We start from the raw sequence: 46,453 nt of genomic DNA, 5'->3' as shown, positions 1-46,453 counted from the left end.
AGCCAACTATTGGAAAGGAGGCCAATTGCATCAAGCTGGTCCTGCACCTTCTTCCGGTCATCCGAATCAGTGATTTTATCCAAGAAGTAGTACGTAACCGCTTTGGAGAGGATGCGCTGAGGGTCGTCGGCTACTGTCACGCGCTTACCACTGGAGCGATCAAGTAAGCTCTTGTTCTCGGCGTAATTGAGCATCTCTAGCAACCCGCGGCGAGTGAATACGTACTTTTCCTTGCGTGTGCGACCTATGGTTCCCACGCGTGCCATCTCCTCGATTGTTATCTGGAACTTGGCTAGTCGGGCTAGAAAAATAGGGAGATTCTCAATTTCCGACAACTGGGGATACTCTGGCTCTCGGTCATCTTCTTTGTAAGCAGTGCCGTCTATGGTGACCTGCGGCTGGATACCGTAGACAAGCAGCTTCATCATATCCAGGTAGTCACCCTCGCCAGGGGAAGGAACGTACATGTAGCTGGTCCAGCGGTCTTTATAGGCAGGAGACATGGCTGAACGCCCCGCATAGCTAGCAGGGTTCATGGTGCCAAAAATGCGGAAATTCTCGTGCGTTGGTAGATCTCCTTCTGGGCCGATAGTTGCGCCGCCATTTTCTGAAAGAAAAAGCGAAGGGTCTTTTTCAAGTACGGAGTTCAGGCGCTCTAGGATTTGAGGTTCCGCAAGGTTGATCTCATCTAAGATGAGCCAGGCGCCAGATCTCATAGCTTCCGGCACTACACCGTCTTTCCAGCGCCATTCTGGGATCTCAATCTGCTCGTTATGGGCGATTTTCTGACATTCCAAGAGCGTAAGTGCGCGACCATCTTCCTGGGCGGCAGTAATAATGGCACGTGATTCGTCACCAATGAGATGCTCACTCGCTAGTGCTTGGGAAAACTCTATCTCAAGCCTGCCGTCGTTCGGTACAAACTTACCAATAAGTTCGGAGGTGTCTGTCTGGCCATTAAGGTTGACGCGGATGACATTATGGTTTGACGCCATGGCCAGGTACTCGATGGAGCTGGTCTTAGACGCAGCAGTCTCACCTTCCAGGAGACATGGTTGCTGCAGTTCTACTGCGGTGGCGACCTTCTCGATTGTACGAAGTGTCCGCTCATCTAACATGAAGTGGGTGAAGCGCTCCCGAGACGGCACCCGGGTGCCGCCCTCTTGGTTGTACGGTATCTCGGTGGAGAGGACATAGAGCGTCTCACCGTCTGGGCTAACCTCTAGTGGGCGGGGCTTGCGGGGTTGCTGCTCAGTTTGGTTCTCAACTAAGGGTAAGGGGAGTTCTTGTCCGTCCAATTCTTCCCCACTGCCAAAGTACAGCCGTACCGTATATTTCCCTCCCATTGGGTTGTCCGGTGCACTGTCGTCTATGACCTCCACGTCATAAATCATGCCAGTAACGGGCGGGTCGCTGTCTAGGGAGAGGACAACCAGTTTCCTGTCTGGAGAACTGCTTCGGTACTCAAACTTGTTCGCTCCTTTGGGACGTACTTCAAACGTCACGTCTTGAAGTACGTGTGGCTTTTCAAACCGCTGGGTTGGCTCAATTTCTGCAGATGGCAGAGAAGGGCGTTCAAAGTTGCCTGTACTCATGCGAGGGAACAGACGGATGTAAGTTCTTCCTGCAGGGGAAGGTGGGCATACTGCTCATCCGAAAGGAGGAGAAGTACGGTACCGTTGAACTGGGCTGTGACAGTATCTAGGTTTGAGCGAAGAAATGACAGGAAGGAGGCTTGGGGCTCACTGGAGCAATTAAGGGCAATGGCTTCGCCTTGCCTAAGTGCCGACTCAACAACCGGCCTGGAGAAGGAATGGTCGAAATGGTTCAGTTCTTCTACAGGGATGCCTGCTTCACGAACGTTGCTGTTCACTTCTGGTCGGAAGTGGCCAGGGAAGACAACCGCTCCCAAGGCGACATGGTCGGCGAGGTGGATTGAGGAAAGCCCCTCTAGGTAATCCTGCAATTTTTCCTTCAATGTTTCATCCATATGTAGCTTTAGTGTAGCAGGCGCCGCCTCTGAGCGAAAAGTTTTTACCTCTCTACAGGTAGGGTTAATCCCTGAGGATAGCTAAAAACCCCATAACCCATTGACATTTTAGCGAAAACGTGTTACTATCCCATCATCAAAATGTGGTATGTAAGAGATGGCCCACATCTCGTCTCGTCATCGTAAGTGTTCCCGCGCCTAGCCATGGTGCACTCTGGTAGCCAATCCGGTGGAAGACTGAACATAAGTCCGAATTCACAGCCTCCTTAAATAAGGAGGCTTTTTTCTTTGGTACGCTTCTGGCCGGAGAATAGTACCCTCCATGGGTAACGTCAGCTTTCGAAAAAGCCACGCTCCATAGCTTCTTGACATTTTGGCGAAAAGATGTTAGTATCTCATCATCAAAATTTGATTTAATAATCAAGTTCTGTTGTGCGGGATGCGAATATCCCGCCCTTGTCACTCGTAGGGTTTTCCCCGCACCTAGCCATGGTGCACTCTGGTAGCCAATCCGGTGGAGAACCCAAACTCACAAACATTTCTAGCCCTCCCCGTGTGGGGGGCTTTTTTCGTTAGTATGCTTCTGGCCGGAGAATAATGTCTTCCAGGAGTGCGCCAAGCTGCTCCGCCAATACTTCTGCGCGGATATTGGGAAGGGCAGTAGGGTAGTAATTAGCGACGTGGTCAGTTCCTTCTCCTACGCCAATGCCAACCAAGTGGATATCTTCTTGGCTGCTGATGTGGGCCACAGCCTGCGTCAGTGCTTGGTATGGATCGAGGCGCTCCCCATTTATGGTCCCTCCACCGGTTGGCAACCCGTCTGAGAGGACAAGGAGGAACTTCTTTTTGTTTTGTTGGGCTGCCAGCGATGCGGCTGCCGTCATGAGACAGGGGCCATCGTTATTGCTGCCCGACCTGTTGTTGCCGCCTGGGTTCTCACTTTCGACCTCAAGCGGTATTGAGCCGAGGCTTGTCCTTGAGTTGTCATCTAACTCTGTTTCAAATGACTTAAGGGTGAAGGCTATGTTTTGGTAGCCCGTGACCTCAAACGGGACACCCAGGCGCTCAAGTACTTCAGAGAGTAGGGCTACCGCACGTAATGCCTCATCAACTTTCCTGAGGTGTTTCTTCTCTGGTGGCTTCTCATTGTCATATTCACCGTCATCGTAATAGTCATCATCGTCGTCGTAGCCTGATTGGCTCATGGAGCCTGAAAGGTCGACTAAGATTTCGAATGCATAGTCTTTTGCTTCAGGGGTAATGACTGACTCGAATATCTTGTCGTTTCCTGTGTTTCCTGCGGCTCGCTGGGCTTTCCACCTGAATACGGCGGGAAGGTTAAGTTTGCCGCCACTTGAACGGAGCTTAACGTCCTTTCTAATGTTCGGGTACAGAATCTCGCTCAACCGTGCGTACAGCTCCTCGTCTAGCTCGCGGACCGCCGAGTAGGCTTGTTCATACTCACCTAATGAACCCCCAATTTCTATCGCCTCGAGTGGTTGTGCGAGCCGCTCCCTTTCTTCTTCTGCTTTGCGAATGTCTTCTCTTCGTTTAGCTTCCGTGCGTTCTATTTCATCGACGCGTTTTACCTGTGAGTGGGTGAGGGGTGGGTTTTCGGTAAGGCGGGCATCAAAACCATTTACAATCTCGTCCTCAATCCGTTCCATTTCTTCCGTTGCCTGACGAAGGAGTTCTTCTTGCACCTCGCGTGGCAGCATAGCGAAAATTTCCTTGAGAATTTCAACCAATTCACGGGAAAGTTCCTGCATTTGTTCCCCATCGGCTGTAAGGGCTTCGTCTAGGATCCGCTCGATAGCCTCGGCTGCAGTTTGTGGGATATGGTCAGCATGCTCTTCTTCAAGCAAGTTGCGCTCGGCCTGCTCTTGCCGGTCCTGTTCCATCATTGGCTTAAGGATGGGCCAGAGTTCTCGATATACTATTTGGTACCGCTCAATGGCCTTATTGCGCACTTCCTTCTCACTCGAACCGGGGGCAGGTAGTGTTGATTCAATTTTTCGCACCACGGGATCAATTTTGGCGTAGGCAGCAAGGGCCTCTTCGCTGTAGTAAGCGGCTTTCGCTTCTTCCTCGTGATATCGGTCGAATACAATCAAATCACACAGCTGGGCAAAGCGTGGGGCTTGCGGGAACAGCTTCGAGGTAGGGTCCGGTACTCCCGCCTTGGCAATTAACTCCTTACGGGTAGTGTCCACCCAGGCTCCGGCTCCCTCGTAACGTTCCCGGACCACATGGTCAGTAGGCCGCTCCTCGGCTGCTGCCATTAACGAGTGAAAGCCAAGTTCCTGCATGACCGCCCTGGGTACAAATTCACCATATCGCGTAATAAGTACGTGTCCTGCTTCGTGGGCTGCAGCACCTCGCGCAAAGTCGGGTGAATCCACTATCTGCTCGGGGACACGCACGTGTTGGCGGATTGGCTTACGGCTTACTCGGTCGTATTCCGTATACAGGTACCAAGCATCGTTCGGATCTTTGCCCTCGGCTTGCATCTGGGCTTGTATGTCGGGGGACATCTTAGTGGTGACCACTAAGTCGGGGCGTTCCGAAATTGTTCGAATAATGGATTGGAGGCGTTCGAAAAAGGCACGCTCCTCTTCGGGGGTGCGTACGGCCGTCTCGGCTACCTTACTCTCCTCTGGTGAAGGGGGGATGCGGCTGAATGACTCGTGATCCATGGCATTATTGTATACCAATAGGAGAAATTCAGGCTGTCAGAAACCTGGTTTAAGCCTTGGCTATTTCCCAGAGATTCTCAAATAGCCTCCGCTGAGTGGCGGTGATGGCCTTACTATCTACAATCAGCCCGTGCACAGTCTCACCAAAAGAGATAAACGCTACAGAGTCGCCAAAGATAATGGTATCCGTTTCCAGGTTCATATCTTTTGGTAGGTAGCGAAGTTCCTGCTTTGGCGACCGGTACTGGGAAGAGAGTTCATCCAACTTGGTGCCAAAGGGTACGAGATCCCTGATCTTAATGCCACGGTTGATCTGCTGCTGCACGTACTTGGGAAAATCAGGGTAAAAGGAGTTGATACGGGTGAAATCGCCATATGCATCGATAGACGATGCTTTGAGTAATTCCTGGTAAATAAGGGCAATTTCCTCCTTGCCTTCAAAGAAGCGGGTGGCTGGTTTCTCTTTTGACGGCTTATAGAGTGCAAGGAGCTCGGGGAGGGACTGCTCAACCTCTTTCTGCTGCTGTTCCAAGATGTGCTTAAACCGGCGGGGGTCAGTAGCCTGGTAGTAGCGACGGCCCCGGATCTCCTTATAGATAACCAAGCCTCTGATCTGAAGGTCTTCAAGGATATCGTATGCAGTAGTCCGGTTAATCCCTGCCCGTTGGGCGAGGGGAAGCACGGTAGAAGAGCCGCGCTCCAGGACTGCCTGGTATACAGCGGCTTTCTTTTCACGGAGCCCAAAGCTGGAAAGGAGGCGTTCTATGCTCATATTATATCGTGGATAATTCTCGACAAACTATTAATATTTCTAATTTAGATCTGTTAAATTATACAATAATGTGGCGAGATAGTCAACAAAAACGCATTTATAGAGTTTAATAGCCGCATCACCAAAAAAGGTGAAGGAAAAACATGCTAGTAAACACAAAAACCAATAAGCCCTTAACAATCGTCGACGTCCTCTGGATCGTAACCCGCATCGGGATTTCGACCCTTGTCCTGAACCTCCTTGGTTTTAACCTGTCTTATCTCCAGGTTGTGATCATCACGGTCATAGGAACGGTAAGCCTGACCCACCCCCTGTTCAACGAAAAGGGTGAGTGGATGCCGAGATCCAAAAGAGACGCGTGGTCGGCCTGAGGGTGCAATGAACCCTAACCGAGAGATTGATGAACCCAAAAGGGAGCCAACTGGCTCCCTTTTTTCTTATGCACACTTTTCCCACAGCTCCTCAAACCAACTCTGCATACTGGTGGCGTAATCTGGGGAGGTGGTCACTACACCAAAACTCTCCTTTGCAGTAGTGACTACTACAACCGTATCGCCATAGATGAGGATATTAGCAGGGCTCTTAAACCCGGTAGGGGCGTAACGGACATCCCGCTGCCCCTCTTTACCGGCGGCATACACCGAGTCCTTAGGTTCCTCGCTCTTTACCCTAATGGCGCGGGTCCAGATACCGGCAGCCGCCCGGCGCTTTACCCAATCCTGGAGAAAGCGGGCACCCACCACCTCTTCAATCTGCTTGGTACTTCCTACGTAACAGATTTCTTTTGGCTTGGTGTTGAGCATTTCCTCATAGATGTCCCGCAGCTCTTCACCCTTAAAGATGCGCACCTTTGGCTGGTGGGGCGTGTTTTCGTATAACCGGTTCAGCTCTGGGACAAGTTGGGCAAACGAGGCGCTATGCTCCTTAGCCTGCTCTTCCTTCTCCTTAAACTTAGTAAGGATGTTCCGCGGGGGATACGGAATGTAGTGCTTGCGGCCCCGGCGCTCCAGAATCTCAATGAGGCCCTCTTCTTGGAGCTTCTCTAAGAGGTAGGCCACTGAGGTGCGGGGAAGCTTAACCTTCTCAGCAATAGGGACAATATTGGATTCCCCAAGCTCAAGACAGGCCAGGTACGTACGGGCTTCTTTGGCTCCAAGACCGAGTTTTTTGAGGTATTCAGGTAAATCCACAATGACGAAAGTATTAGTCGTTATTAGAGTACTCTACGCTTATTAACCTAATAAGTCAATAGATAAACGCCTAAACTTATTGACAAAGTAGGCTCTGTGAGCTATAATGCTGCTCGTTGAAGTGTGAGAAGCGAAAGCAGACCGCACTACAGCACATGAACTTTGAAGATTGGGTAGCGGCCGGCGCTAGGAGAATGAAAGATATGAGAATTTTGGTTATTGATGATAGATTCGCCGACGTCGCCGCTACCGCCCTGATCGGGCTTGGCCATCAGGTCGTAACTGCCACCTCTTATGAGGAAGGTAAGGCGCGACTGGAGGAGGGAGGGGTCGATCTCGCAATGATCGACATTCACCTTCCGAAGGGCCAGGCTAGCATTCTCGAAATGCGTCGCTTGTGGCTGGGAATCTTGAAGGCAGCAGAGAAGACGTCCTATAAGGACAACTTCTACAGCTCATTCGAGATTGCTAGGGCTCACTCAGAGGAGGAGCCCAGCGGTGTTCTTTTGGCTCAAAAAGCCAAAGAACAGGGAGTTCCCTACATCCACTGTACAAGTGAAGGCCACCATGCCGAGAGGCTGGAGTGCGTTTGTGTGTACTTGGGGTGGGAGACTCCACTCTATGAGGGGGCGGACGGGAAGCACATCTCCCATGGGTACGAGCATACTGAGGAGGTGCGGATGCAGCCGGACTACAGGAAGGAAAGAGTTGAGTACTGGCTTGCCGCCTTTCAACAGGCGTGTAAACAGGTGCTCAAGCTTCCCGCCTGAGGGATCCCTCATAGGGCTGCTAGCTAGCTCGCTGACCGAGAACGGTCACTTCTTATCTGGCTTTACTCCTTGTGGGGTAGAGCCTGAACTAGAGGGAAACCTCCGAAATTTTACAGGGTTGCGGCCGACGCTAGGAGATGGAAACTATTATGAAACGAACTCAAGAAGAAATTCTCGCTACCTTTCCTGTCTTAGCTGGCCTGCCTGAGAACACCCAGAAATGGGTAGAGTCTCTGGAGAAGCACAGTGCGTCTCACCCGCGGTCCCGTCACCTGACCTTCTATAAGGAGTCGGTCATCTCCATTCTCTTGCACCGCTCGGCGGTAACGGAGAAGGAGACGCTGATAGTCCTGACGGATGTCAGCGTGTACGGGGGATCCGGTGGAATAGAGGGCAGAAATGTCGTCTATGCCCTCGGGTCTCCGGGCGGCGAGCTTGCGGGCACCTGTAAGCACTCCCGAGAGTATCCATGGCTCACCCATGTGTACCGGAGTGCTCATGGGAGCGGAATGGGGGAGTTGCTCCTTGAGGTGGTGGATTTCTGTCCACTTACCAAAGAAGGGCGATCCTGTGTTCTTTTCCGGGCTTTGTCGGAGAAGAGGATGGTGCTGTACCCCCGGATAGGGCTGTATCTCTTCGGAGATCAGGCCTTTCCGGAGGAGGTTCCTTCATCCCCCCGCAAGGTTGAGCCTGAGTACGAGCTGGTGATGCTCTAGACTCGCTGACCGAGAACGGTTCGGTGGTTAATTCCCGCCGCGAAGTCGACAGCTAAGAAACGACAGAATTACTCGCAATCGGTGCGAGGGAGAAAGGGCTTTCTGTATGTATGTGCCTTTATCTAAACCGACCTTCTTATCCGGCTTCACTCAACGAGTGGAGCCTGAACTAGAGGGAAACTACCATTCCTTCAACAATCGCTGCGGACGCGTATGAGCGTGGGGTGCTACAAACCACCCAAGGGACAGCTGCGAGATCCTGTGGGAGCCGTGCACGGCCCCAGGAATCCCCCAGGTAGTCCTCCATGCGCGTAAAGCCATGTGGGAGATTACCAAGTTTGTTCACTTGCAACCGTGCATGTGGAGTGGCTCGCCCTCGTCCTGCGGGACGAGGGAGTCACGGCTGACAGCCACATCGTCTTAAAAGATTGCAGAATACCAAAGAGCCCCATACGGGGCCCTTTTTCGCTATGCCCCCAAACCTTTAAAACGTCTGGCCAACCTGTACAGCAAAACCTCCTTTTGATACTCTGCCGGTGGCAAAGGATGCCGGAGGTGGTAAAAGATGACAAAGGCTATAGGCGTAACCAGGTCGCGGGCCAAGAACAACGAGGGATCATGCCGGCAGGTGATGTCGGGAAGGCGCGCAGGCAAGTGGCGTGTGCAGTACATTGTGAAAGATGGGGAAAAATCCAAACGGATCTCCCGCCTCTTTGACAATGAATCCCAAGGCCTCAGGTTCTTGGCTGGTACGCGCGACGCCGCAAAAGTGGGCAAGGTTTCGCGCACTGCAGAGCTTCTCCATCAGTTAGGGGCAAAACGGGTAGAGGCACTGACAGGTGCTTTCAAGGAAAACCCGGACATCTCCAGGGAAGAGTTAGAGAATATCCTCTGGGACCTACTGGAGAGTAACTAGGTTGAATATCACATAGACCAGGCCTGTGGGCCTGGTCTTTTTCTTATCCCAACCTAGCTTAGGTAGCAGGATGGAGCTTCTTCATATCCTCAAAAGATGTGGCGATAAGCGTCTCCAAAACATCCATATCGATATCGGCAAGCTTGTTAATGTAGAGGCACCCGCCCTGGCTTGTCTTGTGCTTGCCCAACTTGCCCAGCAAGTCCGTATAGTTCTCAAACCCGGACATGATGTAGAGCGTAAGCTTGTCTTTCCTGGGGGAGAAACCGGTTAAAAACCAGTCGCCTTCCTGGCGGCTTTTCTCAGATTTGTAGTGGTACTGGCCGTAGCCAATAATGCTGGTGCCCCAAATCTTGGGGCTTTCGCCGGTTATGCGGGCAAACACTTCCAAGAGGGTAGTGCCGTCGGCCCGCTTCTTCTCGTCTTCCACTGTTTGGATAAAGCGTTCTACACTTGCATCGCTCACAACGGTTTTAATAGTGCCCATGGGAAGTATGCTGATATGACGTGTGCGCCTAATATACCAGCTTTATGGGAAGGGGGTAGGTACGGGCGACACTCAAAAAGAAAAAGCCTTGTCGTCTCGGACAAGGCTTAGGGGGAGCGTGCATGGTGGCAGTTCAACCTGCAGTGGGCATCATATTGGCCGCAATTTTTTGGTAGTCATCATCGCTGAGGGGGCTGCCTGATTCACTCTCGGCTTGGTCAGACAACCGCTGGAGAAAGCGGGGGTTATCGCTAACGCGTGGCCCCATCTCATCCCTGTCCCAGTCGGGGTCTCCACCTAGTGGTGAAGAAAAAGCTAGGTTAATCCGTTTCCGCCAATACTCATTCATGGCTTTATTAAGGCAGAACGCCTCCTCTGATGCTAGCTTTGTGCCACTTGGACAAGTAAGGCTTGTCCAGCTTCTGTTACCCTCACTATATGGAGCGTAGGTTGCATGGGTTCAGCCTAGCAAGATAGGGGGACAAAGAAAAACGAGCGCCATTGGGCGCCCGTTGTTTACCAGGAAGGTTCTGTTGTGAGGAGGAACTGCGGAGCTACGAACGGAATGTTGTGCTCGGTGCAGAACTGTTCCAGAGTGGTGGACCACTCAGGCTTGGCCTCCAGCTTTTGCCTAAGTTCCAGGGTGTCCCATGTCTCTATGGACTGCCAGGATTCCTCCACTACGAGGGCGTAGCATCGGCAATCTGACGTGCCATGGGACATGATCATTACAGGGCATTTGGCCGTATGGGGTATGTTCTGGACCATTTCGATCCAGGGGAACTTGGCGTACTCGTCTGTGGACTTGTTAGGGCCACGGAATTCATCGTCACCGTGTTCGTCTCGGATCCTGAACCCATATGCCAAATCTGCGCTGCAAGGGGGTGCTGCCACTAGGGCCGCTCCCGTGCGTTATCCATCACGCTAAACATGAGCAGGATAGTAGCATGTTCAAGCCTATTTGTCAATCTGATAAGAGTAGGAAAACTTGCTCTTGGAGCATCTTATCCCTATAAAACAGGTATGGCTCCGGCACGACGGAGAAGGAGAATTACGTGATTACTCTGCAGGAGCAGGAACAGTGTTTTGACATTATTAAGGGGATGTTTGCGGCGCACGGGGTGCCGCTTTGCCCTCAACTCTCACCCGCTACGCCAACAGAAAACGTTTCGCCTTCCGTACTGCTTTTCCGCGAGGTGCTGACGGAAGAGAGAGGGGAGCCAGACTTCCTTATGGCCCAACTGGAAGACCTGCCCACCTTAAATGTGACAGAGGCGCCAAAGCGCGAGCCAATCGTAATTCAACCTGAAAAGGCGATGGCGCTCTTCCTGGACTGTGAAGAAAAACTGGATGCCATTGGCGTCTATCCTCACGGTTTTGAGTTCCGAAACTCCCTATGGATGCACCTGGAGGACTTTGCCAAGTGGGGCGGGTACGGGTTTCCAGACAAGCCGTCTTGGAATGGCTGGAGGGATATTCCTCCCAAAGGCGTCCAGGGTGATCCGGATGGCGAATGGGTCACGCCCTGGGTAAACCGGGCGGCCTAGGTTCTGAGGTGTCACACACGTGTGGCACCTTTTTCTTTTGGCTCTAGGATTGACAAATCGCCTCTAAGGTGGTAGTATCCCTCGGACAAAGAAAAAGGATGCGGTAGAGCCTTCTGGATACGAGTAGACACCACTAATGTCTAACGTAATCCGAATTTTCTTGTCACATCGGGGTTTTGGGTCCTTGGGTAACTCAGTCGAGTTCTTGGTTGGAGAGGCTTCGTCTCTTTGGCTGGGTAACTGGATTGAGGTCTCGGAACGGGAGTCAGGCTACTTTGAGATTGTTGGTAACAACATGACAGAGAAGAATGGCGACTGGATCGTAGACAGCACTGCCCTCGGGTTCGGGGAATGGGATAGTGAAGTGGTTGATCTCGATGCTGGAAACAGCGACGAGTCTCAATGCTTCGGCATATCGAGCCACCTTTGGTGGAACGATGTGGATCTCACCCCTGAGTACATCAGGGCTCCCAATCTTCAGCGGTTAAGAGAAGCTCTTGAGCACGTAGCGTTTTGCGCATGGTGCCCTGGAGATATCTAGCTGTTGAGTTACGGCCACCGGGAATTCTCCCGGTGGTCTTTTGTATTGCTGGGTTGGGATGGCTACGGCATTAATCATTAGCACCCAGGTACGTTACCTGAGATTTTTTATATCCTAGAGCCTCTTTCTCATTGACAAAAGAGGCAAAATAGTGTATAACCACGGTGTGATTTTGAAAAGGATTATCCTCTTTGGGACGACCATCCAGTGTCGTCCAGATTCCACCATCAGCGTTTCCGTTGGTATGACCAAGTATGGTTACGGCATGGACGCGGCCGATGGCCGGCTCCAGAGCCAGCCTCACATGGCATTCAACGAGTACCGGCTTATCTGCACCACGCAGATCAATGACCAGAAACTTCGGCACGAGATGGTCCTGGCTCACTCTGGACGGCCACCCCTTGGGGGCGGCGAGAAGGAAGAAGTCCTCCGACCGGAATTGGCGGATTTGATTGCCGCCCGCCACGAGGAAGGAAAGCTTCCTGAAGAGCTGCAGTCGCTCATCGCCGACATTGTTCTTAACGGAATCAACGTTGGCGGACTGAACCAGGACACCTTTCTGGAGAGGGCGGCAACCTACATCACAAGGGAGTCCGCAGTCTATGCGCCCCAGTGATTGGTAAGAAGACTATGGAAGGGCCCAATGGGCCCTTCTTTTTATGTGCTAATCAGCCCATTACGCATTCCTCATTTTCCTGATATACACTTAACGTATGGATAAGCGCACTGAGCAGGGCTCAATGTAAGCTACCAAAAGGAGTAGGGGATGTTCAGGTGGATAACAAAAGGGTACGCAGCCTTTCTGCGTGTACGTGCCTCCTTTGGCATTGGCAGGCCTAAGGAGCGGATGGTAATGGCGGGTTCCGTTTACGACGGGCTTTCCAAATCTGATCTGCTGAAAATTCAGAACTCACCGCAGGCTAAGGCTTTCCGGCAGAGACTGAGAGAGCTGTAGGAAGATTACCTAACGGGTAAATCTATGAGGGGGCCACATGGCCCTCTCTTTTAGTTGCTGCTTTGTTACTATCCACCAAATAAATGGGATAATACCGGTATGAACTCTCCTTTTACCTACAGGCGCGTTGACACCCTCCCGGACCTTACCGGCCTCATTGAGCTCTACAAAGAGGTTTTTGAATTGTCTAATTTTATCCTGCCACCCTCGGCCCATATACAATCCCTTCTGGAAAACCCTGAGATTGTCTTCTTGGCTGCATACCACGAGGGTCGTATAGTAGGCGGACTGACTGCTTATGTGTTGCCGTCCGTATACGCGGAGAAGCATGAGATGTACCTGTACGATTTGGCTATCCTCACGAGTCATCAGCGGAAAGGAATTGGCCGGCAACTCCTGGAGGAGTTAAAAAACCACGCCCGCGGCCTCAATGTTTCAGAGATATACGTGCAAGCTGACATTGTGGACGATGGGGCACTGGCGTTTTACCGTGCCACAGGCGGGATAGAGGAAGATGTCCGGCACTTTGGTTACAAGGTGTAAGCATGCTAGGTCGTACCCACCAAATCGTTGGCCTCACTGCCGGGTTGGCGACCTATCTCTCCCTAGCGCCCCCGCATTACCAACCTGCCACGTTTGCGGCGGTCTTGGTGACCTCGCACCTCTTGGCCTTACTGCCAGATGTAGACCAGCCACTGACAGATTTTTGGCGGGTAATTCCCACGGGTAGGTACTTAGGGAAAGTTGCCGCACTCTTTTTGGATCATCGCAACCTTACCCACTCGCTTCTGGGTTGTGCCTTGGTATGGTATGGCCTGACATTCCTAGGGAATTCGGCACCAGTGGGGTGGGGGATAGACATGGGACTGGTCCGGGCAGCGGGAATGGCGGCATACGTAAGTCACCTTGTTGCCGACATGGTGACTGTCCAGGGTATTCCGCTCCTCTTTCCGGGTCAGCGGATGTTTGGCATCCCGCCCCGCCCTTTTGAGGGTGTGCGGATCATTACCGGGAAGTGGTTTGAGAACTTGGTGGTTTTTCCGCTTTCTAATCTCGCATTCCTAGTGCTTCTTGCCCTGAAGTGGGAGCAGGTGAAGCTACTCCTCTTCCCCTAAGGGATGGCTACCAGAGCCCGTACTCATTGACCCAGACCTAGCTTACTGGTATAAACCCTTTGACCCACAGGAGGTGTCCATTGAGTTCTGTTCCACTCACTTTCCCGGCCAATAGCATTGGCTTACAGCGAGGGACCGTGTTACGGGGTTCGCATCCTGCCGTTGGCCAGCTTGGCCTAGAAGTAGGCCAGGAGGTGCCGATTGGGTACGATGGCGAGTACGTCCGCTGCGGGCCGTTTACCTGGTCCATTGACCAGCTTGTCCAAGAGGTCGGGGGCGGCATCTGGGAGATAACCGGCGAGGTGGTAAACCTGGCCGACCCAAAGATACTCAACTGGTTCGAAATTATGGTTGAGGGCAAAAAGGTTGCGCCCCTGGCGGCGTCCACCTAGGGAATACCCAAACCTTAAGAGGGCTTACACGCCCTCTTTTTTATATGCCTATGAAAAAGGGAGCACAGAGTGCTCCCTTGGGGTTGATCATCTTTCGCTGCGGCTGGCCAAGTAGGCGGCCTCAGGGATTTCGCTCCCTTCCTTGATTCCTTCTGGGTCCCAGACAAAGGCATGGTTCCGCCAGAACTCTTCGCTTTCCGAAGTGCGTCTCTTTGACTCGGGTTCCGCTGGGGCGTGCGGCCCTAAGTAGCAGTCGAGCAGGTTTGCATGTTCAAGGTTGTTCGCCACCTTCAGGATGAGGGTAATTTGGCGCGTGGGTACTGCCTGCTTGTTCCGGACGAAACGGCTAGGCCATTCCCTTCCTACTCGCCAGGCGTAAAAGATTTCGTCACCCTCCTGCGTCTCAACGACACGGAGGCTCCCCAGTACCCGGGGAAGCTCTACGGTAAGGCGGTGAGTACCAGGGGTGTACACCTCAACGCGGTCAAAGGCCTCCTTAAGGTGTGGTTTGATTTGACGTGCAATGTGCTGGCCGTGTGCCCGGCCGTTAATCCTGAGACTAAGGTGAACTTTCTGACCTGATTTTGAAATGTATACGATGAGCCTGCCTCCTTAGAGCATGGTTTCAAATGCGGATGCAGAGTAGCAAAAAGGGCTAAAAAGCACAATGAGGCGGCACCCCATAAACGCTAGTGGATAGCTAAGGTGCTTAACCAGGTTTAGGTACTTTACAAAATCTGGGATATGTGCTAGTATTTGCGCTCGCGGAAAAAAACCGCGGAGGAGACTGATTGGAACCTTTACAGTTACCGTTTGCGCAAGTGGTGCAACATGTCGAGTACAACGTGGGTTGGCCCTGGTATGCCTTCCTGGCAGCCTGTCTGGCCGTCTACGCCTTCGTCGAGTGGAAGCACACAAAGTCTGATCACGAGATAGGCTTTGCTGAAGCGGTACGATGGTCGGTTATCTACTTGATCGCCGGGCTCGCCTTCAGCATTCCCATCTTCCTGCTTATCGGCAGCCAAGCCGGCGGCGAGTATCTGGCCGCCATGGCCATCGAGAAAGCGTTGAGCATGGACAACCTGTTCATCATTTCGCTCATCTTCGGAAGCTTCAAAGTAGCTCCGGAGCTGTATCGGCGGATGTTGAACTACGGTATTGCCGGCGCTATCATCTTCCGGTTGATCTTTATCCTCGTCGGTCTCGAGGCGCTCAAGCGCTACGAGTGGATCGGCGTCATCTTCGGCCTTATCCTCATTCGCGCCGCTTGGAAAGCATTCCAGGAAGCGAGAGGTGGAGACGAGCTGGAAGAAGAGATCGAGTTCACTGACAAGTGGCTTTGGAAGATGATCTCCAAGTGGCTGCCAGTTCACCACGAATTTGATGGCCACAAGTTGGTCACCAAGGTGAACGGCAAGAAGGTGCTGACGCTGATGGCAGCGATTATCATCCTCATCGAATGTACGGACCTAATCTTCGCGGTCGATTCGGTGCCTGCCGTGCTTGCGATTAGCCCTGACCGGTTCATCGCGTACAGCAGCAACGTCTTCGCCATCCTCGGTTTGCGCGCCCTCTTCTTTGTCTACCAATCGGTAGCAGCTAAGTTCTGGGCGTTGAGCTGGGGCCTGACCGGCGTTCTCGGATGGATCGGCTTCAAAATGGTCGCGTCGCCCTTCGGCTTTCACGTCGGAGCGGCAGTCAGCTTGGCCGTTCTGGCCGTCTTCCTGGGTGGTAGCATCATCGTTTCGGCGATGTTCCCGCGCCAGCCCGAAGAAGAAATGCCGGTGATCGAGATCGAGACGGCGGAAACGCTGGCCTTTGATCCCGCTCTCGACGAGCTGGAAGTCGCACCTACTGCGGTCGAACCTGAACCCGCTCCCGTCAAGGGAGCGTAAGTCCCGATGCCGCCACCCTCACAAGGGGTGGCGGTTTTTCTTTGCCCTGAAAATGAGGGGTCAGTATGCTATAGTCCAGCTATGAAAAAGGAGACTGAAAGCCCCGACGGTCTCAAGGATTTAGCTCTTGAGAGGCGGTAAGAATAAAAAATGACTAGCCTTACCCTGAAAGATAAGCAGGTACTTTCCGGCGATATTTGCCTCTTTACCTTTCATAAGCCCCATGGCTTTCAATGGATTGCGGGACAGCATGTAGTGGTATTTTTGGATCACCCAAACCCAGATGACAAGGGGATTACCCGCGCCCTAAGTATGGTGACGGCATCACAAGAAAAGGATATCCAGTTCATCACCCATGCGTCTGAGGTGGGGAGTACATTTAAGCGGGCGCTCCGTAGCCTCCCCGTTGGGGGAACGGTCCAAGTAACCCCTGCGCAGGGACACTTTACGTATCATGACAGCCCAAACCCCGCATTATTTGTAGCGGGAGGCGTGGGTATAGGCGCTATTAGGTCACTTTTGGCGGACCTTGATCTATCCGGAAAACCCATTAAGGGTAGGTTGCAGTACTACGTGACAGATGGCCCTATTCCCTTCAAAGAGTATTTAGAAGAACTAGGGCAAAGACACGCTGGCCTCTCGGTGCAGTATGTGGAAATGCAATCATTACATGAACAGGGTGGAATAAAAGAGGTTGAAAGCCAGCATGACGTAGAAATATACTTTTCTGCTGTCTACTCTCAAGAACTCATTTCTTCTGCGGGGATAAGCAGGGAGATAGAGCGTCTCCGCGACTTGGCGGGCCCGGTACGAAATGAAGCAGAACTACTGCTTCATGCATCTCAGTTGCTGAAGTAGCTCTACCTCTGGCTACCTAGAGGAGGTGACAACCTGCGGCCAAAAACTCCCTAGCTTCTGCCATTTCCTTTTCTCTGCCTGTCTTTTGCCAAAAGAAAAATTTCCAATGGGCACTGAGGACGATAGCCGCCTGCAAAACCTTTTCGTCCACCTCAGCTTTTTCAAAGTAACCCTCTTTTATGCGCATAGCCTGCTCCGCAAAGCCGCTGCAGTGCATGTTAAAGATGGTGCGGGCAATATCCATTACCCCATAGTTCAGGGTGGGGTCAGGGTCTATAACCGTGAGAGGGGTGGTTGCCAAAAGGTTGGGTGGGGTGAAATCGAAATGACAAAAAGTACTTTCTGGATGCTGTTCAGAGTAGGCCACCAGCATATTAATTACCTTGGCAATTGGCCCGTGCTCAGACCGTAAAAGACCCTGGTTTTGAATTGTGGTAACCCGCTTTTGGGTACTGTCACTGAAAAGCCAGCCTTCAAAGGTGTCGTACTGCGGCTTGCCATTGGCTATCCGGCCAAAACCCGACCCCTGGGTGGTGTGCATTTGCGCCAGGGTATGCCCCATGTCGCGCCACACAGTTTCAGGGGCGGTACCGCCAGCAATTGCATCTTCTAATACAGGTGCTTCCACAAATTCCATGAGAAGGTAGGGGTGATCTCCCAACCTGCCATCTCCGTACACGTGCGGCGTCTTTACGCCTGCGGCTTCCCATTTTTTCAGGAACAATGCCTCCGCCTCACCCATGGTGTGGGAGAGAGGTACTTTGAGCACGTATTTTTTTCCATCACACTCCACAAAGCACACTAACGATGACACTCCGGTCTGGGCAAACTCCACTGATAATTCTTTTCCTTCAAAAAGGCTTTCCTCTTCGAGGAAGCGCTCCACCTTCGGTACAAGGGCAAGCCTGCGGGCGTTAAACTCTTGATCGGCTTCATGCTCTAAGAGCCTCGGTGTGTTCTTGAAGTGTATCCGCTCAGAGGGAGGGGTAGTGCTGTTTTCCATTGCTCCAAGTATAGCAAAGGGGTGCTCTGATATACTTACTGCATGAACCAGCGCGAAGTCCCAAAACCCTCTATCCCAGCTCCCGAACAAATGGAAGTTGAGCGTTTTGGTGAGAATGATGACCAATATATTGTGGGGCAGCGCCTTCCATTGGTTGAGGAGTTTGTGGGCCTGTTCCAGGAGAAGGGCTTAGAGCGGGAGGCGGAAGCCTACAGGGTGGTGGCCGACTTTGCCGCTGAAGTGCAGGCACGGGGCGGAGCAGCCTTCTTGGTGGGTGGCTGTGTCCGCGACCACTTGGCGGGAAAGGTCCCGAAAGATTTTGACATCGAAGTGTTTGGCTTGGAGGCTGAAGAGGTTGGGGAAGTAGCGGCGCAATTTGGCGAGGTTAGCGAGGTGGGGAAGGCCTTTGGTATCCGCAAGCTGTTTACCGAGCAGGGCTTTGACCTGGACATCTCCCTTCCGCGCACAGATTCCAAGACAGGTGACGGACACACGGACGTGGAGGTTACCGTTGACCCCTTCATGAGCATCAAAGAGGCAGCACGCCGCAGGGATTTCACCATCAACACCCTTTGCGCCAACCCGCTGACCGGCGACATTTATGACCCGCATGGTGGGGTGAAGGATCTGGAAGAAAAAATACTGCGCGTTACCGATGCGGAACTTTTTGCCGATGACCCCCTTCGCGTTATGCGCGGCATTCAGTTTGTGGGGCGCTTTGACCTGGCCATAGACCCTGAGAGCTATGAAGTGATGCGTGACATGGTTCCTCACCTCAAGCACCTGTCCCGTGAACGGTTTGTGGCAGAGTGGCAAAAACTGCTCTTAAAGTCCGAAGTGCCCTCCAAGGGGTTAAAAATGGCCATGGAAATGGGTATTTTCCATGAAACATACCCAGATTTCCCACCGCTTGCGGAGACTGAGCAAGACCCAGAGTTTCACCCTGAAGGGGATGTGTGGACCCACACCCTGATGGTGGTCGACAAGGGCGCCGAAGGCATTAAGAAAAGGGGTACTGATCCGGAGAAGGCGTTTACCGTAATTTTGGCAGACCTTTGTCACGACCTTGGGAAACCCGCCACTACGGAGCATATAGATGGCCACATCAGGGCGTTGGGGCATGAGGCGGCGGGTGTGGAACCTACTGAGCGGTTCCTGGACTCCATTGGGATAGTTGGCAAAGGCAATATTCAGCGCCAAAAGGTGCTTAACTTGGTACGCGACCACATGATGCCTCACCAGCTCTATAAAACAGAGGTGGAGCACGGGAACGCGATAGGCAAAGGTGCTATCCGCCGGTTAGCGGCACGGATCTACCCAGCTACCATGGAAGAGTTGGTAATGGTGGCCGAAGCCGATTACTTGGGCAGGGGTCCATTCCCTGATGGGGAAGGGAACCTGAAGATGCCTGACGATTTCTCCGCCGGACCTTGGCTCATGGAGCGCGCCAGAGAAGTGGATGTGGAGCAGGGCAAGCCTGCCGACCTGCTTATGGGTAGGGAGTTGGTTGAGATAGGGTACCAACCAGGGAAGAGCTTTAAGGATATCCTAAGGCTGGCTAACGAACTGCGCGATACCTTGGATTACGACCACGATGACGTGATGGGCATCCTCCGGGAAAGCCCACAGAAAGATGCCATTGAGACACTGGAGCTAGCCCTGGAGCGGGGTTGGCGCCCTAAGCTGGCTGGAAATAAAGAGTAATTATGTGTTTTTCTCCTGAAGCCAGCTTTACCGCTGGTGTTGTACTAAGCGCTGCAGGTTTGTATGCCATGCGTCAGACCAAGCGCCGCTCGGCCCTGCTCTTTGCGGCAATCCCGCTGGTTTTTGGGCTGCAGCAGCTGGCAGAGGGCGTAGTCTGGATCACTTTTGGCCAGGGGCAGCTTCATGCCTGTGCCACCACTACCTACCTGGTCTTTGCTAAGGCAGCATGGCCTTTACTGGTGCCCCTTGCCGTGTACTTCTTGGAAACAAACTTCAAACGGAGAAAGCTTATCCTTCCGCTTGTCGTCCTTGGCGCCGCTACTTCGGCCTACCTTTTGTGGCATGTCCTGAGATATCCGTTTACTGCACATATCGTGGGGCCTGGGCTAGGGTACTATGCTTCGGAACCGTACCCCTTTACCCCCGCCCCCTTTTATTTCCTGGCCACCAGTTTTGCCCTGCTTCTCTCAAGTAGGAAGGTGGTGAACGCCTTGGGGATAGCCACCTTTGTGGCTGCAGCCATTGCCGCGTACCTCTATACACAAAGCTTCCTCTCTACCTGGTGCTTTTTTTCGGCGCTGCTCAGTATTTTTGTACTGGTCCAAGTGCGAAGGGAATCGGGTAAGGGCAAGTAGTTTCTTTTTGGAAGAACCCCTCTGGAAGCTTGATACCCTGACCCCTTTTTGATAGGGTGCGCTGAGTTATTGCAGTTTCACAACTTGAAACTGAAGGAGAAGGATTGTGTCGAATGTTCTTCAACAGGATGCGGAGGAAGAACTCCGTTCATTTTTAGGGGATTACCCCTTGCTCTCCGAGGATAAACCCAAAGAGAGCACTACCCGTGTAAAGCTGCCTCCGCTGATCATCCTGCCGTTTTACACGTTAGGGATCACGTTGGCCGCCATGATTGCGTTCGTTGTACTGCTTATTGCCGCCCTCCGCGACGGCATCATGTGGACAATCAAACAACGCGTGTACCGGAACCAACTTCAAATGTACTACTCGGTGGGCGATATCTGGCGACAGTATCTGCTCCACTTCAAGGTGTATTTCTTGAGTTGGAAGTTCTCGGCGGCGGCAAAAGCCAACCGGGGATATGTCGATGTCCCAACTGACTGGTTGTTTGTACCGCTCCAAAAGGCGGGACACTCGGCCGTCGAGGTCTATCGGCGAATTACCTGGGACCCAGGCGAGCTTCTTGCTGCGGCTTGGTTTGCCTTGGTGGTCACTCCGTATGCGCTTTTTACCTGGGCCCTCATCTCCATGTTGGTCATTGGGACCCCCGTGATTGTCACGCAGGTACATCCCAATGCTAAACCTGTCGTGACTGCGCCCGTTACCCCGCCGGCTTACCAGCCAACGGAAACACAGGTGCAAGAGAAGGACTTTGGCCCCTGGCTAACCTATGAACAGGGAATGGCTTTGAGCGGCAAGCCTCATGTGAACAACATGGCGCTTTTGACCGACACGGGAACCCCCCGTTATTCGGCCAAGTGGACGGTAAGCCCCGCGGATCCATCGTGGACCCAGTCGGCGAGCTTTTACGTTACCAGCCACCAGGCCAAGGGCAGCTCGGTGACGTTTGAGGATGATACGGCAAACCCGTCAACCTTCCACCTGAACGTTAACCAACCGTTCAGTTTTGAGAACAAGATCGCCCTCATCTTCCGGATCGATGAACACGGCCAGCTTTGGCAGGCCCTTAAGAGTGACGTCAAGCTTATCCCGTTGAAAGACGGGTGGCAGGGGGCTGCGCCTAACAGTCAGCTCAGTAGGTAGAACGATGAAAAAGAAATTGCTTTCCCAAATAGGAATACTAGGAGTCATCGCTTTGGCGATGGTTGGCTGCGCATGCGGCAAAGACAATAGGTTGGAAACGTCGTTTACCAAAGCAGAACGGGTGTATGCCAAGAGTCTGCTCAAAGTGACCGTCGAACCCGAGAACACCTTTCCCGACCTCACCTCCACCCAAATCACCCACGTCTCGCACGAGATGGCGGTTGCCAAGGGCTTGGAGGCAATGCAAACGGTGGACGTGGCTGATGCGAAAGCAATCGGCTACGATTTCCCAATTTCCAGCGTCTGGGAGCCGGAACAGTACACCGAACAGATGGTGGACGGCCACCAGTACTACATAGCGCTGCTTGGCTTTACCAATAAGGACCAGGCTGCCTACGACCAGCTCAAGGGCATTTGCCCCGGCATTGTGGTGGTGGACGCGCAGGACCCTAACAAGCCTGCCCAAGTCCGCCTGCGCAACGCCAAAGGCAGGCCGTACCAGATCAAACTGCACTACAGGGACTCGTATTTTGACCAACGGTACATCATGCGGTTCCTCTACAACAGTTGCAATATCGACGTATCGGGCCAGGACAAGCGTTCCCGGCTCTACATCGACGACATTCTGCCGGAGGTGGAAGACGGGACGTGGGACATTTACTACATTGGCACGTACAACGAGGCGCATATCAGCGCTGGCAGTACGAACAACTACTACTTCCCAACCGTCAAAAACGCGTTTGTCATAAATGCGGAGGACGACAAACCCGAAGACCTAGTGAAGTGTGACCCTAAGGATGTGCCAAAGTGGGCAGACCGGGTCTACTCAAAGGACCTGGTTACCCAGTACATCAACGCCTGGGGTTACAACCCGGAAAACTGGGGCCTGTGGTCTGAGAAAGGCCGCATGGTGCTAGACCCGCACGGCTTGGAAGTCCTGCCCAATGCGGCCGGCACCGAGCTGGAATATGTTGGCATTATGACCAGTGCCCAGCGCGACAACAGTGCTTACGGTGTCATTACCGTTTCCACCCGGACCCTCAAGGCTCACTACTACCCGCTATCGGGCAAGTACAGCTTTACTACGCCGTCGCAGGTGACCCAGGTCATCAACGATGCGCTTGAGTGGAAGGGTTACCATGTCGAGGATATGACGCTGCACCTGCTCTACGGGCACCTCACTTGGGTGGGAAGCCTGGTGATGCACGTTGAATTCCCTGCACGGGAAGAGAACGAGGAAACCATCACTGGCGCAACCTACGCTGGATGCGTGCTTATGCAGGCTCTACCTGATGCCAACATCGACGATGTGGTGTGGGACGAGCAGGTGGCTGGTGCGTACAACAAGTACGAACACCATGTTTTCCGTCACATCACCACCAACGTGGGTTCGACCGCCCTGGTTGAGACTCCTGCCGACGGAGTGATCTCGGAAATGCCCAAGTATCCCATTAGGGATGATGAAGGGACACACTTCTACTTCAAGCTTGCCGGGGAGAAGTATAAGCACATGACTTTTCATCTGGAGATGTTGAGCGCATACGACCCGGATGTGATGGACATCATCTTTACCCAGGTTGGCCACCGCGTCAGCTTCACGTATGGTGATACCCGCAACTCGCCGACGAACTTCGTCAAACACTTCAAAAATCTCACCAACCCGGTCAGGTGACCGGCTTCCGGTGACGGTGCATTTCTGCCGCGGCTTACGTACAAACGTAGGCTGCGGTTTTTTTAAAACAAAAAAGCCCTGCCAGAAGTTCTGGCAGGGCTGGTAGTTCGCACGTGGTCAGTCGCCGTTCAGTTCGGCGTTCTGCCGCTGTACGTTTGGCGTTACCATGCGATCCGCGGGCTGGATCTCTTCCTTAGGAGGCATGCATCCCAGGGGAGCGAGACAGGCAACGACGAGAAGGGCGAGCAGGAGGGTTTTCTTCATGTATTTCTCCAAGGCCAATGCCAGACTGTTATAGGGAAATATATGCTTTATGTCAAGGGCTGGCGCTTAAAAAACAGCCTCCAGGACTTGTTATTCTGGGAATTTTTACAAGAAACACACTTGCCCGCCTTTCTGTTTCACGAAACCCTGTGTTACCGTGGGGGTGAAAATGGAACACTTAACAAATAGGCCGGTCAGAGGAATCGGCATCGACATGGGACACGTCATCATGGATGGGGCTAATGACGGCTCCGATACGGACTTTCTGCGCGGTCCCAATTACCTGAACGCGCGGGAAACCCGCAATTGCTTTCCCGTACTACGGGAACTTGTAGCCAAGTATGGCGCACCACATGTGGCGATAGTCTCAAAGTGTGGCAGGGGGACGCAGCAACGTACTTTGGAGTGGTTGGATCACAATAAGGTCTACGCCCAGACTGGGATCCTGCCGGCTAACGTGTACTTTTGCCGCATGGTAGAAGAAAAGGGGCCCATTTGCTTGAAGCTTGGCCTGGATGTATTCATAGACGACCGCCTGAAGGTTCTTTACCACATCCACAAGGTGGACCCGGGGGTTTTACAGATCCTGTTTGGGAACCAAGAACGGGATCGCAGGGAATTTGCGCACCACCTAAGCCGGGTCAGACATGCCCTTGATTGGGATGAAGTAGGGGAAATTCTCCTCTAATACCTGGCCGCTTGCCATGCAGGCGGTTTTTTTATTTTCTCCATTTCCCTTACTATAACGGTATGCATACAGCAGAACGGGGAGTGATCGAGGCGCCAACGCCAAAAAAGGAAGCAGCCCCCGTTTTTGAGGTAATTACTGTCGCGCGGATTGAAGAGCTGAAGGAGGGTCTCACCGAGCGTACCGGCGTTGATTTCCGGGAACTGCCTGTAGACGTGGTACGGCAAGGCGATGCGATATTTGATTGCCTGGAGGCACAGATCAAGCTGCAGCAGAAGGTCCCATGGCCTACCTTGGAGCCGCTTCTTCTGGGGCGGGGATATGTTTTTCATGCCTACGACGAGGACTCCGCAGCAGTCATCAGGGCTATCGCGGAGGAGCAGGGGGTAGAAATGGATGGCAAGCTGCCCGGTTTTGCTTACAACCTGGGAGGCCAGCACATAGTCTACCTATGTCCACCAGAAGACCACGCGGCAACGTTGGCAGCCAGCTACGCTAAGAAGGAAGGCGTAGAAGAGGGGGTAGTACCGGAGAACGCGCAGCCTTTCCTTAAGGACTTGGCCGAGAAGTATTTCTTTCACGAAGTAGGCCACACAGTGCATCTCTCCCTTCTTAATGACAATGCACGGAAATGGTGGGATGACTTTGTCTTTTCCTTCCCCGACTTAGTGGAGCGGGTGAGGGAGGTGCAGAAGGACAAATTTCCAGATCCTAGCATGGTGAGGGTGTCGGATGAGGCGTTTGCCGACCTATTCGGTGCAGAGGTGGCATATGGGAAGGGGAAGAGCCGGCTAGGCTCCCACCCTGATGCGGAGGAAGGATTGCAGCTTCTCCTTAAGCACTACGGGTTCAGCTTGTAGCCTCTAACCTGATTGACAAAACCCCTGTAGTGTGGTACATTTCTGCACGTCTTTGCTACTCCTCTGCGGATCGTCCACAGAAAGAGGGCTTGAGAACCTGAACATGCTGCTTGGAGGTGGCGTTAATGAGTTCGTATTCGAGAAGAGGTGTTACGGTTACCATCAACCCTCCCGAGGAAAAGAAAAGAAGGAACTGGGTTGCAGAATCTATCGCCGCACTCTTGTCGGTTGCGCTAATCGAGCTCATCTGGCCCGACTTCATCCCCTTCTCGTACTTCGAGCTCTGGGGGATCAAGGAGGGGACGGTGTTGGACTGGTTGCAGGCCGGCGTGCCGGTCTTCATTTGGGGAGCAGCCCTTGCTGCCCTCTACTCGATCTTCACCCGCAATAACCCGAAGGTGAACGCCCGGGCGGAACAACACTTCGTGGCGGGCGCCTTTACTAGCCTGAGAGCCGGTATTTTTGAAGAGATAGGGTTCCGGTGGATCCTCTTCATGAACGGCATCGTGGTGGTCGAGATTACCAATTACTTCCTAGGTGGGTTCGCCGGCCTTACGGGCCTTACGAAGTGGCTTCATCTCCACTTCTTCGGACCAATCGCCAATGGGTTCACGCTTGGCTACCTGGAGGAATACCTGGTGAAGCCGGAGGTCTGGTACCTTGGTGCCGCTATCCTTGTTACCAACGCCTTCTTCCGGGACGGCCACAAGTACCAGGGATTCGTCGGATGGGTCAATAGCTGGTTCGGCGGTATGTACCTGTTCTGGATCATGTTCCAGTTCGGGCTGCCGGCGGCCATCCTGGTTCACTTCGTTTACAACTTCATCATCGACGTAGTCCGCTACGTCGACATGGTCGCGGAGCGGAAGTTCGACCTGGCACGCGCGTAGCATGATCGTTGTTACTGGGCACCCCTTAGGGGGTGCCCTTTTCTTTTGCTATTGTGAGGACACATTATTAAACATAATTTAAAACGAAATGGGAAAGATTACCCCGTTCCTCTGGTTCGATGACAACGCCGAAGAGGCAATGAACTTTTACCTTTCCGTCTTCAAGGATGGGGAAGTGGGCAGTATCATGCCTGGCCCCGGCGGAAAGGCCATGTCCGTCACCTTCACGCTGCGCGGGCAAGAATTTATGGCCCTCAATGCAGGCCCAATGTATACATTCAACGAAGCGGTATCGTTCTTTGTAAGCTGTGACACGCAGGAAGAGGTGGATGACCTTTGGTCCAAGCTTACTGCCGATGGCGGTGAGGAGTCCCGTTGCGGCTGGCTGAAGGATAAGTTCGGTTTGTCGTGGCAGATCATCCCCAAGGCTTTGGGTGAATACCTTGGCGCGGAAGACCGTGAGAAGGCCGGGCGTGCCATTCAGGCCATGATGGGCATGAAAAAAATTGAAGTGGCAGAGCTGAAACGCGCATTTGACGGGGAATAACCCTATGCGCACAAGCCCACTTATTTGGATCGGGCTTTTCCTAGGCTCGTCCCTTGGCGGCTACATCGCCAGCTTGCTGGGTGCCGGCGTCCTGTCTTTTTGGTCTGTCATAGCTACAGCACTCGGAGGCCTTGCCGGCATATATGTGGGCTACAAGGTTGATACTGAGTGGATTGGGTAATGCCCATAGAAAAAAGCTCCCCTGCGGGAGCTTTTTTTGTTTGCTATTTTTCAGCGGTCACAATGCCGTATTCCCACAAGCCTTTCTTCATGGCCCGGTACTGGTAGTGGGCAGCCACTACATTCCCTGTCTGAATGCCACTCCGTAGCCGGATAAGCTGTCCAATGCCAGTAACAAGAAAGGCGGGGAATGAGAAGCGGTACAAACGCACGGCGGATCGCCAAACTTGCGGCGTCACATTTTCGTACTGGATGTTCTTGAACCCAGCATCCTTAAGCGCCCTTTTGATGCCGGACGGCGTTTCAAGGTCCTTTACCTTCCAACCGTCTAGCCATTTCCGCATCATTTTAGTGCCTGCAGCGCCACGTGGTGTTTCTGTTTGATAGCCATCAGCAATGGTGACGCGTCCGCCCTTTTTAAGGACGCGGTACATTTCTTTGCAGAAAGCCGTTTTATCCTCGGCGTAGCAGACACTTTCCAAGCCAAAGGCAGCGGTGAACGATTCAGCGGGGAAAGGGGTGTTAAGGTAGTCTCCCTGGATAAAGGTGGTCTTCCCCGATAAGCCAGCCTTTTCCGCATTGGCCTTGGCATCGGCAACCTGTTGTTCAGAAATGCTAATGCCAGTGGCGGAGCATCCATACTCTTTGGCCATGAAAATAGAGCTTCCGCCCACGCCGCAGCCTGCGTCTAGGACGGAATCGGCGGCATCCAAACGAAGCTTCTGGGCCAGGATCTCGTTGAAGCGGATGAGGGAATCGGCGAAGTTGGTTACCTCTTCGTCCCAGTAGCCATAGTGAATGGCCAGAGTTTTGTCGAGCTCCCAAACAGCCCGGTAGTCAAACTGGGTCGCGTTATAGTAGGAAACAATTTCTTTTTGGTATGCCTGGTCCGTATTCATTGCGGCGTCTTTACATGTGTACGTCCACCTTACTATACCGAGAGGAATATCCCAAGGGGGTTAGATAGGAAAAACTCCCCGTCCATGTGGTTGGGGAGTGAGTTTAGCGGGCCAGGCTTGGCGAGCCCAACTGGGTATAGATGAACATCCCTGCAACTGAAAGGGCGGTCAGTGCCAGGTGTGCGGTATGGGGAAGGGTGCGTGCAGGCTGTGACCCAAGGGCGTTGAGGAACGAGACGGCAAGCATAATAGGGCTTAACCCTAGGACGAGGTGGTCTAGCGGGGTAAAGGTTTTCCTATGCACTGCCTGAATAGTAGCCAGGATGCTAGGGTTTTGTCCAGGTTAGGATTACGGAGTTGCCTTTGTAGGTTGTAAGAGTGATTCTGGGGAACAGCGCGCGGTACTCTTCGGGGGAGTAGTAGAAGAACGAATGCTCAATTGGCTCTCCCTTACTGGGGATGAGAACGTGCTCAATGGAAGATGTGCTCGGGTTGTAACGTGACCGCTCGATGCCCGTGTGCCCTAGGCTGTTTTGATATGGCCGCTCACCCCATTCTTCCGGGGGAGGATTGAGAAAGGTGTTGGCAATAAACGTTCCGCCCGGGTTGAGCATTTCCTGTGTACGCAGCAGCTCCTCCTTTGTCAGGTAGTTTATGCTTCCCCGTGCTACCACCGCGTCAAAAGTCAAAGTTGTATCCCAGGGGACTTTTTCCGTAATCCAATCTGGTTTCCCTTTCACAAAAGGGTCCAGTAGGTATGTTGGTACGCCAATCTCTTGCAGGGCAGCCGTTCCTTCTGTTCCACCCCCTATGTCCAGGATGGTTTTCGGATGCCTTTGCCGTAAACAATTTTCTAGATACTCATCAAAAAAGCCAGGCGTAATGTACCGCTTGGGAAAGGTGCTGCGATAGTTATCCCACATGCCCATGGCTCAAAATGAACTTCTTGCAGGAAGAAAAGTCGGAGAAACCGGCAATGTACCCATGATGGGGCAGTTGGATGAGGAAGTAGGGTTCTTTTGTAGAAAGGGCATTGAGCAGGTCGCCATCTGTCCCAGGAAACTGGTAATCCTGCTGTACCAAGTCCCCAATGAGCTCATGGCTATGAATAAGGAAGTGAATGTGAGGGTTCCTTTCCAGAAGGGCATGGAGAAGTGGGGCGTTCAAGGTGGCTTTCTTGTTCGCATGCACTACCCGCTCCGCATGGTCTACGTTGTAAACAAACGCAACTTCTTTCTCACCAGCTTTCTTGCCACGCGTAGTGGTGAAAAAGCCTTGTGCTGTGCGGATGGCGAAGGTGCCAAAGGTCATGCCTGCTTGTTTATGCTTGGGATAGTGCTCAATTATGAAAGCATCTTCTTCACCCAGGCGTGGTAGTGCGGCATTCCTTACCTCTGTTCGATAAAAGGCCGCCCGAATGAGGCGGTCCATTAAGTCCACGTGGTCGTCAAAAGAGATGCCAAATGCAGCACCATCTGCGGTAACTGCAATTTTCCGTTCCTTCGCCCACTGGGGGTGATTGGCAAAAACTAAGTTCGCCCTACTTTCAAAGAGGGTTTTTTGTGCCGCCGCTACCAGTTCTTCGTCTGAGCCATCAAATAGCTTGTAGGCAATGAGTGTGGCCGTTGGGTAAGCGTTTTTCAGCTCATCAACCACCCGGGGCATGATAGTGAAGTCTATGGGAAACACATCGCCCACCCTGTAGTTGTGTGAAGGGAACTTGCCGGGCAGGGGACTGAGTGGCCCCAGGTTTGCTACTGCCGCTGCTAGTACATACGCATCTGCTTGAGTCGCTAGCACGGTCTTATAGTAGTCATGGACATCCTCCACCCGAATAATGGGAAGGGTCGTCTTAAGGTCGGCATACTTCCAGGCAACGAGTGTAACCTGGTGGCCCATGCTTTGCAGTTTTTCTGCCGTTGCCACTGCCAATCCACCCCGGAACCTATTGGTTAGGTATTTGACCGAATCAAGGCGGGTAGGGATAGGACCGGCTGTAAAGAGGATTTTAGACATCACTATTGATATACACCCAGTTCACCCATTGTGCTATGATCGTGGCCTCTACAAGCTATCCCCATGAGCCATTCCCTCGACCGTTTTGAGGTTCCAACCTACAACTTTGCCAGCCGTCTCTATGATCCGGAGAAGGCGTCTCATTCGCGTCCATTCGGCAAGGGGCAAGACCCTGTTTTCTTTCTGGAAAAACCACTCCCTGGCTTTGCCCATGCCCTTTCTGAGGAGGATATTGTTACTGTTTTAAAACGAGTGCCAAAGGAAGATATCGCCGGTGTAAAGTGGGTCATGCAACTGCAGCCAACCAAGAAGCAAGAAAAGATTGAATCGGCTTGGGCTACTTACTATTGGGACCTGAATGTGGGTCGCGAAACGGGCGAGGCTATTGCCCTGTACGCCACTAACCCAGCATCAGTCTTTGAATGGTCTTCTTCGCTCACTCCAGACGACAGGCGTGAGCTTGAGCGGCTGGAGTCTGAAGGCCATACCATTGAGCATCATGCGCGTGGGTATCGTATCCACATTAAAAAAGAGGCGGTGCGGAACACGCAGCGCCGCTCGTTATTGCACGAAATTGGGCACCATGTAGATAGAAAGCGAGGCGTTGCCCGGTTTGAAGCTGGCTCCTCTATGGAGAAGGAGCTTTTTGCGGATAGGTATGCGGCGCGATACCTGGACTCTTTACGCTAAAGAACTCTACGGCCCGGGTTTCTGCCCAGTGCCGGTCGGGGTCCTTTCCAGATTCACGGGAAATAAATCCACCGTGTCCGCCATGCTTGGTAATGAGAAGCTGAATATGAGGGTTGTCTACCTGTCTGAAAGATTTCACGGGAATGACCGCATCGTCCTCAGAGGAGATGAGAAGGGTGGGGATGGTAATCTTTCCCAAATGGGGAAGGCAGCTGGCTTTAGCGTAGTAATCGGCAGCATCCTTGAAGCCGTTATACGGCGCGTACATATCATCAAAAGCACGCAAATGTTTGATGGATGCCAGCCCTGAGGTGTCGTATTGCCCAGGGAAGAGCTTGGCCCGCTCCCGCACCATGGATTTAAGCCCTTTCAGGAGCTGGTAACGGTAGATGGCCGGCGCCTTGTGGTCCAGGGCATCCGTAGTGGCATCCAGGTCGATAAGTGGGGAGACGCCAACTATGCCTACTACTTGGGGCGGGGCTTTGTCACCCCACTCAGCGGCTGCCTTGAGGGAAATATTGGCACCAAAGGAAAAGGCAATGATGCCAATGCGGGGGAGTTGGTCCAGGTGTATGAGTTCCCTCACGACGGTCGATATATCATCACTTTGCCCGGCGTGGCAGAGGGTCTTGCTCATTTCTTCCCGGTTTCCACCGTTGCGCAAATTAACCCGGACAACATTGAAGCCAGCCTCGTATGCCTTGCTGGCAGTGCCGCGGATGTACGAGCTTATGGTGGAGCCGTTGAGCCCATGCACAATAAGGAGCGTAGTGGCTTGCCGCCGGTTCTTCTGCCAGGTGCATTCTGTTACCAGCTTGCTGCCGTCTGCCAGGTCGAAATACCTGTCTTCCGAAGGGAACAGGGTGATGTGCCGGGGTATAAACACGCTTCCCATCACTTGGAGGTGGGAATTCCTAAGCCAGGCAGGTGGGGTGAAGGTGGGTTGCTTGGACATGTGTAAACGTATTGTAGCTTATTGCAGTAAAAATAGCTCTAGAAGCCAATAAAATAATAAAAAAGACCCCCAGGTGGGGGCCTATTTGCGACGGGTCTTCCGCTTCTTCAAGTCAGCCATGTCTTTCTTAGCCTCAAACTCCCGCAGCCTCCGCGCCTTGCCTTCTCCCATGCAGTAAAGGAGGAAGTACAGGGCGAGCATGGTGAGGACGACAAAGTTCAGGATTAGTTGCCCGAGGGACATTCCATCCCGGTTGGGGGTAACCCAAATGAGGACATAACAGGAGAGGCAGCCGATAACGAGATGGATAACGGCGCTGCAAATGGTGTAGAGCGGGCTCCTCTGTTCAACATCCACCGGCTTCACCAGATAGCCAAAGAAGTAGCCAACCACACCCACGAGGGCTAGGTAGCCACCCGTAATAGCCATGTGCCAAACGGACATACGTAACACCTCCAAAGTGCGTACTTACTTGTAGCAAACAAAATGGGTTTTGTCCATAACCTTATTGACTGACGGGGCTGAAAAAGCTATACTCCTGCCCAGCACTCTAAGGAGTGAGGAGATTTGGAATGAGGGTACTGGAACGCTTAACATCGAAACTCGGTGCCCGTAGGCACCGCGTCATTGACGCTGTTGCCCAGGGGGAGCACAGCACCGACCCGCCGCTTAAAGACTTGCAGGATGAGGTGGAAGGGTGGCTTAACCACCACCTTTCAGAAACCAAGGAAACATACCGTTTCATCCTGCAGGTAGAGCGCAGAAGGCAGGATATTGGAAGGGGAGCATTCTATGGGGTGAAAGCCCTGTACCAGCCCTCTTTCAACCCCTGCTCCGTAGAGCTGAGGGCCCGTCCTAAGAAGAACGACTACCAGTGGAACTGTCACCTCATTTGCGAGAGCGAAGAAGTGGCACACCTGCTGATCAGCGTGGTCCGGCCGGAGGCTTGTGCCTACATGGTCCGCCATGAGTACCAGGCTTCAAGCAAGGCATCTGCCGCCAAAAAGGGGTCTACCAACCTCCGGGAGCGACAGGGTCAAAAGCAGGATGCGGAGCAAAAGCTGCTCAAGCGGCTTTCCTCTATGCTCCGGCGGCGCAGTGCGCTGCGTGCGCTCTGCGCTACGCTGGAAGAGGTGGCCTCCACGGGCGTGCCGGTCTCTACGGTCTACCGCGAGATTGCCGCCGTCCTGAAACAAGAGGACGCTTCCTCTTTCATCCTCCAGGCGCTGACCTCCCAGCTCGTGGATGAAGGCATCCTGGATCCCATCGACATGGATGCTGAGGAATTCCTAGGGACCGTTCTCTTGGAAGAATACGCAGCCCAGCACCGGACCCTCCAACACCGAGAGGCAAAGGAGGAGCTGAAGCGGGAATGGGATTCCCTGCATGGCTTGCATAAAGCCGTGGAGCGGGAGAAAGAGCGCTTGCAAGCGCGGCTCAAAGGCTTGGAAGAGCAGGGCCTGAGCCTTGTTACCCGTCTCGAAGAGGTGAGAGCCGAATACGAGTCCTTCTGAACCAGTGCCCTCCTTCCCAGGAATCTAGCTGCCGCACCAATGTGCGGCAGTTTTTTAATAGAAAAAGCCCCCGAGAATTCTCGGGGGCCAGTGACCATGCTGGTGGTTACCGTGCCGTCTGGGCAAGGTTGTATTCGACAGCGCGCATGATAACGCTGAAGGCCATGTCTCCCATCCGGAAGAGGGTTCCAGGGATAACGATTGCGTTCGGGTTATACGGGGTCTCGAGCATGGGCCCAAGTCCGTAGTAGCCGCGCCGCATCCGCTTCTTTGGATCCTTTGCCGTTGGGTTGGCAGTGATCTCGCCGTCGTAGTCGAACAGCGCACACCGGTCTTCGCGGTCGTAAGCGCAGCCCATTTTGGTGAGGCTGGCTTCGTCGTGCTTGTAACCGGTAAGGCTGTAGATGCGATCGTAGGGGATCACGTCTACGAGGCGGTCGGCGTCGTTGTAGGCGCCTAGCTTGCCCGCCCCATCCACCGTCCAGCGTCGGACGCCAGAGATGATCTTCCCATCGCGCAGCGCCCTAAAGTAGTCGCTTCTTGATTGGGGGAGGTCACCCTGGTAGTCGACCAGGTTCGGCCGCGACACATCTCGGAAGATGCGGTACTCGCGCCCCTTGTGGAAGACCACGTTGTCCGGATTGGACACCGAGTCTTCGGGGTAGTGGGTGAGGATGCGGTAGTCCACCTGGATCCCATCGTCGATGAAATCGTGCACCTGGCGCAGCATCTCTGCAGTGGAGTTGCCAAGCCCGATGAAGATGAGCCGCTTTCCTTCCACCTGCTTCCGCTCCAGCGTCTGCTGCCAGCGTGAGCCAGCCTCAGAGGTGGATGCGTCGGTGACCATACGGTCGGGGTCAGAAAGGGGAACCGGCTTGCCGAGCCCCATCGCATTTATGACGATGGGGAAGCGTTGCGAGTCACCGTTGGTGAACTTGACTTGATGGTCCAGGTCTCCCGGGATCACCTCTGTCACTTCCACCTTTAGTCTCTTGTATCGCGAGTTCTCGGCGATGGCGGATAGGAAGCTTGATACCTCCGCTCCGTCTCCAGGCGCCGCGTCGACGTGTCTTGTGAAGAAGTCGATGTCCCGGGGGTTGTTGCGCGAGCGACCAGAAACGTTCGCTTGCGACCAAATTCCAAGGGCTTCGCGCTTCTCGTAGACTCGTACGTTGGTGAAGCCAAGTTGCCGGAGCGTTTCGGCTGCCAAGATACCGCTTGCCCCGTAGCCAATGATGGCGATGGGGATGGCGCGAACTTCGTCTGGAAGCCGTACATTGGTGATATCCGGACGGAGGATGGTTGAAGTACCCTGTCCGAAGAACCACTTTGGCCGCCGCAGTTCGGGGTTGCTGGTCAGTGCCCGGTCGATACGCGCATTTTGGATATGCGTACCACGGTAGCTGCCCAGGGGTGCCTGTTTTCTGAGGAGATGAAAGCGCTCGCCGTTGTAATTGGCCAGCACGCTCATCTGGTTGAATGCACCGCCAGCATTGCTGTCGAGCCGGGCAACTAGGCCGCTGAGAAGCAGGCCAAAGTTGCCAGACCGGGAAAGGGAGATGACCGCGCCGGGGTCAAAGCCCTTGTCCTCGATGTATTGAGAGAGGACAGAACCTATGTCCAAAAGACGCGGGTCACTGCCATTGGCTTTGAACGCCTCGACGGCGAGGACCTCGGGAAGAGGCCGTGCCGTTCGGGGTGCCCGCAAGCGCTTGATGGGTTTGGTTTGAGGGGCGGCGGCCGATGCCGGCTCCTTCTTGCCTCGCTTGGGAGTCTCGCTAGAGATCTCCTCAAACAGCTTGGCACCCAACAACTCGTTTTCACGAGGTCTGACAGAGAAGAAGTCGGTTGTTTCGTCGGCAAAAAGCACAACGACATTTCCGCCATCCTCTTCCTGGACCACGGTGCCGATCTCACCATAGAAACCTTCGGTGATATCTATCACCACCACTTCTTCGTCCAGGGAGAGACTAACTCTTCCTTCGACGAGGGGGTTGGCGGTAGGGACTACCGAGGCCTGGTCTGGGATGACCTTGAAGTCTTCGGCGTCGCCATCATCGAACAGGATGGTTGCGTAACCTTCAGGATCGATTGATCCGGCGAGCGTTCCCACCTGACCAATTCGATCATTTCCAGGTTCGGTAATGGTCATCCGCACCCCTTCCTTGAGAAGGTCCCGGTACACGACGACTGGTTGCCCCGTAGAGGGGGAAATACGATTTTTTTCAGCGACTGCTGTTGGCATTTTTTCTTTACACCTGACCTTTTGACCTGGGAGGTTTTGGTTCCGAGAGGCGGACATCTACCGCTCTAGGCTCCTTTTGACCTCGGGCGCCATCGACAGAGCCGATGGCAAAATGAACGTTTAGCCCTTTGGCTAAGGAGAGGCCGTTGTGCACGGATGCGACAACGAGCTTTTCTCCATCAAATGAACTTTGGGGGTCTTTGACGCGGACCTTCCAGACGGTGACATTGTCACCTTGTTGTGCCTGGTCTGATCCTATGACAAAGCCCGCATGTCTTTGCGGATCCATTGTAGAATTCATTCTCACCTTTTGACCTGAGCCAATGAAGCGGCCACCTAGCGGTGTGTCTGAAACACGGGTTTTCAAGTGCCGTCACATTAGGATGGGCGAATCTTAGCACAATATAGAAGAAAAATCAAGTACCAAAGCCTATATACCTTGACTAATCCCAGGTTTCTGGTATAAGGGAGGAGCTCATTTATAGGGAGCAATAGGAGAAACACGTTTGCCGCACATTACATTACCTCCAGATCTGCCCGGCATTATGGGCCCAATGGCGCAGTATCCCGAGACGGGAGCAGCCCTTTCCGGCCTTGCGCAGGTTCTCCTGCGCGGCCCTTCGTCCCTGACGCCAGAAGAGCGAGAGATTATTGCCGCCTACGTTTCCCAAGGAAACGGTTGCCGGTTTTGCTCGGACTCCCACGCCGCCGCTGCACGCAGCCTTAGCCCCGAAGGGATTCCCTCTGTGGACCAAGTCTTGGACAGCATGGGAATGCACGGTGCCACTCCCAAGCTCCTTTCTTTGCTCGCCCTGGCTGACAGGGTGCGTGTAAGTGGGAAGCAGGTGGATGAAGAGTCGGTCGCCAGTGCACGTGCCAACGGCGCAAGCGACGACGATATCCACCACACCGTACTGATTGCCGCTGCGTTCTGCATGTTCAACCGGTACGTGGATGGGTTGGGAACCGTTCCTGCCCCTGAGGAGGCATACGTCGCAATGGGCGACCGCCTCGCGCAGCATGGCTACCTGCCGTCATCCGTGGCAGTGGGTTAGCTTGCCACTCGTGTTGAGTGACTCTCCCTGAACCAAATGGTTCAGGGAAAGAATTCTCACCGCGGATTTCCGCCGAGACCATCCCGAACCCGTAAGGGTAAGAGGGGTGAACCCTGAAAATTCGATATATGAGGCGATCCTAAAAGTCGCCGAGGAACGAAATGCTCAATTACTTTCTTCCCGGTATGACCGGGGATCAACGAGAAAAGCTCGACATGGCCGGCCTTAATTGGTGCGACCTCGACCTTGATGGTGAAAAAGGGATCTTAGTAGACGAAGGGGTGTACCCACAGGCGCTTGCGCTTCTGGGTCTCCGCGAAGTCGAGGAGAGAAGAAAAGCAACAACATGGGATGGTGTGATGAACGTAACGCTTGAACCGGAGGCTGCAGGCCAAAAGCCCGAAAACTCCCCGTACGACATTCAACTTGCAGGCCTTGGAGGCTCAGTGGGCGAACCTCTGGTTCGCGTGCTGAAAGGGCTTCTGCCTGAGCTTAAGGTGAACGTGACGATCCGAGACCTAGAAGGGAACGCGCAAGCACCCATCAAGGAGAAGAGTCGGCTCAACATTTACCTTTGGTCTGCCCCCAGGGGGAGATACCTAGAAGGTAAGACAACGCCCCGGACGCTCTGGGGCGACGAAGTCGACTACCAACGGTTCCCCTTCCCGCCCAGTAAAACGGGCGTGGTAATCCTGGAGCCTAACTCAGGCTGGCCAGTGGCGGAGTTGGTAGGCAAAAACGACCTCTACATCTTCCATAACCTGGCTTACAGCGGTTCGGTCCGAGAGGCCCGGATCTTCAAGCAGATTTTGGACCAGGTATTGCTGTTGCGAAAGCTCAGTGACGCCGCGCTCAAGAAGCAGGTGGGCTACCAGTCCATCACGGCGTCTATCTGGAGATCGGAGACGAACAGCGACAGGGTGATCACGCAGCTTCGTGAGCACCTAGCACCCTTCACCAAAAGGGATATTGTCCTTCATGGGAGGCGTGCGGAAACGTACTACCCCGAGGAAGACAGCCTGTTCCACGTTGTGCTCTGGGGGTCACCTCAAGAAGGGGCGTCCAACCAGGCACCTAACCGGATGTGGGGATTTGGGGTTACGCATCGCAACAACGCATTCCTGCCCTCTGGGCGCGGACTCGCCATTACCGACCAGGAGACTGGTTGGGCTGTTGGCGAGTTGGTGGAAGAGAGAATCCTCTACGTCCACCACAACGCGTCATACGAGGGCGGCACGAACGAGGCGAAGATCTTGGAGCGAACATTCCAGGAAGCCGCAAAGCTTCTGAAAATGACACCCAAGGAGCGCGACGCCGCCTTTCTGGAGCGTGACCGCGAGGGCTACATTACCCGCTGCATGGCGGGGCGCAAGGGGGAAATCGACAAGGGAGAGAGGGTAGTAAACCAGTTGGATGACCAAGTCAAAAGCTTGCAAAGCCAACTGGTGGATGCCATTCGCAAGCTTGACCTTGAACATGGCAAGTTGCAGGGGATGAGGGTAACCGAATCCGAAACCGCAACGTACTTTGCCAAGGAGTTTAACAACCTCCTCAGTATTCCTCAGGTCCGCCGCGTGGAATCCCTTCAAGATAGGATCTTCGTGTATACCAACACGCTGTTCTGCACCGATCCTCGTACCGACATTGTGTACGAAATTGGTGAATTCAAGATCGAGATTCAGCTTTCAGGCCTGGTCCGGTGGTTCAATACGACCCGTCGTGTGGATGCCTACCTACCCAAGATGAATGCCCCTCACGTGCAAGAGAGCGGGGAAGCGTGCTTGGGTAACCTCAAGCAAGTTTTGCCGGACCTCATAGCCCGTTACGAGTTCTCAACCGTTGCCATCCTCGCCATCGAGTTCGTCCAATCGGTAAATGTGGTGGACGCAAATGAGGCGTGGGGACCGACCATTACTTCTTGGCCAAAAGCCAAGGAACAACCGCAGGAGAAGGTGCAAGGAGCCTGATATGCAAGCATTTCTAGCAGGGGTATTGGGGGCGGTCCGCGGCTTCTCGCCGTTCGCCACCCAGCCCAAAATTGACGTCATTGCCACTGTGCCCATCATACTGATCAGCCGAGAGGCCTACAGCAAGATGGCGCACTACGTGGACATTGCCCCCATGGAAGTGGGGTGGTTGGGTACGGTGATTCAGAAAGGCAGAAACTTCCTGATCACCGACGTCTTCCTCTTCAAACAGGAGGTCAACCACAGCTCCACCGAGATTGACGAGGAGGGGCTGGCCGAGTTCACCATGGAGGTCCTGGATAAGCATGGCGATACCAACGGACTGGAGATCCTCAACAATCTCCGTTTCTGGGGGCATTCCCATGTGAATATGGACACCGTGGCCTCGGGTCAGGACGAGAAGCAGATGGGCGTCTTTGCGGGTGGTGATGCTCCCTGGTTTATCCGGGGCATCTTCAACAAGCAAGGGAAGGCCTCGTTTGCCCTCTACCACTACGACCATGGGTACCGGATCACAGAACTTCCGTGGATGATCTACGAACCCGTGATGGATGACTTCCGCGCGGGTATCGAGCAAGAGTTCTTCGACAAGGTCACGGTGTCAAAGCCACCTCCGCCTCCCGTATACGTTCCCTCCAGGGGAAGCCGTATCGTCGTGGGCACCAAGGAGGGGCTGGAAAATCAATTCACAGAAGAAGACTTTGAACATGACCACTCTGGGCCGGGCAGCCTGAGAAACCCGATTACACCTCCTGGCAAGCCGCCGGTAGTCGCACGGGTGACAAAGCAGCAGAAAAGGAGGGCAGGCGGCCGTGGTTGATGCCTCTAGCCACCGCGAAATCTTCTCGCCCGAGGCCTTTGGTGAGCGTCGCGTCGATGTAATCGGCGCCGGCGCCACTGGCAGCCGTGTGGTCCTGAGCCTGGCCAAGCTAGGCATTCAGAACATTCACGTCTGGGACTTTGACAAGATCGAAGAGCATAACATCGCCAACCAGGTGTATGACACTGCCCATATCGGTCAGCTCAAAGTCGAGGCCCTTGCGGAGATCGTCAAGCGCAGCACGGGTACCGTAATTACGCAGTATCCGTTTGCGGCCGACGGCAGCAAGCAGTTGGGCAACGTGGTGTTCCTCATGACGGACACCATGCGTTCCCGAAAGGAGATCTGGGGCAAGGCCATCAAGCTGAAGCCCCATGTTTCCCTCATGATTGAGACGCGCATGGGTACCGACAACGGTCGGATCTATAGCATCGTCCCGTTTCAAATCCAGCATGTCCGCATGTGGGAAGAGACGCTCTACGACGATGCCGAAGCCGGCGTCGAAGTTGCCGCTTGCGGCACGAACATTTCGGTCGGGCCGAGCGCAGAGATTGTTTCCGGACTCGCAGTCTGGCAGCTCATGCGCTGGTTCGCCCACGATCAAGGTAAGAGTGAGGACGTGCCCGAGCACGAAATCATTTTCGGGTTGAGGTCCTCATTCATTATGGGGAGGAGTTTGTAAGAAATGGCGCAGGATAGTAGCAAAACAATCACCATCAAAATCGGCAAAGTGCCTGGTCAAATCAAGTCCATCGCACTGCCTGCCGGTTCAACCGTTGCCGACGCCCTCAAGTCGGCGCAACTCCAAAACGCAGAGGGCTTTCAGCTCCGCGTGAACACGACCCCCGTGGGCAAAGACACGGTCCTGGAGGACGGCCAAACCGTCCTCCTGTTGACCAAGGTCAAGGGGAACTAACCGGACTAGTCCGGAACACATAATGGGACCCAGCAAATCTGCTGGGTCCTTTTTTAATAGAAAAATACCCCTCAGAGAGGGGTATGGAAAAGGCACTAGGCTGGGTACCGTTCACGAAAGAACTGGAAGAGCTCTGCCCGGTTCGCTGTTCCCAGTTCTGGAAGTGGGTTGGAGCTTTTAATGACTTCGCGTTCCCATGGCTGAAGGGTCACCATGATGGACATGCTGGACCCTTCAAGTGGCCGGACATAGTGCCACCCGTGTGGGTGGTCCATCTCATATTCAAACACCCCCTCAGTAGTAGTCCGGCAGACAATGGGTGGCGCTATAAGGTCCGGGCTTACGCCAATGCCCATCTCATATCTCCCACTCAATACCTTGACGGCTTGCGGCCAAGGGTGTGGGTGAAGCAGGGCCTCTTCCTCTGTGCAGGGATGAACCCGGTGCAGGTAGATGCGGTAGCTGCCCCATTGTTGCCAGAGTCGCTCTACCCGGGGAGGGTGGTAAGTGACATCAACGCCCTTCCACTTGGTTTCGTCTTGGAGAAGGAGGGGGAGCTCCTGCTCAATGGCACGCAGTACATTCAGGGGACTCATAGGAACCTCCGTTACAGCCCTTAGGCCTGCCCCGATTGTAAAAGGAGAAAGTGAAGTGTACAATCTGTCGTACGTAAACGACAACAGATATGGATACTCAACTCCCTTCCAACTTGCAGGCCTTGGGGCTTGGTGACTACGAGGCAAAGGTTTTAGCGGTATTGCTCGAGCACTCACCAAGCAGCGCAACTGTGGTTGCCAAGCGCCTCGGCTTGTCGCGCAGCAGTGTGTACACCACTTTAAGCTCCCTCATTGCCAAAGGCTTGGTAGGTACAACATATAAGAACGATGTTAAGCAGTTCGAGGCGCTTGGGTACGATTCTTTGGAGCAGTTTGTGAAAACCGAGCAGGAGCGGGCCAATGGGCGCGTCAGCCTGCTTAACGGCCTCCAGGTAGCAATTGAATCACTCAGTAAGAACGACAACCTGGTGCCGCAGGCCATCTTCTTTGAGGGGCAGGAGGGGCTGAAGCGTACCTATTTGGAGATGCTGCGCCAAGCGCCTGAGGGCGCGGAACTCAGGCTCATTCGGGATGAGTTTGTTTGGTCTCCTACTTGGGCCTTTGTCTTTGAAGATGCGTGGAAGCAGCGGGTTGCCCGGTTGAAGCAAGAAAAGAACCTTGCTACCAAACTATTGGTGAATGGCTCGCCGTTGGAGAGGGGCAAGGCGGCTTACTATGCCCAAAGAAAAAATACACAAACCAAATACCTAACCCAAAAGAATGCAGTCACTGCTTTTGCCCAATATAGTTTAGGCGACGTAGTGGTCATTCTCTCCCTACGGGAAGGGGACTTGTCCGGCATTAAGCTTACTAACCGCAACTTGGCAGCAAATTACACCGCATTGTTTGATGCGCTTTGGGATGCTGCCAAGAAATGAAAAAGGGACCACGTGCGTGATCCCTAGGGGTTAGGCAAACATCCTCATAAGTATCCAAAGGGTAATGAGGTGGATGGTGTTGTCGGTAACTGCGTAGACCAGGCAGGCAAAGGAGATGTCTATCTCCCGGTGGGCACTGGTTGTGTCCAAGTGGGCCGCTGAGATGTCCCGCCCCTGAATGAGCCGGAGCCAATAGGTGGCCAGGGAGTAGCGGTCCACTGCGTAGTGGGTAAAGTACACCAAGGCAACGAAGACCGGGTTCCAGAACTGTACGAATGCGCAGATACATAGTGTGTAGACCGCACAGTGAAGTGTGCACCAGCCAAAGCCCTTGAGCCCCTTGGCTGACTTTTGCAGTGCCATGGCCCTGGGTTGGAGCAGGTAGTCTGCAGTTAAGTGTCCAAGTACGAACGGGACAAACGAAAGTGGGTACATGTTATCTCCTGAGTATGGCCTCCAGTTGGGCAATGCTCTGGTCAAGGCCGGTGTCTGTAGAGACACGGGCAAGGGAAAGGTTGTGCCGCTGGGCAATCTGCTTGGAAGCCGCCCAACCAGGAATACGGGGAACGAAGGGAAGGAGTTCCGGTGTCCCTCGCTTGTGGTTGCGCGCAGTGCAGCGCCGGGTAGTGCAGCCAACGTAGATAGCCTTGCCGCCTAAGAGACGGAAGAGCTCCTTATTGGGTTGCAAACCATAAGCTGCCTCTACAAACACATGGCTCATACCCTTGCACTTGAGAAGCTCCTCGCGGAGGAGGGCAAGCCACGGCTCCTTGATAGCCGCAATAAGGGCGGCTTCTTGGTCCTTTGCTACGGCAAGCAGTTCCTTGCCGGGGAAGGCCGCCTCCAGGAGTGGCCGGAGAGTGTGGTTGAATCCGTCAGTGGTAATACGGACGGCCTCCGGGTACTGGGAACAGAACTCCGTGAGAAGGGTTGATTTCCCACTTCCCGGCTTCCCCACAACCAGGAAAAGGTTGGCTATTCCCAGTGTGTGCTCCAGGAGCTTGGTTACTACTAGGGGAGAGCACAGATGGGCAAGCGTGGTGAAATCCAGTCCTTCAGCGGCAACGCGTGCACTGGAAGAGGAGACATCGGCAAACTCTGGCGCACAGTGCAGGTAGAGGAACTTGGTAATGCCAAAGTGCTCCCGGTTGTACTGCATGACGCCGCGCTCTGCTTCGACATCAGATTCGTCGCGGATCCCGCGGACCATCACAATTGACCGGGGGTTAAGCTTTTCCTGCCTGATGGCAGCAAGCGTAGTGATGGAAACATTGCGGGGCAGGGAGTAAGCCTGCCAGAGCCCTACCGCCTCTTCTGGGGTGAACCAGGAGGCGGACTTGGTGGGGTTTTCTGAACAGACAACGGTGAGGTGGGGAAGGTGTTGTGCAGCTTCGCTGACTAAGGCGGCGTGCCCATAGGTTGGGGGAGAGAAGGTTCCAGGGAACAGGTAGTTAGTTTTCATGATTTCCTTAGGACAGGTTGTCAAAGACCGATTACGCTTCGATGATCTGTTTTCTGAAGAAGAAAATCTTAAAAAGAATTTATTTTCTTAAAATAACTAGACATAAACCTGTAAAAGGAGTATTTTACTGTCGATAATATTCGACACTATCTTGCTATCCTTATGGAAAAACTACGCAGCACGTTGAGGGAATTAGGCCTCAGTAAAAACGAGGCCAAGGTGTATGCCGCCCTTACTACCCTTGGTGAAGCAAAGGCCAGTGTAGTAGCCAAGAAGGTGGACCTGTCCCGGACTACTGTCATCAGCATCCTTTCCCGGCTCGAGGAAGGGGGCTTTGTCAGTGCCAATAAGTACAAGGGGGTTATTTCTTATTGGGTCGAATCGCCCAATGTCCTTAAGGAAACTCTGGAGGCTAAGTTGGTGGTTGCTGACCATTTGAACCTGCTCTTGACCGACATGTACCGGGCAGATTCTGCAGTACCTGCGGTAAAGGTGTTGGATACGCGCGATGCGATCCGTAGTTTTATTGAGCGGGAGATTGCCACCCTCAAAAAAGGTGATGAAATTCTGACCATAGACTCGCCACTCAGCGGGAACTACCAAAAAGTCCTCAGCGACGAGTACTACTACGCCATGCTCAACATGAAAGACCGGCGCGGCATTTCCACCAAGACCCTTGTTCCTGCGGGGAGTGTGGGCGACGTTGACCCGCAGAAGCTGGCCAAACAGCGGATTGAGCTCCGCCAGCTGCCAGAGGGTGTCGACTTTGATGCCTCCCTTTGGATTATGGGGAACAAGCTTTATTTGTTTTCAGGTACGCCACCGTTAGTGGTGATGATTAAGCACCAGTCCATTGTGGCAAGCATGGAGAGCTTGTTTATGAGCCTCTGGGAGCCAAATACTAATTGACAGTTGGGAGCAAAAGTGCTACCATCCGCCTGTTAACTTAGGAAAGAGAAAGCGTCAGTAGTTACTGCTTCTCCTGGGTAAACAGGAGGACAGTAATGAACGATGGTCAGATGCTTTGGTACGTCTACGACGTAACGTACAGTTCTGCGGACGGCGAGTCGCTTGTCTGGATAGGGGGACACCCTACCCGCGAGGCGGCAAAAACTGCCTACGACCAGTACTGCGAACGGACAAAGGACGAGGGTGGTGTCTATGACATCCGCCTGCAGACCAAGGAAGATCTCCGCACCGACCGCTCACGCGATCGGAGCAAAGAGTAAGAAAGGCGCCTCACGGGGCGCCTTTTCCTATTGAAAAAAGAGAGCCACGGGGCTCTCTTTGGGTGTGCAACGGGTTACTCGCGGTTGACCACGATGCAGTTGAGGAGGGTAGGCTCCCCACCGTCGCCCAGCTTGATGCTGGCGGCAATGATGCACTTCTCGTACTCACGAGCGAACCACCAGTCTGCGGCCAACGTCTCCTTGTCCAAGGAGCTGAGGTGGCGCCAAAGCTCAGGTGAGGCAATCTCGCCGAGGATTTTGCGCTCTTCCTCGCTGTCGGTGACACTGAGCTTCGTTAGGGGAGCTACTGCCACATGGGACCCAGCTGCCGCTGCTGCCTCGATGGCTTCGTAGGCAACCTGGAAGCTAGCCTTCTTCCACTCCTTCGCGGGCGTGAGGGTGATGGTCACGGGGTACTTGTCCTCCGTGAGGGCCACCTCGTAGGTTGCTTCCGGTTGGCCGACCCGCAGTATCGCGCTTCGCTCTGCTGGGTTGTCCCGCAAGACACGGAGCCTCCCCAGGATAGTGGGGCCGAGGCTGGCGGGAATGGTCATGCCATCGAGCCGGCTGTCTGCGCAGCCAAACTCGACGGAAACGCACCGGTAGTCCCGCTGACTAGGTGGGGTTGACGCGACGGTCACTAAGTAAATGTGCGTGGCCCTGATGGCAACGGCCTCTTGCAATATGGCATCCACCAGTTTGATGGTGGGCGCCTGGTTGCTTGCTCTCTCGATGTCCCTCTCGCTGGGTTCATCCTCTCTTCTTTTGAAAAAGTTGAACATTCTATTCCTCCCATCCTTCAGCCTCAAGGGCGTAACAGGTGAGTGGGCGCAGAGTATCGGGAAGTAAGGGTTATGTCAAGGTGTGGGAATCAAAAAAAGGCCTCTGAGAGGCCTTTTTCTATTGGTGCAGCTCGTCTTCTATCCGCCGTTCAATCTCACTGTTCTTGATGGGCTTAAGCATGCGCGTCAGCTCTGGGTCATGGGAGATATCGATACCGTGCTTGTCCAGGAGCATGCAGAGCATGTTCATGATCTTGGTAATTTCCTCTTCGGCAATCATGCTGACCTGCAGCTCAATCTCTTCCCGCATATCGGCAATGTGCGCCGCACGGTTCTGGGAAATGAGGACGATGATCGCCAGGAAGATGGCTTCAAGGGAGACCACCATCGTCAGGAAACCAAATGGGTAGGGGTCAAAAGGAGTCATTCCCGCCATGCCTGTATTCCACAGTACCCAAACAATAAACCAAATTGCGTTGAGCGTAAGGAAGGCCACGGTGCCAAAGCGGGAAGTGAGCATGTCTGCCGTGCGTTCCCAAACGGTCCGGCGGGCGTCGGAGCGGGCTTTGTAGCTGGTGATTATCTCACGCCTACGGCTGAGTTTTCCCTCATGCGCGTGGAGGTCGGGTTGGGCCATGGAGGCAACTTAAAGGGTATACCTAGTAATCATAGTACGGTTTTTAGGTTGAGTACTAGGGATGGGTTTCCATTATCCTTTACCAGAGCCTCATTTTTTGATATATCTTCCTTGCTCGCAACCTGCGGCAGGAGTGCACTTTGACGGATAAAAAACTAGTACTTGGAACCCCCATTTACGGCATGGATCCCTCCGTGTTCCCGTGGTGGCCTGCCGGACAGCAGGAGCTTTACGAAAAGAACTGGAATCGGCTTAGTACCTTTCCCCGTGTCCTTGGAAGGAAAATGGCGGAGTACGCTTCGTTAAGTTCCACCCTGCACGAATTTGGTGTCGACTTTTCCATACTGCGGATATGTGAACGACGGCTCTACCCCAGGCTGGTGAAGCTTATCGATGAGATTGCCAGCCCAGACCGGTGGCTGCCCGTTCCCGCCTTGGAGAAGAGCGGTTCCCATGCGCTGTACCCCCGCGACTTGGCGGTGGTGCTGCCCAATGAGACCATCCTCGTGAATACTGCGGCTAACCTGGGGCCTCTTCCCGACAAAATTGGGAAGTACAGGCTGAAACGTTCGCCACTAGGCGAGGGTGGGAGGATTCACATTCGCAAGCATGTGGCAGTTGTCCCCACCTTCATGTCCTTTCATTCGGGGGAGGGTTGTGAGACCTACCCGTACCACAAGGACCTGCAGGAGGCGGGGCTTACCGTCATCCAAGTCCCCAACAACCTCATGTACGTTAATAGGGGGGATGACCCCGGCTACATCTGGGATGACCATCTGGACCGTTCTATGGGCCTCTTGGAGGCAAAGGACGGTTCGCTTCACCTCTTCATAGACTACCGGTACGTTCCTGTAGTCTCCGGGAAGAAGATAGTGCGGGTAACCCCCGCCTTCCGCGAGAAACATTTCAAGCAGATCCGGGAGCAGTGCGAAAAGGCGGGCGTGATCATGCATATCATGCCACGGCCGCTCCGCGTCCCGCTCTCCCTTGGCTTTATGCAATTGGAGGATGGGCGCACCATTGTGACGGGCGGGGAGGGTCAACTCTCCGAGCTCCTTAACAAGCTGCTCGGGCGCAAGCGTGTGTACCATGTGGGAGGGCCATTCCGCATGATCCCTACCTACAACCGGGCGGGTATCCATTGCCTTCTCAACGAGTTCCCCGTGGAGTTCCTGGAATATTTGCAGAACACCCCACCGCCTCCGGACTAACCAGTCTGGAGGCTTTTTATATTCAGCACTTTTTTCTTATGGATGGGCTATGCTGAAAAAAGTAACCAACCCCCATGCCTGCAAAGAAGTACCGCCACCTCCTCACTGTGCATACCGGCCCCATGAAGGCGGCCAAAACACTCCATCTCATCCA

Annotated in this window: 57 protein-coding genes; 34 read left to right on the top strand and 23 right to left on the bottom strand. The window is 53.7% G+C overall.

The features are described from left to right. The 4 genes from VLA04_05405 to VLA04_05390 form a co-directional block, all read right to left on the bottom strand. On the bottom strand, positions 1 to 1,595 hold a 1,595-nt coding region (locus VLA04_05405), incomplete at its 3' end, for an AAA family ATPase (protein HSI21105.1). Continuing rightward, positions 1,592 to 1,990, bottom strand: coding sequence for a hypothetical protein (locus VLA04_05400; GenBank protein ID HSI21104.1), 399 nt, complete (start codon positions 1,988 to 1,990; stop codon positions 1,592 to 1,594). The genes VLA04_05405 and VLA04_05400, both read right to left, overlap by 4 nt. A gap of 572 nt (positions 1,991 to 2,562) precedes the next feature. Further along, positions 2,563 to 4,686 carry a hypothetical protein gene (locus VLA04_05395; GenBank protein HSI21103.1) on the bottom strand — a complete coding sequence of 708 codons (2,124 nt, stop codon included), beginning with the start codon at positions 4,684 to 4,686 and terminating at the stop codon, positions 2,563 to 2,565. A 49-nt stretch (positions 4,687 to 4,735) separates the two neighbouring features. Beyond that, a complete protein-coding gene (locus VLA04_05390) occupies positions 4,736 to 5,458 on the bottom strand; it encodes a helix-turn-helix domain-containing protein (protein HSI21102.1) in 723 nt (240 codons plus the stop codon). A gap of 143 nt (positions 5,459 to 5,601) precedes the next feature. On the opposite strand from VLA04_05390, the gene VLA04_05385 reads away from it, so the two are divergent. Continuing rightward, positions 5,602 to 5,829 carry a hypothetical protein gene (locus tag VLA04_05385; GenBank protein HSI21101.1) on the top strand — a complete coding sequence of 76 codons (228 nt, stop codon included), beginning with the start codon at positions 5,602 to 5,604 and terminating at the stop codon, positions 5,827 to 5,829. 66 nt (positions 5,830 to 5,895) lie between these two features. Here the strand turns inward: VLA04_05385 and VLA04_05380 are convergent, their stop codons facing one another. Then, the gene (locus tag VLA04_05380) at positions 5,896 to 6,648 is read right to left on the bottom strand and encodes a helix-turn-helix domain-containing protein (protein HSI21100.1); all 753 of its coding nucleotides are present in this window, start codon (positions 6,646 to 6,648) and stop codon (positions 5,896 to 5,898) included. Between the two features lie 155 nt (positions 6,649 to 6,803). On the opposite strand from VLA04_05380, the gene VLA04_05375 reads away from it, so the two are divergent. From VLA04_05375 to VLA04_05365, 3 genes are all read left to right on the top strand, one after another. Next, positions 6,804 to 7,418, top strand: a complete 615-nt coding sequence (locus tag VLA04_05375; GenBank protein HSI21099.1) for a response regulator — start codon at positions 6,804 to 6,806, stop codon at positions 7,416 to 7,418. A gap of 149 nt (positions 7,419 to 7,567) precedes the next feature. After that, positions 7,568 to 8,134, top strand: a complete 567-nt coding sequence (locus tag VLA04_05370) for a hypothetical protein (GenBank protein ID HSI21098.1) — start codon at positions 7,568 to 7,570, stop codon at positions 8,132 to 8,134. Positions 8,135 to 8,699: 565 nt separating this feature from the next. Beyond that, on the top strand, positions 8,700 to 9,050 hold the full coding sequence (locus VLA04_05365) for a hypothetical protein (protein HSI21097.1): 351 nt from the start codon (positions 8,700 to 8,702) through the stop codon (positions 9,048 to 9,050). Between the two features lie 58 nt (positions 9,051 to 9,108). Here the strand turns inward: VLA04_05365 and VLA04_05360 are convergent, their stop codons facing one another. From VLA04_05360 to VLA04_05350, 3 genes are all read right to left on the bottom strand, one after another. Next, on the bottom strand, positions 9,109 to 9,537 hold the full coding sequence (locus VLA04_05360; protein ID HSI21096.1) for a DUF1801 domain-containing protein: 429 nt from the start codon (positions 9,535 to 9,537) through the stop codon (positions 9,109 to 9,111). A gap of 133 nt (positions 9,538 to 9,670) precedes the next feature. After that, entirely contained in the window at positions 9,671 to 9,886 is a 216-nt protein-coding gene (locus VLA04_05355; protein ID HSI21095.1) for a hypothetical protein, read from the bottom strand. Positions 9,887 to 10,053: 167 nt separating this feature from the next. Continuing rightward, complete coding sequence (locus tag VLA04_05350) at positions 10,054 to 10,431, bottom strand: hypothetical protein (GenBank protein HSI21094.1); 378 nt, start codon at positions 10,429 to 10,431, stop codon at positions 10,054 to 10,056. A gap of 161 nt (positions 10,432 to 10,592) precedes the next feature. Between VLA04_05350 and VLA04_05345 the strand changes: the two genes are divergently transcribed. The 10 genes from VLA04_05345 to VLA04_05300 all read left to right on the top strand — a co-directional run bounded on the left by VLA04_05345 (position 10,593) and on the right by VLA04_05300 (position 16,840). Continuing rightward, entirely contained in the window at positions 10,593 to 11,084 is a 492-nt protein-coding gene (locus VLA04_05345) for a hypothetical protein (protein HSI21093.1), read from the top strand. Between the two features lie 136 nt (positions 11,085 to 11,220). Continuing rightward, a complete protein-coding gene (locus VLA04_05340) occupies positions 11,221 to 11,625 on the top strand; it encodes a hypothetical protein (protein HSI21092.1) in 405 nt (134 codons plus the stop codon). Positions 11,626 to 11,797: 172 nt separating this feature from the next. Further along, complete coding sequence (locus VLA04_05335; protein ID HSI21091.1) at positions 11,798 to 12,241, top strand: hypothetical protein; 444 nt, start codon at positions 11,798 to 11,800, stop codon at positions 12,239 to 12,241. Positions 12,242 to 12,391: 150 nt separating this feature from the next. Next, positions 12,392 to 12,580 carry a hypothetical protein gene (locus VLA04_05330; GenBank protein ID HSI21090.1) on the top strand — a complete coding sequence of 63 codons (189 nt, stop codon included), beginning with the start codon at positions 12,392 to 12,394 and terminating at the stop codon, positions 12,578 to 12,580. Between the two features lie 99 nt (positions 12,581 to 12,679). Continuing rightward, positions 12,680 to 13,123, top strand: coding sequence for a GNAT family N-acetyltransferase (locus VLA04_05325; protein ID HSI21089.1), 444 nt, complete (start codon positions 12,680 to 12,682; stop codon positions 13,121 to 13,123). A 2-nt stretch (positions 13,124 to 13,125) separates the two neighbouring features. Next, complete coding sequence (locus tag VLA04_05320; GenBank protein ID HSI21088.1) at positions 13,126 to 13,695, top strand: metal-dependent hydrolase; 570 nt, start codon at positions 13,126 to 13,128, stop codon at positions 13,693 to 13,695. Positions 13,696 to 13,775: 80 nt separating this feature from the next. Further along, entirely contained in the window at positions 13,776 to 14,087 is a 312-nt protein-coding gene (locus VLA04_05315) for a hypothetical protein (GenBank protein HSI21087.1), read from the top strand. 267 nt (positions 14,088 to 14,354) lie between these two features. Next, positions 14,355 to 14,669 (top strand): hypothetical protein, encoded by a 315-nt coding sequence (locus VLA04_05310; protein HSI21086.1) that lies wholly within the window; start codon positions 14,355 to 14,357, stop codon positions 14,667 to 14,669. 209 nt (positions 14,670 to 14,878) lie between these two features. After that, entirely contained in the window at positions 14,879 to 15,982 is a 1,104-nt protein-coding gene (locus VLA04_05305; GenBank protein ID HSI21085.1) for a TerC/Alx family metal homeostasis membrane protein, read from the top strand. A 150-nt stretch (positions 15,983 to 16,132) separates the two neighbouring features. After that, positions 16,133 to 16,840, top strand: a complete 708-nt coding sequence (locus tag VLA04_05300) for an FAD-dependent oxidoreductase (protein HSI21084.1) — start codon at positions 16,133 to 16,135, stop codon at positions 16,838 to 16,840. 16 nt (positions 16,841 to 16,856) lie between these two features. Here the strand turns inward: VLA04_05300 and VLA04_05295 are convergent, their stop codons facing one another. Then, positions 16,857 to 17,843, bottom strand: a complete 987-nt coding sequence (locus tag VLA04_05295; protein HSI21083.1) for an aminoglycoside phosphotransferase family protein — start codon at positions 17,841 to 17,843, stop codon at positions 16,857 to 16,859. A 42-nt stretch (positions 17,844 to 17,885) separates the two neighbouring features. Between VLA04_05295 and VLA04_05290 the strand changes: the two genes are divergently transcribed. The 4 genes from VLA04_05290 to VLA04_05275 all read left to right on the top strand — a co-directional run bounded on the left by VLA04_05290 (position 17,886) and on the right by VLA04_05275 (position 22,998). Then, the gene (locus VLA04_05290; protein ID HSI21082.1) at positions 17,886 to 19,547 is read left to right on the top strand and encodes an HD domain-containing protein; all 1,662 of its coding nucleotides are present in this window, start codon (positions 17,886 to 17,888) and stop codon (positions 19,545 to 19,547) included. A 2-nt stretch (positions 19,548 to 19,549) separates the two neighbouring features. Beyond that, positions 19,550 to 20,182, top strand: coding sequence for a DUF6629 family protein (locus tag VLA04_05285; GenBank protein HSI21081.1), 633 nt, complete (start codon positions 19,550 to 19,552; stop codon positions 20,180 to 20,182). Between the two features lie 106 nt (positions 20,183 to 20,288). Beyond that, positions 20,289 to 21,326 (top strand): hypothetical protein, encoded by a 1,038-nt coding sequence (locus VLA04_05280; GenBank protein HSI21080.1) that lies wholly within the window; start codon positions 20,289 to 20,291, stop codon positions 21,324 to 21,326. Positions 21,327 to 21,330: 4 nt separating this feature from the next. Beyond that, a complete protein-coding gene (locus VLA04_05275) occupies positions 21,331 to 22,998 on the top strand; it encodes a hypothetical protein (protein HSI21079.1) in 1,668 nt (555 codons plus the stop codon). Positions 22,999 to 23,115: 117 nt separating this feature from the next. On the opposite strand, the gene VLA04_05270 is transcribed toward VLA04_05275, so the two are convergent. Then, entirely contained in the window at positions 23,116 to 23,262 is a 147-nt protein-coding gene (locus tag VLA04_05270) for a hypothetical protein (protein ID HSI21078.1), read from the bottom strand. Positions 23,263 to 23,431: 169 nt separating this feature from the next. On the opposite strand from VLA04_05270, the gene VLA04_05265 reads away from it, so the two are divergent. The 5 genes from VLA04_05265 (at position 23,432) to VLA04_05245 (ending at position 26,428) form a co-directional block, all read left to right on the top strand. Further along, complete coding sequence (locus VLA04_05265) at positions 23,432 to 23,950, top strand: hypothetical protein (GenBank protein ID HSI21077.1); 519 nt, start codon at positions 23,432 to 23,434, stop codon at positions 23,948 to 23,950. Between the two features lie 62 nt (positions 23,951 to 24,012). Then, a complete protein-coding gene (locus VLA04_05260) occupies positions 24,013 to 24,810 on the top strand; it encodes a hypothetical protein (protein ID HSI21076.1) in 798 nt (265 codons plus the stop codon). 125 nt (positions 24,811 to 24,935) lie between these two features. Further along, complete coding sequence (locus tag VLA04_05255) at positions 24,936 to 25,700, top strand: CPBP family glutamic-type intramembrane protease (protein HSI21075.1); 765 nt, start codon at positions 24,936 to 24,938, stop codon at positions 25,698 to 25,700. Positions 25,701 to 25,788: 88 nt separating this feature from the next. Further along, entirely contained in the window at positions 25,789 to 26,247 is a 459-nt protein-coding gene (locus tag VLA04_05250) for a VOC family protein (GenBank protein HSI21074.1), read from the top strand. A 4-nt stretch (positions 26,248 to 26,251) separates the two neighbouring features. Beyond that, positions 26,252 to 26,428 carry a hypothetical protein gene (locus VLA04_05245; GenBank protein HSI21073.1) on the top strand — a complete coding sequence of 59 codons (177 nt, stop codon included), beginning with the start codon at positions 26,252 to 26,254 and terminating at the stop codon, positions 26,426 to 26,428. 43 nt (positions 26,429 to 26,471) lie between these two features. Here the strand turns inward: VLA04_05245 and VLA04_05240 are convergent, their stop codons facing one another. From VLA04_05240 to VLA04_05225, 4 genes are all read right to left on the bottom strand, one after another. After that, a complete protein-coding gene (locus tag VLA04_05240; protein HSI21072.1) occupies positions 26,472 to 27,326 on the bottom strand; it encodes a methyltransferase domain-containing protein in 855 nt (284 codons plus the stop codon). Between the two features lie 103 nt (positions 27,327 to 27,429). Further along, entirely contained in the window at positions 27,430 to 27,630 is a 201-nt protein-coding gene (locus tag VLA04_05235; protein HSI21071.1) for a hypothetical protein, read from the bottom strand. Between the two features lie 22 nt (positions 27,631 to 27,652). Then, positions 27,653 to 28,249, bottom strand: coding sequence for a methyltransferase domain-containing protein (locus VLA04_05230; GenBank protein HSI21070.1), 597 nt, complete (start codon positions 28,247 to 28,249; stop codon positions 27,653 to 27,655). Continuing rightward, entirely contained in the window at positions 28,239 to 29,342 is a 1,104-nt protein-coding gene (locus VLA04_05225) for a phosphopantothenoylcysteine decarboxylase (GenBank protein ID HSI21069.1), read from the bottom strand. The genes VLA04_05230 and VLA04_05225 overlap by 11 nt, the downstream gene beginning before the upstream one ends. A gap of 63 nt (positions 29,343 to 29,405) precedes the next feature. Here VLA04_05225 and VLA04_05220 point away from each other — a divergent pair, with 63 nt between their 5' ends. Next, complete coding sequence (locus VLA04_05220; GenBank protein HSI21068.1) at positions 29,406 to 30,032, top strand: hypothetical protein; 627 nt, start codon at positions 29,406 to 29,408, stop codon at positions 30,030 to 30,032. On the opposite strand, the gene VLA04_05215 is transcribed toward VLA04_05220, so the two are convergent. Together VLA04_05215 and VLA04_05210 are read right to left on the bottom strand one after the other, a co-directional pair. Then, positions 29,971 to 30,987 carry an alpha/beta fold hydrolase gene (locus VLA04_05215; protein ID HSI21067.1) on the bottom strand — a complete coding sequence of 339 codons (1,017 nt, stop codon included), beginning with the start codon at positions 30,985 to 30,987 and terminating at the stop codon, positions 29,971 to 29,973. The two genes, VLA04_05220 and VLA04_05215, sit on opposite strands and share 62 nt — an antisense overlap. An 81-nt stretch (positions 30,988 to 31,068) precedes the next feature. Then, entirely contained in the window at positions 31,069 to 31,431 is a 363-nt protein-coding gene (locus VLA04_05210; GenBank protein HSI21066.1) for a hypothetical protein, read from the bottom strand. Between the two features lie 128 nt (positions 31,432 to 31,559). Here VLA04_05210 and VLA04_05205 point away from each other — a divergent pair, with 128 nt between their 5' ends. Next, positions 31,560 to 32,501 (top strand): hypothetical protein, encoded by a 942-nt coding sequence (locus VLA04_05205; GenBank protein ID HSI21065.1) that lies wholly within the window; start codon positions 31,560 to 31,562, stop codon positions 32,499 to 32,501. A 106-nt stretch (positions 32,502 to 32,607) separates the two neighbouring features. Here the strand turns inward: VLA04_05205 and VLA04_05200 are convergent, their stop codons facing one another. Both VLA04_05200 and VLA04_05195 read right to left on the bottom strand, forming a co-directional pair. After that, positions 32,608 to 34,746, bottom strand: a complete 2,139-nt coding sequence (locus VLA04_05200; protein HSI21064.1) for a hypothetical protein — start codon at positions 34,744 to 34,746, stop codon at positions 32,608 to 32,610. A 7-nt stretch (positions 34,747 to 34,753) separates the two neighbouring features. Then, on the bottom strand, positions 34,754 to 35,035 hold the full coding sequence (locus tag VLA04_05195; GenBank protein HSI21063.1) for a hypothetical protein: 282 nt from the start codon (positions 35,033 to 35,035) through the stop codon (positions 34,754 to 34,756). A 217-nt stretch (positions 35,036 to 35,252) separates the two neighbouring features. Here VLA04_05195 and VLA04_05190 point away from each other — a divergent pair, with 217 nt between their 5' ends. The 5 genes from VLA04_05190 (at position 35,253) to VLA04_05170 (ending at position 39,504) form a co-directional block, all read left to right on the top strand. Further along, complete coding sequence (locus VLA04_05190) at positions 35,253 to 35,801, top strand: carboxymuconolactone decarboxylase family protein (protein HSI21062.1); 549 nt, start codon at positions 35,253 to 35,255, stop codon at positions 35,799 to 35,801. A 185-nt stretch (positions 35,802 to 35,986) separates the two neighbouring features. Continuing rightward, complete coding sequence (locus VLA04_05185) at positions 35,987 to 37,768, top strand: hypothetical protein (protein HSI21061.1); 1,782 nt, start codon at positions 35,987 to 35,989, stop codon at positions 37,766 to 37,768. A 1-nt stretch (position 37,769) separates the two neighbouring features. Further along, positions 37,770 to 38,588 (top strand): hypothetical protein, encoded by an 819-nt coding sequence (locus tag VLA04_05180; GenBank protein ID HSI21060.1) that lies wholly within the window; start codon positions 37,770 to 37,772, stop codon positions 38,586 to 38,588. Further along, positions 38,581 to 39,270 (top strand): ThiF family adenylyltransferase, encoded by a 690-nt coding sequence (locus VLA04_05175; protein ID HSI21059.1) that lies wholly within the window; start codon positions 38,581 to 38,583, stop codon positions 39,268 to 39,270. The genes VLA04_05180 and VLA04_05175 overlap by 8 nt, the downstream gene beginning before the upstream one ends. 3 nt (positions 39,271 to 39,273) lie before the next feature. Then, positions 39,274 to 39,504 (top strand): MoaD/ThiS family protein, encoded by a 231-nt coding sequence (locus VLA04_05170; protein HSI21058.1) that lies wholly within the window; start codon positions 39,274 to 39,276, stop codon positions 39,502 to 39,504. Positions 39,505 to 39,599: 95 nt separating this feature from the next. Here the strand turns inward: VLA04_05170 and VLA04_05165 are convergent, their stop codons facing one another. Next, positions 39,600 to 40,100: a hypothetical protein gene (locus VLA04_05165; GenBank protein HSI21057.1), complete on the bottom strand. Its 501-nt coding sequence runs from the start codon at positions 40,098 to 40,100 to the stop codon at positions 39,600 to 39,602. 89 nt (positions 40,101 to 40,189) lie between these two features. Here VLA04_05165 and VLA04_05160 point away from each other — a divergent pair, with 89 nt between their 5' ends. Further along, on the top strand, positions 40,190 to 40,978 hold the full coding sequence (locus tag VLA04_05160; protein ID HSI21056.1) for a helix-turn-helix domain-containing protein: 789 nt from the start codon (positions 40,190 to 40,192) through the stop codon (positions 40,976 to 40,978). A gap of 30 nt (positions 40,979 to 41,008) precedes the next feature. Here the strand turns inward: VLA04_05160 and VLA04_05155 are convergent, their stop codons facing one another. Next, the gene (locus VLA04_05155) at positions 41,009 to 41,413 is read right to left on the bottom strand and encodes a DUF3307 domain-containing protein (protein HSI21055.1); all 405 of its coding nucleotides are present in this window, start codon (positions 41,411 to 41,413) and stop codon (positions 41,009 to 41,011) included. Position 41,414: 1 nt separating this feature from the next. Beyond that, the gene (locus VLA04_05150; GenBank protein ID HSI21054.1) at positions 41,415 to 42,440 is read right to left on the bottom strand and encodes an adenylyltransferase/cytidyltransferase family protein; all 1,026 of its coding nucleotides are present in this window, start codon (positions 42,438 to 42,440) and stop codon (positions 41,415 to 41,417) included. Between the two features lie 162 nt (positions 42,441 to 42,602). On the opposite strand from VLA04_05150, the gene VLA04_05145 reads away from it, so the two are divergent. Both VLA04_05145 and VLA04_05140 read left to right on the top strand, forming a co-directional pair. Next, complete coding sequence (locus VLA04_05145; protein HSI21053.1) at positions 42,603 to 43,349, top strand: helix-turn-helix domain-containing protein; 747 nt, start codon at positions 42,603 to 42,605, stop codon at positions 43,347 to 43,349. A 95-nt stretch (positions 43,350 to 43,444) separates the two neighbouring features. Then, positions 43,445 to 43,669 carry a hypothetical protein gene (locus tag VLA04_05140; protein HSI21052.1) on the top strand — a complete coding sequence of 75 codons (225 nt, stop codon included), beginning with the start codon at positions 43,445 to 43,447 and terminating at the stop codon, positions 43,667 to 43,669. Between the two features lie 74 nt (positions 43,670 to 43,743). Here VLA04_05140 and VLA04_05135 read toward each other — a convergent pair whose 3' ends face one another. Beyond that, positions 43,744 to 44,451: a hypothetical protein gene (locus VLA04_05135; GenBank protein ID HSI21051.1), complete on the bottom strand. Its 708-nt coding sequence runs from the start codon at positions 44,449 to 44,451 to the stop codon at positions 43,744 to 43,746. A gap of 118 nt (positions 44,452 to 44,569) precedes the next feature. Then, complete coding sequence (locus VLA04_05130; GenBank protein HSI21050.1) at positions 44,570 to 45,088, bottom strand: DUF1003 domain-containing protein; 519 nt, start codon at positions 45,086 to 45,088, stop codon at positions 44,570 to 44,572. A 140-nt stretch (positions 45,089 to 45,228) separates the two neighbouring features. On the opposite strand from VLA04_05130, the gene VLA04_05125 reads away from it, so the two are divergent. Then, complete coding sequence (locus VLA04_05125; protein HSI21049.1) at positions 45,229 to 46,299, top strand: hypothetical protein; 1,071 nt, start codon at positions 45,229 to 45,231, stop codon at positions 46,297 to 46,299. Positions 46,300 to 46,453 lie beyond the last annotated feature (154 nt).

Source organism: Verrucomicrobiia bacterium, from assembly GCA_035460805.1.
In the GTDB taxonomy this organism is placed as follows: Bacteria; Patescibacteriota; UBA1384; order CAILIB01; family CAILIB01; genus DATHWI01.
Note: the sequence above shows the minus strand (reverse complement) of the source record. Positions and strands in the feature narration are given on the sequence as shown.

Bases quoted from the DNA above. Each gene is read 5' to 3' on its own strand.
- VLA04_05400 (HSI21104.1), bottom strand. From the start codon at position 1,990: ATGGATGAAACATTGAAGGAAAAATTGCAGGATTACCTAGAGGGGCTT.
- VLA04_05395 (HSI21103.1), bottom strand. From the start codon at position 4,686: ATGGATCACGAGTCATTCAGCCGCATCCCCCCTTCACCAGAGGAGAGT.
- VLA04_05390 (HSI21102.1), bottom strand. From the start codon at position 5,458: ATGAGCATAGAACGCCTCCTTTCCAGCTTTGGGCTCCGTGAAAAGAAA.
- VLA04_05385 (HSI21101.1), top strand. From the start codon at position 5,602: ATGCTAGTAAACACAAAAACCAATAAGCCCTTAACAATCGTCGACGTC.
- VLA04_05375 (HSI21099.1), top strand. From the start codon at position 6,804: ATGAACTTTGAAGATTGGGTAGCGGCCGGCGCTAGGAGAATGAAAGAT.
- VLA04_05370 (HSI21098.1), top strand. From the start codon at position 7,568: ATGAAACGAACTCAAGAAGAAATTCTCGCTACCTTTCCTGTCTTAGCT.
- VLA04_05365 (HSI21097.1), top strand. From the start codon at position 8,700: ATGACAAAGGCTATAGGCGTAACCAGGTCGCGGGCCAAGAACAACGAG.
- VLA04_05360 (HSI21096.1), bottom strand. From the start codon at position 9,537: ATGGGCACTATTAAAACCGTTGTGAGCGATGCAAGTGTAGAACGCTTT.
- VLA04_05355 (HSI21095.1), bottom strand. From the start codon at position 9,886: ATGAATGAGTATTGGCGGAAACGGATTAACCTAGCTTTTTCTTCACCA.
- VLA04_05340 (HSI21092.1), top strand. From the start codon at position 11,221: ATGTCTAACGTAATCCGAATTTTCTTGTCACATCGGGGTTTTGGGTCC.
- VLA04_05330 (HSI21090.1), top strand. From the start codon at position 12,392: ATGTTCAGGTGGATAACAAAAGGGTACGCAGCCTTTCTGCGTGTACGT.
- VLA04_05325 (HSI21089.1), top strand. From the start codon at position 12,680: ATGAACTCTCCTTTTACCTACAGGCGCGTTGACACCCTCCCGGACCTT.
- VLA04_05320 (HSI21088.1), top strand. From the start codon at position 13,126: ATGCTAGGTCGTACCCACCAAATCGTTGGCCTCACTGCCGGGTTGGCG.
- VLA04_05310 (HSI21086.1), top strand. From the start codon at position 14,355: ATGTTCAAGGTTGTTCGCCACCTTCAGGATGAGGGTAATTTGGCGCGT.
- VLA04_05300 (HSI21084.1), top strand. From the start codon at position 16,133: ATGACTAGCCTTACCCTGAAAGATAAGCAGGTACTTTCCGGCGATATT.
- VLA04_05295 (HSI21083.1), bottom strand. From the start codon at position 17,843: ATGGAAAACAGCACTACCCCTCCCTCTGAGCGGATACACTTCAAGAAC.
- VLA04_05290 (HSI21082.1), top strand. From the start codon at position 17,886: ATGAACCAGCGCGAAGTCCCAAAACCCTCTATCCCAGCTCCCGAACAA.
- VLA04_05285 (HSI21081.1), top strand. From the start codon at position 19,550: ATGTGTTTTTCTCCTGAAGCCAGCTTTACCGCTGGTGTTGTACTAAGC.
- VLA04_05275 (HSI21079.1), top strand. From the start codon at position 21,331: ATGAAAAAGAAATTGCTTTCCCAAATAGGAATACTAGGAGTCATCGCT.
- VLA04_05270 (HSI21078.1), bottom strand. From the start codon at position 23,262: ATGAAGAAAACCCTCCTGCTCGCCCTTCTCGTCGTTGCCTGTCTCGCT.
- VLA04_05265 (HSI21077.1), top strand. From the start codon at position 23,432: ATGGAACACTTAACAAATAGGCCGGTCAGAGGAATCGGCATCGACATG.
- VLA04_05260 (HSI21076.1), top strand. From the start codon at position 24,013: ATGCATACAGCAGAACGGGGAGTGATCGAGGCGCCAACGCCAAAAAAG.
- VLA04_05255 (HSI21075.1), top strand. From the start codon at position 24,936: ATGAGTTCGTATTCGAGAAGAGGTGTTACGGTTACCATCAACCCTCCC.
- VLA04_05250 (HSI21074.1), top strand. From the start codon at position 25,789: ATGGGAAAGATTACCCCGTTCCTCTGGTTCGATGACAACGCCGAAGAG.
- VLA04_05245 (HSI21073.1), top strand. From the start codon at position 26,252: ATGCGCACAAGCCCACTTATTTGGATCGGGCTTTTCCTAGGCTCGTCC.
- VLA04_05240 (HSI21072.1), bottom strand. From the start codon at position 27,326: ATGAATACGGACCAGGCATACCAAAAAGAAATTGTTTCCTACTATAAC.
- VLA04_05230 (HSI21070.1), bottom strand. From the start codon at position 28,249: ATGTGGGATAACTATCGCAGCACCTTTCCCAAGCGGTACATTACGCCT.
- VLA04_05225 (HSI21069.1), bottom strand. From the start codon at position 29,342: ATGTCTAAAATCCTCTTTACAGCCGGTCCTATCCCTACCCGCCTTGAT.
- VLA04_05220 (HSI21068.1), top strand. From the start codon at position 29,406: ATGAGCCATTCCCTCGACCGTTTTGAGGTTCCAACCTACAACTTTGCC.
- VLA04_05215 (HSI21067.1), bottom strand. From the start codon at position 30,987: ATGTCCAAGCAACCCACCTTCACCCCACCTGCCTGGCTTAGGAATTCC.
- VLA04_05210 (HSI21066.1), bottom strand. From the start codon at position 31,431: ATGTCCGTTTGGCACATGGCTATTACGGGTGGCTACCTAGCCCTCGTG.
- VLA04_05205 (HSI21065.1), top strand. From the start codon at position 31,560: ATGAGGGTACTGGAACGCTTAACATCGAAACTCGGTGCCCGTAGGCAC.
- VLA04_05200 (HSI21064.1), bottom strand. From the start codon at position 34,746: ATGCCAACAGCAGTCGCTGAAAAAAATCGTATTTCCCCCTCTACGGGG.
- VLA04_05195 (HSI21063.1), bottom strand. From the start codon at position 35,035: ATGGATCCGCAAAGACATGCGGGCTTTGTCATAGGATCAGACCAGGCA.
- VLA04_05185 (HSI21061.1), top strand. From the start codon at position 35,987: ATGACCGGGGATCAACGAGAAAAGCTCGACATGGCCGGCCTTAATTGG.
- VLA04_05180 (HSI21060.1), top strand. From the start codon at position 37,770: ATGCAAGCATTTCTAGCAGGGGTATTGGGGGCGGTCCGCGGCTTCTCG.
- VLA04_05170 (HSI21058.1), top strand. From the start codon at position 39,274: ATGGCGCAGGATAGTAGCAAAACAATCACCATCAAAATCGGCAAAGTG.
- VLA04_05165 (HSI21057.1), bottom strand. From the start codon at position 40,100: ATGAGTCCCCTGAATGTACTGCGTGCCATTGAGCAGGAGCTCCCCCTC.
- VLA04_05160 (HSI21056.1), top strand. From the start codon at position 40,190: ATGGATACTCAACTCCCTTCCAACTTGCAGGCCTTGGGGCTTGGTGAC.
- VLA04_05155 (HSI21055.1), bottom strand. From the start codon at position 41,413: ATGTACCCACTTTCGTTTGTCCCGTTCGTACTTGGACACTTAACTGCA.
- VLA04_05150 (HSI21054.1), bottom strand. From the start codon at position 42,440: ATGAAAACTAACTACCTGTTCCCTGGAACCTTCTCTCCCCCAACCTAT.
- VLA04_05145 (HSI21053.1), top strand. From the start codon at position 42,603: ATGGAAAAACTACGCAGCACGTTGAGGGAATTAGGCCTCAGTAAAAAC.
- VLA04_05140 (HSI21052.1), top strand. From the start codon at position 43,445: ATGAACGATGGTCAGATGCTTTGGTACGTCTACGACGTAACGTACAGT.
- VLA04_05135 (HSI21051.1), bottom strand. From the start codon at position 44,451: ATGTTCAACTTTTTCAAAAGAAGAGAGGATGAACCCAGCGAGAGGGAC.
- VLA04_05130 (HSI21050.1), bottom strand. From the start codon at position 45,088: ATGGCCCAACCCGACCTCCACGCGCATGAGGGAAAACTCAGCCGTAGG.